This window comes from Streptomyces sp. NPDC041124 (genome assembly GCF_055592385.1).
In genome coordinates this window covers 1-57,671 of sequence record NZ_JBVIYR010000016.1, presented here as the reverse complement: position 1 = coordinate 57,671, position 57,671 = coordinate 1, and the positions used below count along the sequence as shown (strand labels likewise).

General features: G+C 70.6%; 44 protein-coding genes and 5 pseudogenes (1 of these 49 running past the window's edge). 16 read left to right on the top strand and 33 right to left on the bottom strand.

Going from position 1 to position 57,671, the window contains the following annotated elements:
- Positions 1-416: the 3' portion of a helix-turn-helix domain-containing protein gene (locus ACZ6A9_RS31615; protein ID WP_468992758.1), read on the top strand. The gene continues 358 nt to the left of window position 1, outside the view; 416 of the gene's 774 nt are visible here — the last part of the coding sequence; its start codon lies off the left edge, out of view; the stop codon is at positions 414-416.
- Between the two features lie 107 nt (positions 417-523).
- On the opposite strand, the gene ACZ6A9_RS31610 is transcribed toward ACZ6A9_RS31615, so the two are convergent.
- The 9 genes from ACZ6A9_RS31610 to ACZ6A9_RS31570 form a co-directional block, all read right to left on the bottom strand.
- On the bottom strand, positions 524-1,870 hold the full coding sequence (locus tag ACZ6A9_RS31610; protein ID WP_468992754.1) for a cytochrome P450: 1,347 nt from the start codon (positions 1,868-1,870) through the stop codon (positions 524-526).
- A complete protein-coding gene (locus ACZ6A9_RS31605; protein ID WP_468992750.1) occupies positions 1,867-2,415 on the bottom strand; it encodes a flavin reductase family protein in 549 nt (182 codons plus the stop codon). Before ACZ6A9_RS31605 ends, ACZ6A9_RS31610 begins: the two co-directional genes overlap by 4 nt.
- Before the next feature lie 424 nt (positions 2,416-2,839).
- Positions 2,840-8,641 carry a type I polyketide synthase gene (locus ACZ6A9_RS31600; RefSeq protein ID WP_468992748.1) on the bottom strand — a complete coding sequence of 1,934 codons (5,802 nt, stop codon included), beginning with the start codon at positions 8,639-8,641 and terminating at the stop codon, positions 2,840-2,842.
- Positions 8,638-9,732 (bottom strand): enediyne biosynthesis protein, encoded by a 1,095-nt coding sequence (locus ACZ6A9_RS31595; RefSeq protein ID WP_468992881.1) that lies wholly within the window; start codon positions 9,730-9,732, stop codon positions 8,638-8,640. The genes ACZ6A9_RS31600 and ACZ6A9_RS31595 overlap by 4 nt, the downstream gene beginning before the upstream one ends.
- Before the next feature lie 20 nt (positions 9,733-9,752).
- Positions 9,753-11,678 carry an FG-GAP repeat domain-containing protein gene (locus ACZ6A9_RS31590; RefSeq protein ID WP_468992745.1) on the bottom strand — a complete coding sequence of 642 codons (1,926 nt, stop codon included), beginning with the start codon at positions 11,676-11,678 and terminating at the stop codon, positions 9,753-9,755.
- Positions 11,675-12,664, bottom strand: coding sequence for a DUF1702 family protein (locus ACZ6A9_RS31585; RefSeq protein WP_468992877.1), 990 nt, complete (start codon positions 12,662-12,664; stop codon positions 11,675-11,677). The genes ACZ6A9_RS31590 and ACZ6A9_RS31585 overlap by 4 nt, the downstream gene beginning before the upstream one ends.
- A 121-nt stretch (positions 12,665-12,785) precedes the next feature.
- Positions 12,786-13,769, bottom strand: a complete 984-nt coding sequence (locus ACZ6A9_RS31580) for a DUF1702 family protein (protein ID WP_468992741.1) — start codon at positions 13,767-13,769, stop codon at positions 12,786-12,788.
- A gap of 121 nt (positions 13,770-13,890) precedes the next feature.
- Positions 13,891-14,334 carry a winged helix-turn-helix transcriptional regulator gene (locus ACZ6A9_RS31575; RefSeq protein WP_468992738.1) on the bottom strand — a complete coding sequence of 148 codons (444 nt, stop codon included), beginning with the start codon at positions 14,332-14,334 and terminating at the stop codon, positions 13,891-13,893.
- Positions 14,335-14,525: 191 nt separating this feature from the next.
- Positions 14,526-15,713, bottom strand: coding sequence for an IS701 family transposase (locus tag ACZ6A9_RS31570; protein WP_468992733.1), 1,188 nt, complete (start codon positions 15,711-15,713; stop codon positions 14,526-14,528).
- 391 nt (positions 15,714-16,104) lie between these two features.
- Here ACZ6A9_RS31570 and ACZ6A9_RS31565 point away from each other — a divergent pair, with 391 nt between their 5' ends.
- Entirely contained in the window at positions 16,105-16,707 is a 603-nt protein-coding gene (locus ACZ6A9_RS31565; protein WP_468992731.1) for a TetR family transcriptional regulator, read from the top strand.
- A gap of 143 nt (positions 16,708-16,850) precedes the next feature.
- Here ACZ6A9_RS31565 and ACZ6A9_RS31560 read toward each other — a convergent pair whose 3' ends face one another.
- Genes ACZ6A9_RS31560 through ACZ6A9_RS31550 form a run of 3 tightly spaced genes read right to left on the bottom strand, consistent with a single transcriptional unit; the run spans position 16,851 to position 19,096 of the window.
- On the bottom strand, positions 16,851-17,621 hold the full coding sequence (locus ACZ6A9_RS31560; RefSeq protein WP_468992728.1) for an SDR family NAD(P)-dependent oxidoreductase: 771 nt from the start codon (positions 17,619-17,621) through the stop codon (positions 16,851-16,853).
- Positions 17,622-17,676: 55 nt separating this feature from the next.
- Positions 17,677-18,417 carry an HAD family hydrolase gene (locus ACZ6A9_RS31555; protein ID WP_468992725.1) on the bottom strand — a complete coding sequence of 247 codons (741 nt, stop codon included), beginning with the start codon at positions 18,415-18,417 and terminating at the stop codon, positions 17,677-17,679.
- A gap of 49 nt (positions 18,418-18,466) precedes the next feature.
- Positions 18,467-19,096, bottom strand: a complete 630-nt coding sequence (locus ACZ6A9_RS31550) for a ScbR family autoregulator-binding transcription factor (RefSeq protein WP_468992723.1) — start codon at positions 19,094-19,096, stop codon at positions 18,467-18,469.
- Positions 19,097-19,353: 257 nt separating this feature from the next.
- Between ACZ6A9_RS31550 and ACZ6A9_RS31545 the strand changes: the two genes are divergently transcribed.
- On the top strand, positions 19,354-20,295 hold the full coding sequence (locus ACZ6A9_RS31545) for a ScbA/BarX family gamma-butyrolactone biosynthesis protein (protein WP_468992720.1): 942 nt from the start codon (positions 19,354-19,356) through the stop codon (positions 20,293-20,295).
- 535 nt (positions 20,296-20,830) lie between these two features.
- On the opposite strand, the gene ACZ6A9_RS31540 is transcribed toward ACZ6A9_RS31545, so the two are convergent.
- The 6 genes from ACZ6A9_RS31540 to ACZ6A9_RS31515 all read right to left on the bottom strand — a co-directional run bounded on the left by ACZ6A9_RS31540 (position 20,831) and on the right by ACZ6A9_RS31515 (position 27,406).
- Positions 20,831-21,823, bottom strand: a complete 993-nt coding sequence (locus tag ACZ6A9_RS31540; RefSeq protein ID WP_468992717.1) for a hypothetical protein — start codon at positions 21,821-21,823, stop codon at positions 20,831-20,833.
- A 258-nt stretch (positions 21,824-22,081) separates the two neighbouring features.
- Entirely contained in the window at positions 22,082-23,008 is a 927-nt protein-coding gene (locus ACZ6A9_RS31535) for an oxidoreductase (protein WP_468992712.1), read from the bottom strand.
- A gap of 51 nt (positions 23,009-23,059) precedes the next feature.
- Positions 23,060-23,602 (bottom strand): carboxymuconolactone decarboxylase family protein, encoded by a 543-nt coding sequence (locus ACZ6A9_RS31530; protein ID WP_468992707.1) that lies wholly within the window; start codon positions 23,600-23,602, stop codon positions 23,060-23,062.
- 377 nt (positions 23,603-23,979) lie between these two features.
- Positions 23,980-24,537: a telomere-protecting terminal protein Tpg gene (gene tpg, locus ACZ6A9_RS31525; RefSeq protein WP_468992703.1), complete on the bottom strand. Its 558-nt coding sequence runs from the start codon at positions 24,535-24,537 to the stop codon at positions 23,980-23,982.
- Between the two features lie 14 nt (positions 24,538-24,551).
- A complete protein-coding gene (gene tap, locus ACZ6A9_RS31520; protein ID WP_468992699.1) occupies positions 24,552-26,822 on the bottom strand; it encodes a telomere-associated protein Tap in 2,271 nt (756 codons plus the stop codon).
- A 230-nt stretch (positions 26,823-27,052) separates the two neighbouring features.
- Positions 27,053-27,406, bottom strand: a complete 354-nt coding sequence (locus ACZ6A9_RS31515) for a hypothetical protein (protein ID WP_468992696.1) — start codon at positions 27,404-27,406, stop codon at positions 27,053-27,055.
- A gap of 202 nt (positions 27,407-27,608) precedes the next feature.
- On the opposite strand from ACZ6A9_RS31515, the gene ACZ6A9_RS31510 reads away from it, so the two are divergent.
- Positions 27,609-28,655 carry a hypothetical protein gene (locus ACZ6A9_RS31510; RefSeq protein ID WP_468992691.1) on the top strand — a complete coding sequence of 349 codons (1,047 nt, stop codon included), beginning with the start codon at positions 27,609-27,611 and terminating at the stop codon, positions 28,653-28,655.
- A 1,527-nt stretch (positions 28,656-30,182) separates the two neighbouring features.
- Positions 30,183-30,890, top strand: coding sequence for a restriction endonuclease (locus ACZ6A9_RS31505; RefSeq protein WP_468992687.1), 708 nt, complete (start codon positions 30,183-30,185; stop codon positions 30,888-30,890).
- Positions 30,891-31,063: 173 nt separating this feature from the next.
- Here the strand turns inward: ACZ6A9_RS31505 and ACZ6A9_RS31500 are convergent.
- Positions 31,064-32,643: pseudogene (locus ACZ6A9_RS31500) on the bottom strand (alpha/beta hydrolase).
- 95 nt (positions 32,644-32,738) lie between these two features.
- On the opposite strand from ACZ6A9_RS31500, the gene ACZ6A9_RS31495 reads away from it, so the two are divergent.
- Complete coding sequence (locus ACZ6A9_RS31495; protein ID WP_468992684.1) at positions 32,739-33,683, top strand: helix-turn-helix domain-containing protein; 945 nt, start codon at positions 32,739-32,741, stop codon at positions 33,681-33,683.
- Positions 33,684-34,004: 321 nt separating this feature from the next.
- Here ACZ6A9_RS31495 and ACZ6A9_RS31490 read toward each other — a convergent pair whose 3' ends face one another.
- Together ACZ6A9_RS31490 and ACZ6A9_RS31485 are read right to left on the bottom strand one after the other, a co-directional pair.
- The gene (locus ACZ6A9_RS31490; RefSeq protein WP_468992679.1) at positions 34,005-34,493 is read right to left on the bottom strand and encodes a hypothetical protein; all 489 of its coding nucleotides are present in this window, start codon (positions 34,491-34,493) and stop codon (positions 34,005-34,007) included.
- A 64-nt stretch (positions 34,494-34,557) separates the two neighbouring features.
- Positions 34,558-35,121, bottom strand: coding sequence for a hypothetical protein (locus tag ACZ6A9_RS31485; protein WP_468992675.1), 564 nt, complete (start codon positions 35,119-35,121; stop codon positions 34,558-34,560).
- Positions 35,122-35,415: 294 nt separating this feature from the next.
- On the opposite strand from ACZ6A9_RS31485, the pseudogene ACZ6A9_RS31480 reads away from it, so the two are divergent.
- Positions 35,416-35,607, top strand: a pseudogene (locus ACZ6A9_RS31480) (transposase); the annotation flags it as partial.
- A 5-nt stretch (positions 35,608-35,612) separates the two neighbouring features.
- Here ACZ6A9_RS31480 and ACZ6A9_RS31475 read toward each other — a convergent pair.
- The 3 genes from ACZ6A9_RS31475 to ACZ6A9_RS31465 form a co-directional block, all read right to left on the bottom strand.
- Complete coding sequence (locus tag ACZ6A9_RS31475) at positions 35,613-36,023, bottom strand: DUF6896 domain-containing protein (RefSeq protein WP_468992670.1); 411 nt, start codon at positions 36,021-36,023, stop codon at positions 35,613-35,615.
- The gene (locus ACZ6A9_RS31470; protein WP_468992666.1) at positions 36,013-36,309 is read right to left on the bottom strand and encodes a hypothetical protein; all 297 of its coding nucleotides are present in this window, start codon (positions 36,307-36,309) and stop codon (positions 36,013-36,015) included. Before ACZ6A9_RS31470 ends, ACZ6A9_RS31475 begins: the two co-directional genes overlap by 11 nt.
- Before the next feature lie 239 nt (positions 36,310-36,548).
- A complete protein-coding gene (locus ACZ6A9_RS31465; RefSeq protein ID WP_468992660.1) occupies positions 36,549-36,860 on the bottom strand; it encodes a hypothetical protein in 312 nt (103 codons plus the stop codon).
- 269 nt (positions 36,861-37,129) lie between these two features.
- Here ACZ6A9_RS31465 and ACZ6A9_RS31460 point away from each other — a divergent pair, with 269 nt between their 5' ends.
- Both ACZ6A9_RS31460 and ACZ6A9_RS31455 read left to right on the top strand, forming a co-directional pair.
- The gene (locus tag ACZ6A9_RS31460; RefSeq protein WP_468992657.1) at positions 37,130-37,342 is read left to right on the top strand and encodes a hypothetical protein; all 213 of its coding nucleotides are present in this window, start codon (positions 37,130-37,132) and stop codon (positions 37,340-37,342) included.
- Positions 37,343-37,426: 84 nt separating this feature from the next.
- Complete coding sequence (locus ACZ6A9_RS31455) at positions 37,427-37,990, top strand: snapalysin family zinc-dependent metalloprotease (RefSeq protein ID WP_468992653.1); 564 nt, start codon at positions 37,427-37,429, stop codon at positions 37,988-37,990.
- Between the two features lie 446 nt (positions 37,991-38,436).
- On the opposite strand, the gene ACZ6A9_RS31450 is transcribed toward ACZ6A9_RS31455, so the two are convergent.
- Entirely contained in the window at positions 38,437-38,634 is a 198-nt protein-coding gene (locus tag ACZ6A9_RS31450; protein WP_468992894.1) for a hypothetical protein, read from the bottom strand.
- A 16-nt stretch (positions 38,635-38,650) separates the two neighbouring features.
- Between ACZ6A9_RS31450 and ACZ6A9_RS31445 the strand changes: the two are divergent.
- Together ACZ6A9_RS31445 and ACZ6A9_RS31440 are read left to right on the top strand one after the other, a co-directional pair.
- Positions 38,651-38,922, top strand: a pseudogene (locus tag ACZ6A9_RS31445) (transposase); the annotation flags it as partial.
- 84 nt (positions 38,923-39,006) lie between these two features.
- Entirely contained in the window at positions 39,007-39,516 is a 510-nt protein-coding gene (locus tag ACZ6A9_RS31440) for a hypothetical protein (protein ID WP_468992649.1), read from the top strand.
- 626 nt (positions 39,517-40,142) lie between these two features.
- Here ACZ6A9_RS31440 and ACZ6A9_RS31435 read toward each other — a convergent pair.
- Together ACZ6A9_RS31435 and ACZ6A9_RS31430 are read right to left on the bottom strand one after the other, a co-directional pair.
- The gene (locus ACZ6A9_RS31435) at positions 40,143-40,535 is read right to left on the bottom strand and encodes an SgcJ/EcaC family oxidoreductase (RefSeq protein ID WP_468992646.1); all 393 of its coding nucleotides are present in this window, start codon (positions 40,533-40,535) and stop codon (positions 40,143-40,145) included.
- A 171-nt stretch (positions 40,536-40,706) separates the two neighbouring features.
- Positions 40,707-41,787 (bottom strand): annotated as a pseudogene (locus tag ACZ6A9_RS31430) (IS110 family transposase); the annotation flags it as partial.
- A 556-nt stretch (positions 41,788-42,343) separates the two neighbouring features.
- On the opposite strand from ACZ6A9_RS31430, the gene ACZ6A9_RS31425 reads away from it, so the two are divergent.
- Complete coding sequence (locus ACZ6A9_RS31425; RefSeq protein ID WP_468992641.1) at positions 42,344-43,225, top strand: arylamine N-acetyltransferase family protein; 882 nt, start codon at positions 42,344-42,346, stop codon at positions 43,223-43,225.
- A 108-nt stretch (positions 43,226-43,333) separates the two neighbouring features.
- Here the strand turns inward: ACZ6A9_RS31425 and ACZ6A9_RS31420 are convergent, their stop codons facing one another.
- Positions 43,334-43,651 (bottom strand): helicase associated domain-containing protein, encoded by a 318-nt coding sequence (locus tag ACZ6A9_RS31420; protein WP_468992872.1) that lies wholly within the window; start codon positions 43,649-43,651, stop codon positions 43,334-43,336.
- Between the two features lie 186 nt (positions 43,652-43,837).
- Positions 43,838-44,053 (bottom strand): annotated as a pseudogene (locus tag ACZ6A9_RS31415) (helicase associated domain-containing protein); the annotation flags it as partial.
- 330 nt (positions 44,054-44,383) lie between these two features.
- Between ACZ6A9_RS31415 and ACZ6A9_RS31410 the strand changes: the two are divergent.
- The 4 genes from ACZ6A9_RS31410 to ACZ6A9_RS31395 all read left to right on the top strand — a co-directional run bounded on the left by ACZ6A9_RS31410 (position 44,384) and on the right by ACZ6A9_RS31395 (position 49,247).
- Entirely contained in the window at positions 44,384-45,604 is a 1,221-nt protein-coding gene (locus ACZ6A9_RS31410) for an ATP-binding protein (RefSeq protein ID WP_343239709.1), read from the top strand.
- 166 nt (positions 45,605-45,770) lie between these two features.
- A complete protein-coding gene (locus ACZ6A9_RS31405; RefSeq protein ID WP_343244104.1) occupies positions 45,771-47,384 on the top strand; it encodes a Mu transposase C-terminal domain-containing protein in 1,614 nt (537 codons plus the stop codon).
- A complete protein-coding gene (locus ACZ6A9_RS31400) occupies positions 47,381-48,124 on the top strand; it encodes an ATP-binding protein (RefSeq protein ID WP_343239708.1) in 744 nt (247 codons plus the stop codon). The genes ACZ6A9_RS31405 and ACZ6A9_RS31400 overlap by 4 nt, the downstream gene beginning before the upstream one ends.
- A gap of 13 nt (positions 48,125-48,137) precedes the next feature.
- Positions 48,138-49,247, top strand: coding sequence for a hypothetical protein (locus tag ACZ6A9_RS31395; RefSeq protein WP_203591903.1), 1,110 nt, complete (start codon positions 48,138-48,140; stop codon positions 49,245-49,247).
- Positions 49,248-49,277: 30 nt separating this feature from the next.
- Here ACZ6A9_RS31395 and tpg (ACZ6A9_RS31390) read toward each other — a convergent pair whose 3' ends face one another.
- The 4 genes from tpg (ACZ6A9_RS31390) to ACZ6A9_RS31375 form a co-directional block, all read right to left on the bottom strand.
- Positions 49,278-49,835, bottom strand: a complete 558-nt coding sequence (gene tpg / locus ACZ6A9_RS31390) for a telomere-protecting terminal protein Tpg (RefSeq protein ID WP_164334469.1) — start codon at positions 49,833-49,835, stop codon at positions 49,278-49,280.
- A gap of 320 nt (positions 49,836-50,155) precedes the next feature.
- Complete coding sequence (locus tag ACZ6A9_RS31385; protein WP_468992625.1) at positions 50,156-53,134, bottom strand: NACHT domain-containing protein; 2,979 nt, start codon at positions 53,132-53,134, stop codon at positions 50,156-50,158.
- A 133-nt stretch (positions 53,135-53,267) separates the two neighbouring features.
- A complete protein-coding gene (locus tag ACZ6A9_RS31380) occupies positions 53,268-55,949 on the bottom strand; it encodes a helicase associated domain-containing protein (RefSeq protein ID WP_468992619.1) in 2,682 nt (893 codons plus the stop codon).
- The gene (locus ACZ6A9_RS31375; protein ID WP_468992616.1) at positions 55,946-57,157 is read right to left on the bottom strand and encodes a hypothetical protein; all 1,212 of its coding nucleotides are present in this window, start codon (positions 57,155-57,157) and stop codon (positions 55,946-55,948) included. The genes ACZ6A9_RS31380 and ACZ6A9_RS31375 overlap by 4 nt, the downstream gene beginning before the upstream one ends.
- Positions 57,158-57,671: the final 514 nt, after the last annotated feature.

Genomic DNA, 57,671 nt, shown 5'->3' with positions numbered 1-57,671 from the left:
CGGCAGCCGCCTCGGCCGTGGCACACAGCATGTCGCTGCGCGGCCGGGTCGCCCTCTCACCCGGTGCGGCGCCCGGCCCTATCTTCGTCGGGGCGTTCCCGAGCTGTGTGCGCCAGGGCCGTCCCGCACGCTGGACGATCCTCGACCGACCCGGCACCTTCGAACTGAAGGACGTCCCGGCCGGCACCTGGCACATCCTGGTCCACTCCGTGCCCTACAGCCATGAGGACGAACTCTTCGGCCGGCCCACCCCCGGCCTGCTCTCCGTCGGACGGTACGGCCCGGTGACGGTACGCCCGGGCACCCTGCTGCAACCGGCCGAGATCACCCTGCGCCCCCAGGACGCACTGGACCCGCCGCTGCTGATCGCGATCCTGGACGTGACCGCCGTGTCGGAGCAGCGGACCGCCCTCTGACACCTCACGACCCCTCCTCCCCGGCCCGTCCCGCACACGCACACCGAAAGGGCGGGCCGGCCACCGTGTCGCGTGGCCGTCCCGCCCCGACTGCCGCCGCACGCAGATCAGCCCACCGCACTGACCGTCATCGGCAGACCCCCGCGCATCCGCAAGGACAACATGGGCTCCGCGACCGCCTCGTGCCCGGGCACGGTACGCAGCTCCAGGTCGCGGGTGACCAGAGCCGTCACGAAGACCGCCTCCATCATGCCGAGATTGCTGCCGACGCAGAACCGCGGTCCCGCACCGAACGGGATGTAGGCGTACCGCGGCCGCCTGGCGACCCGCTGCGGTTCGAACCGCTCGGGGTCGAAGTCCTCCGGGGCATCCCACAGATCCGGGTGACGGTGCATGACGTAGGGGCAGACCAGGACGTCCGCCCCGGCCGAGACGGTGTAGCCGCCGACCTCGTCCTCCCGCTGGGCGACGCGCGGCAGCACCCAGACCGGCGGATACAGCCGCATGGCCTCCTGGACCACCATGGTGGTGTAGGTGAGGCGGTGCAGGTCGTCGACCTCCGGACTGCGCCCGCCCAGCACACGCACGGCCTCCTCGCGGACCCTCATCCGCGCCTCGGGATGACGGTCGAGCAGATGCAGGGTCCACCCGAGCGTGCTCGCCGTCGTCTCGTGCCCGGCGAGCAGCAGGGTGACCAGCTCCTCCCGCAGCCGGTCGCGGGCCGCCTCCGGGCCGAAATTCCGGCGCGCCGCCCAGATCATCCGGGACAGCGCGTCGTCCGCCTCCTCCCCGTCGGCCATGCGCGCGGCACGGTCGGACAGCAGGGAGTCGACCACACCGTGCAGTTCCCGGCGCGCCCTGCGGAAATCGCGCTGCCCCCGGGTGGGCAGCCAGTTCGGCACCAGCCCCTGGGTGACCATCTCGAACATGGCCTGGTCCTGGATCGCCTCGAAGGAGTGCGCCACGGATGCGTGCGCGCCGAGGTCACTGTCGAGCAGGGAGCGGCCGAGCACCCCCAGGGTGAGCCCGGTGACCTCACGCAGGACGTCGACGGGGCCGGCACCCTCGTGACAGCGCAACAGCGCCACCAGTTTCGAGGCCTCCTCCGCCACGGCGTCCGCCTGCTGGGCGATACGGCCCGGCTTGAACGCAGGCTGCACCACCCTGCGCTGCGCCTTCCACACCTCACCCTCACTGGTGAGCAGGCCGTCGCCGAGGACGCGCCGGGCTTCCACGAGCCCGATGCCCTTGTGGTAGTTGGCGGCGTTGTCCGCCAGCACGTGCTTGGCGTAGTCGGGCCGGTTGAAGACGTAGAGCTTCTTGGGACCCATGGAGACGCGGACCGCGTCTCCGAGGGCGGCCGCGTCCCTCATCAGGCCGAGCCGGTCCACGGCCAGCTTCCTCAGCAGCCCCGGCAGGTCCCTGGCGGGCGGCCCGGGCGGGTACACGCTCATGCTGCCCTGCCTTCACTCGGCTCGGGGACGGCCCGGCGGAACCTGCCGTCGTGGAAGAGGAGCGCCTCATGACCCGGGCACCTGGCTGCCGCGAGCACCCTGCCGAGGAAGATGGTGTGGTCACCACCGTCGTACACCCGCCACTTCTCGCACTCGAGCTGGGCCACGGCACCGGCGATCAGCGGGGCGTCGCCTTCCCGGCCCGGCACCCAGCCGACCGCAGCGAACTGCCCGGCGCCGGCCGGCCGCGAGCGGTCGGCGAAGTGCCGCGCCACGGACTCCTGGCCGGCGTTGAGCACCGACACCGAGAACGTGGCCGCCTCTTCGAGACGGCGGTGCATCACGGCGTCCCGGTTGACGCAGACCAGCACGAGCGCCGGCTCCAGGGAGACGGACGTGAACGAGTTCGCCGTCATGCCCCGGGGAGCGTCCCCGCCCACGGTCACCACGGTGACCCCGGTGGGGAACGCCCCGAACGCTCCACGCAGTTGCTTCCTGTCTTCGAGATCGACCGGCTCCTCGGACGGAGCGACCAGGAGAGTCATGTCAGCCTCCCTGCCGGCGGCCGGGCTCCGGCCACCGCGTAGGGCGCCGGCGCCCGCGCCGGCACGTCGGAGATCGGTGCCGGCACGGCGGAGGACCCCGGCCCGCGCACACGGGCGGGCCGCCGCCCGCGTCGTGCCGCCGGTGTCCTGCCGCCGTCCCTCACCTCGGTGTGGTGGAACGTGGGGCCGGGCCCTGTGCGGCCACGGCCGGCCGCACGGCTCGCCGCGGGCCGTGACCCCGGCGAGCCGCTCGCACCCCGCACGCGGGGTGACCGGCACCGGCTTCCCCGGAGCGCCGGCGAGGACGCCGGGCCCCGGGCGGCGGGGGGACCCGTCCGGGCGTCCCCCCGCCCGCGCAGGAGCCCGGACGGGCCGGACCGCGCACCCGTGACCGCGGGACGGACTTCGAGGCGGCTCCCCATGGCTACGGCCGCCCCGAGGCGCCGGGACCGCTCCCCGCGAGCACCGCGAAGACGGCGGGCTCCGCCGCGTCGCGCAGCGCCGTGACGAAGGTCGCGATCCGCAGACCGCCCGCGGTCATGACCACCCAGTTCGCCTTGTCGCACGGAGCCAGGGTCAGGGGGGCCGCAGCCATCACCCCGGCCTTCCTCAGGCACTCGACGGCGCTCCACACACGGCTGGCGGCGGTGTCGGGCGCCTCACCGGTCTCCTTGGCCACGAGGGCGGCCAGCGCAGCGTGCTCGCCGAGCAGACCCTCCCATTCGGCCTCGGTGCGGACGGTCACCGCTTCGACGTCGCAGGCCACGGTCTGCCCGGCGGTGTCGGAGACCACGCCGAGAGTGACGCCCAGGGCGTGCGCCGCCGACATCCGCCGTCCGCCGGCCAGCTCGGGACGGCCGTCGGGGCGGTAACGCACCTCGTCCGGGGCGCCGATGGCCCGCTGAACGGCGGCCGCCGTGCTCGCCCGGCGCTGCTTCGTGCCGTCGCCCCGGTACGGCTCGACGGCGACGGCGACATGCGTGCCGAGCACCTCCTCGAGCGCCCGCTCCAGGTAGGAGCCGAGCAGCGGCGCCACCCACGGACCCGAACCGTCCGTCTTGCGCACGGCGTGCAGGGTCAGGCCCTCCCAGCGCTCGACGGCGGTGCCGTCGGGGGCACGGACCACGATGTCGTACACATAGGTGTCGCCCTCGTGGTACCGCTCGGAGGCGCAGTAGCGCAGTTCACCGGGAACGTCGGTGGCCGAGCCGAGCGGATGGAGCCGCTCGATGCCGGACGGCAGCAACGTGGCGTCGGGGACGCACACCTGGTTGCCGTGCATCAGGGCGTCGCGCATGCCGGGGTCGGCGAGCAGCAGCGTGCCGGGCAGGAAGCCGGCGAACCAGCTCCCCGACGCCTGGACGGAGACGTCCGCGTCCACGTGCCGGGCCGCTGCCCGGTGGAAGCGGCGCAGCCGGTGGAAACGGTCGCCCTGGAAGTTGACGCCTCCGTAGAGGTCCGTCTTCGGGTCGAGCGGGGCCGCCGGGACCGCGGGGTCGACCTGCTCGGGCGGGCCGTCGGGGACGGCCGCGCCACCGTAGAGGAGACGGGCCCTGAAGTGCTCGGCGACGAAGCCGGTCTCCTCGGCGCGGATGGCCACGTCGACCGTGGCGGACCCGGTGACCGTGGCGGCGATCCGGATCCGGGTGGTGCCGTCGGGCTGGACCACGATGGGCCGCAGGAACTCGACCCCCTCGAACACCGGGACGCCCGCCCAGCCGGTGGCGGCGGACGCGACCTGGGCCATCGCCTCCATGCCGATCACCGCGGGCAGCAGCAGGTTGCCGTCCAGGAGGTGGTCGGCGAGATAGGGGTCGGTGCCGGCGTTCAGCTCGACCTCGGTCACCAGCTCCACGCCGTGGTAGCGGATGAGCGGATTGCCGATGAACCGCAGCAGCGGCAGCTGCGGCAGGTCACGGCGTACGGTCTCGATGCCTTCCGTACGGCCGCTGATGACCGTGACCACCGGCGCGTCCGGGTCGTTGACCAGGCGCAGCAGCAGACCGATGCCCTGGTCGGGCGAGACCGGCGTGATGCCCTCGCGGGACAGGGACTCGACGACGGAGAGCTTCTCGCCCATGCCGATGCCGGACCACACCGACCACTCCAGGCACACCGCGCGGCAGCCCGGCCGGGTACGCGCGACCCGTTCGGTGAGGTCGGCCAGCCACTCGTTGGCGGTGGCGTAGTGCGCCTCACCGCGCAGCCCCGAGCGGCCGATGATGGAGCCGAAGGTGACGAGCAGCTTCAGGCTGTCCTCGCCGACCACGTCGAGCACGGTGCGCAGCCCGTCGACCTTCGGGGCGAGGGTGGAGCGGACGGCGTCCATGTCCAGTGAGGCCAGCGATCCGGGCTCGTTGCGTGCCGCGCCGTGCATCAGCGCGGTGACCGGGCCCAGTTCCGCGGTGAGCTCGTCGACCGCGGCGCGTACCTTCCGCGGGTCGGTGACATCGGCGGCGGCATAGGCCAGCCTCACCCCGCTGTCGGCCATGCGCTTCAGGTTCGCCGCGAGGTCGGCGTCCCGGGCCGGGTCGGAGCGGCCGAGCAGGGCCAGCCCGGCTCCGCTGTCCTTGGCCAGCGCCAGGGCGCACTCCGCCGTGATGCCCTTGCCGCCGCCGGTGACCAGGAGCACGTCCGAGGCGTCCAGGACGCGCTCGGTGCGCTCGGGGACGACCGGCAGCGCGCGCAGCGTCGGCACCCGGCGCACACCGTCCGCCTCGTAGCGGACCTCGCTGAACCGCGTGGTCGCGGCGACCTCGGCCACCACCTGCTCGATCGCCTCGTCCGACACCGGGGTGTGCACGACGGTCGTCCTCAGGTGCGGGGCCTCCAGGTGCAGGGTCTTGGCGAGTCCGGCCGCGCCACGGCCCGACTGCACCAGGACGAAGCGGCGGTCGCGGTCGCCCGCGAGGGCGTCTTTCGCACCGTTCAGGGCCTGCTCGATGTGTTCCTGCGGGCAGTCGGGGGCCAGGCAGACCAGCACGCCGGAACCCACCTCGGCCTCTTCGAGTGCCTGCTTCAGCCGGGCGGCGAACGGATGACCGCCGTCGGCGAACAGCTGCCAGGTGCCGCCGCTTCGCCCCGGCGCGGCCGGCGGGACGGGCAGCTCGTCGAAGTCCACGGCGAAGGCCCTGGCCCAGGCGGCCGCGCCCGCGACGACGGGTGCGGCCGTGTCGTCAGGACCACTGCTCCCGGCCAGCGATTCGAGCGCTTCGGCGAGCTGCCCCACGGTCGCGGTGGCGAAGTTGGTGGGCACGTGCGCGGCGGCGAGCCCGAGCTTGGCGGCGGCCTGGTTGACGATCTGACCGACCGTGATCGAGCTCATGTGCAGGTCGTCCAGGAGGCTGCTGGCGTCGGCGACCAGTTCGGCCGGCAGCTCCGCGCGTTCGGCGACCAGCGCCCGCACCACTTCCAGGACCGGTTCCCCCGCCGCGTCGCCCGCCTCCGCGACACCGCCGGCGCCGTCCTCGTCCGGCCGCGACACGGCCGCGACCACGGGCAGCTCGACCAGCGGAGCCGCTTCGCAGGGGCTGGCCAGGAAACGGAACTCGGCACCGATCTGCAGGGGCCGGGTGAGCCGGTCCTGGAACAGCCGTTCGTGGATCAGCGGGGCGCCGATCACGTAGGCGGCGCCCACGACCTGGAGAAGACCGCGCAGGGACTCGTCGTCGGTGTTCACCGCGAGGGCCGGCACACCGGTCGCGGCGGCCGCGAGGGAGCTGAGCACCCCTCCGGGACCGACCTCGACGAACAGGTCGACCTCGCCGGCCGCGGCCTGGACGGCCTGACTGAATTGGACCGGTTCGGTGATCTGCCGGCGCAGCACCTCGGGCAGGTCCGTCTCCTCGCCGAGTTCCCCGCCGGTGACCGTGGAGACGACCCGCCGCTTCACCGGTGCGAAACCGGCGCTGTCGAGCCACCGCCCGAAGGAGTCGGCCGCCGAGGCGACCAGCGGTGAGTGGAAGGCGTGGGACACCGCGAGCCGGGTGCAGGTGATCCCCGCCTCGGCGGCCCTCACCGCCACGGTCTCGACATCCGCCACCGGTCCGGCCACGACCGTCTGCTCGGGGCCGTTGTACCCGGCGACGACGACGGGCAGCCCGTCGGTGAGGACCGTGACCCGCTCCGGTCCGGCGGCGAGCGAGGCCATCGTGCCCGAGGCGCCGTGCTCGGCCATGGCCTGCCCGCGCACCCGGGCGGCGTCGAGCAGCGCCCGGTCGTCCAGGGCGCCCGCCCAGTGCAGGGCGGACAGTTCACCGAGGCTGTGGCCCACGGCGACCTCCGCCTCCACACCGAGCGCCTCCAGCACCCGCAGACCGGCCGTCGAACCGGTGACGATCCGCGGCTGGGCCACGTCGGTGGCGACCATGTCGCCGGTGGCGGGCAGGCCCGCCCGGTCGTAGACGTCGGCGGCCTCGGGGAAGCGACGGCGCAGCGCGCCGCCCCCGGTGCTCCGGCCGGAGCCCTGGCCGGGGAAGAGGAAGCCGATCCGGGCCTCCTCCCCGGCCCGGCCGAGGAAGATGCGCCCGTCGGGGGAGAACCGGCTGGTCTCACCCGCGTCGACGGCCTCGAGCAGCCGGCGCAGCCGCAGTTCGGCGTCCTCCGGCGAGGAGACGACCGCGGCCGCCCGGTAGGGCAGTTCGCGCAGTTCACGCTGGAGCGTCGCGGCGAGGTCACCGATCTGCGCGTACGACAGCCGCGGCACGAAGTCGGCCACCTGGCTGATCCGCTCGCGCAGCGCCGCGGGTGACTCCCCGTCCAGCAGGAGCAGTTCGCTGTCCTGGAGCGAGCCCGCGAGGGTGAGGGCGCGGCGGCTGAGCGGTGCACGCCGCCCGGGCACCCGCTTGTCGAGGACGACATGGGTGTTGATCCCGCCGAAGCCCATGGCGGTGATGCCGGCCCGCCGCTCCTGCTCCTCGGGCCAGGCCTCGGCCTTGCGCAGCACCCGCAGGGTGGCCTGGTCGTCGGTGAGCAGGTCGTGCGGGTCGACACAGCCGATGGCGGGCGGCAGCATCCCGGTGTCCACGGCCATCGCGGCCTTGATCAGACCGGCGACGCCGGCGGCGGCCTTGGTGTGGCCGATCATGCCCTTGATGGAACTGATGGCGGCTCTCGGCGCGCCGGGCGCGGCCTCGGCACGCGCACTCGTGATCGCTTCGAGCTCGGTGGCGTCGCCGACCGGGGTGCCGGTGCCGTGCCCCTCGAAGAGCGCCACCGTGCCGATACCGAATCCGGCCCTGTCGTAGGCCCGGGTGAGGGCCGTGCGGTAACCGTTCACCTCGGGGCGGGTGATGCCGCCCTGCCCGTCGGAGGAGATGCCCCAGCCGGCCACGCTCGCGTAGACGCGGTGACCGGCGGCGAGGGCGTCCTCCTCACGCATCAGGACGACCATGCCGCAGCCCTCGCCCGGCCAGAAGCCGTTGGAGCCGCGGTCGTAGAGCCGCATCTCCTTCCTGGCGAGCGCTCCGGTCTTGGCGAAGCCGATGATCTCGAAGGGGTCGATGGACAGGTCGACGCCGCCTGCGACCGCGACGTCGAGATCGCCGCTGAGCAGGGAGGTGGCGGCCGTGGTGACCGACAGCAGCGAGGAGGAGCAGGCGCCGTCGACCGTGTAGCCGCCGCCGTTGAGGTCGAAGTAGTTGCAGATCCGCCCGGCGATGGTGTTGGCCAGTCCGCCGGCGAGGGTGTCCTCGTCGACGGCCGGGAACGGCTGCTTGTACGCGCTCTCGACCCCGGCCAGGAACTCAGCCGTGCGGTCGTCGTCCCAGTCCTGGTCCCTGAGCGCGGAGGCCAGCACACGCCGGACGTAGGGCCACCGCAGCCGCATGCCGTTGGCCCGGGAGAATTCACCGGTCAGGGTGTTGCCGACGATCACGCCGGTTCTCGCCCTGGGCAGCCCCTCGCCCTGCGCGAACCCGGCGTCGGCCAGGGCCCGGCCGGCGATGTCGAGGGCCAGCCAGTGGGTGAGGTCGGTGGAGCGGTAGGTGCTGCCGGCGATCCGGTGGGCGATCCGGTCGAACTCGTAGCCCTCCAGGACCGCGGCGTTGCGGGCGTAGAAGCGGTCGGGGGCCCGGGGGTCCGGGTCCCAGTAGTCCTCCAGGTTCATCCGGACGTCGGGCAGGCGCCGGAAGGCGCGCCGTCCGGCGACCGCGTTGTCCCACAGCTCGTGCGGAGTCTCGGCGTCGGGGTAGCGGCATGCCATCCCGACGATCGCTATCCGGTTCATACGGGGACCACCGCCTTCTTCTCGGCCGCCTTCTGCTCGGCGGCCCGGCCGGCCGCGCACTTGCCGTGCGCGCAGGTTCCTGCGGCGCAGGCGTCGGCGGGCGTGTCGGGGACGGGCCCGCCGGGTGCCGGCTTCACGGGGACGACCACGGCCATGGCCACCTCGGCCCGCGCCGTGCGCTGCTTGTCGATGAAGTGCAGGCCCCACAGGTAACCGCCGCGGATCAGGCAGACCAGGGCCGTGGCGAAGAAGATGCCGTAGACGATGCCGAACGCCGTGAGCAGGCCGTACACAGCGGCGACCCCGCCGCCGAACGCGATCTGCGAGGAGCGCTTGGAGGGAGAGGTTCCGGGGTCGGTGACCATGTAGTTCGTGAAGAGCACGAAAGCCACACCCGTCATCATGCCGAGCGCCGCGGGAATGGAGGTGCCCAGCCACAGACCGCGGATGATCGCCTGCAGCGCGAAACCGACCAGCCAGGCGATGATGAGCCACATGCGGCCCGTCAGCTTGGCGTTCAGCATGGTGCCGAGCGTGATGATGATCGCCGGCAGGACCCAGTCGCCCGGGCCGTGGAGGTGCTCGGTGAAGTGGTAGGGCGGCGCGATGCTGGCCCAGGGGAAGAGCAGCAGGATGACCGTGATGCCGAAGTTCGACGGGTTCATGTAGTGCCGCATCCGGCCCTTGAGCGGGGCCCTGAGCACCCACTTGGTGCCGACGGCGACCAGCACCCCGAACATCATGACCCAGACCCGGTCGTTGACGTAGGTGAGCATGTTGACGGCGAGACCGGTGATGTGCGCCGGGTAGAGGAACTCCATCAGCCCGCGCGGGCCGTTGCCGGCGTAGCGGGGCGCGCGCCCCTCCGACCTGGCGCCGATCGCCTCCAGGACGATCTCCACGACGTAGGCGGTGCCGACGGCGATGAACGGCCACAGCCAGGGCTGCTCGAATCCGAGGAACGTGTAGCCCGCGATGTTCAGGACGCTGATCGAGATCGCGAACCGGCGCAGTGCGGTGACGATCTTGTTGTCGTGCCGCGGCGGGGCGGGCGGCCCCTGGGGCGTCGTCCTGTCCTGAGCGTCCGGTATCTGTGAGGTGGTGGACACGGTCACTTCTCCTTGGCCTCGGCGCCGAGCTCGAGCGTGTGCCGGCCGGGACTCAGCTCGAGATCCTGATTACGTACCTGGCCGCTGCGGTCCCGCCAGGTCAGATGGACCTGCAGCGGTCCGTCGGCCTGGTCGCCCAGGCCCATGTGCAGGTCGGTGCTGCGCTTGCCGGAGTGACCGCCGCCGCCGTCGACCCGGCCGACGCGGACGCTCCCGTCGGACACGGTCACCGTGGCCTGCGCGCCGATCACATCGGATCCGGCCTCGTCGACGAGCCTGAGCGCCAGATAACCGCCGTCGCTCTCGCTGGTGTTGTGGTAGAACACCGGCGCGTCCCACTGCCGGGCCACGGCGAGGTCGAGGCGGCCGTCACCGTCGGCGTCGCCGGTGGCGATACCGCGGGTGGGCACGGGCACACCCAGTCCGAGGTTCTTGGACAGGTTGCTGTAGGAACCGTCCTCGTTCTTCACGAAGAAGCGCAGGAACTGGTCGCCCGCGAGGTCGTCGCCCTCTTCCACGTTGGGCCAGAAGGAGGGGTGCTTGAGCAGCGCGTCGTTGGCGGTGGCCAGCTCCTGCAGCTGCGCCCAGCGGTTCCGCTTGCCCTTGACGAAGCCGGTGGCCTGGGTGATCTCCAGCTCGCCGCTGTTGTCGAAGTCACCCATCTTGGTGTCCCAGCCCCAGCCCGACCAGGCGAGGTTGAGCGGGCCGCTGCGGTCCTTGAACGGGGCCTCGCCCTCCTTGAGCCTGGCCCGCAGGTCGGCCTTGTCCTCGGCCGTGTCGAAGAAGGCGAAGTTCGACTCCTGGATACCGAAGGACGTGGTGATGTTGGAGACGAACAGGTCGTAGAGGCCGTCGTTGTCGAGGTCGCCGAAGTCGACGCCCATGCCCTTGAAGGAACTGCGGCCCATCTCCTTGGACTTGGGAACGATCGGCGAGTGCTTGCCCTTGACCTCGGCGAACTCGAAGGTGCCGGGGCGCGACTTGTTGTAGAGGAGCGCCGATGTGCCGAAGTCGTGCGCGAGGTAGATCTCGGGCCGCTGGTCGCCGTCGAGGTCGTTGGCGGACGCGGCGAGGGTCCAGCCCCTGGAGAGGTTCTTGGGCAGGACGTCCTTCTGCTCCTCGAAGCCGTCGCCGGTGTGACGGAAGAACTTTCCGCCACCGCCGTTGCGGGCCTGCGACAGCGAGTCGTTCATCTCCACGCCGCCGTCCTTGGACGGGTCGAGGACGGGGCTGTCCGGGAAGTAGTTGCCGATGAAGATGTCGTTGTGGCCGTCACCGTCGAAGTCGGCGACCGTGGCGGCGTTGGAGTTCCACAGCGGGCCGCTGTAGACGTCGCCGCCCCTGCCGGGCACCAGCTCGACGGGGGTGAAGCACTCGGCGGCCAGCGGCGGCTGCTCGCCCGCCGCCGGCTTCTTGGCCTGGAAGATGACGGGGGTGCGGCCCCAGTAGTAGACGAGGAGGTCGGTGCGGCCGTCCTCGTTGAAGTCTCCGGGGACACAGCCGATCGGCGCCGAGGTCTTGCTCTTGGGCAGCGGCGCCATGTCGAGTGCGAACGGCTCGTACGAGGGACTCTTGCGGTCGGGGGCGGGCGCGGGAGTCACGTAGACCTGGTCGATGCGCGGGTCCGTGACGCACAGATCGTTGGGCAGTTCGTCGCCGTCGATGTCGTTCATGGCGACGCCGGCGCCGACCGAGGAGATCCACGCCTCGATGTGCTTGTAGGCCTTGTTCACCTGTCGGACGGTCTGCTGCGGGTAGCCCTCGGGCTGGGCGATGGACATCGGCTGGAAGCCGAAGTTCTTGGCGAGCTCGGCGTTGTCGGCGGCGGAGGACTCCGCCGGTTTCACCGCCTGGAACGCGGTCACCATCAGTGCGAAGGCGACGACTCCGGGAGCCTGCCGGCGCAGCCAGGCTATGGGGTTGGTCATGCCGCGGCACCTTTCCGGACGGACGGGAGGGGGGAGAGCTGGGCGGCGATCTGCTGCCGCCAGATCTCGAACGCCGGCACCTCGCCCTGGTCCCCGCGTTCTCGCATGGCGGGAATCAGGTCGGTGCACAGCCGGGCCGCCTGGGCGGGGGTGCGCTCGCCGCACAGGACGTGCGCGGCGACGTGCGTGTGCGCGGTGGTCAGGCCGGCCTTCTCGCGGGCTTCGCAGGCGAAGGCGGAACCCTGGGCCAGCCGGGGAAGGTGAGGCCCGGCGTGCTCGGCGAAGCGCCGCAGCTCCGATTCGTCGGCGGCGCCCGCGTAGGTGCAGGCGAGGCCCGCTCCGGCGAACAGGTCGGCGTGGCGGTGTGCCGGATAGGCGTGGATGAGGCCGGCGACCACGTCGGGGTCGGTGCCGCCCACGAACCACAGCGCGCGGCCGATGCCCTGGTCGATGGCGCGCAGGCTGTACGCGTCGAAGCCCGCCGCCCAGGTGAACGGGTGCCGGCGCTCCGGGGCGCGGACGTAGTCGTCGGTGCGGAAGTAGGCCTGGTGGAAGCCGTAGCCGTCCAGGATGAGCCAGCGCAGCAGCGGGTCGTAGGCGCTCACGTCCGGCCACATGAAGCGCGGCAGCCGGGCCATCGCCCAGCCGACACCGACCATGATCATGTAGTCGTGGTGGCGTCCTTCGCCGGCCAGCAGCCCGCTGAGCCGCCGACGGCTCCCGGTCAGCGCGTCGAGCATGGTCGCGCCCATTCCGGCGCCCTCGTAGGCGAATCCGCGATAGGCGCGGGGGACGGTCGACAGCCATTCCTCCGTCTCGGCCGCGGAACGTGCCTCGACCGCGTACGCGTACCCCTGGATGAAGGTTTCGCCCACGGTTTCCAGCTGATGCTTCGCCTCTGCGTTCTTGACGTGGAAACCACGCCTCGCCAGCTGGGTTTCACGGGCATTGGGTGTGAGGATTCTGCGCCTCAACGCGCGCAACATGGACACCTGACCAACCCCTTTTCGGAAATCCCTGAAAGTTGCTGAAGATCGCTGTACACCGCATGCGAATACCACGTGGAATGTGTCAAGCAGTTCGCGGCGGCGTCTACTTCGGACATGCTCAGACGGCCGCACGCGCGGGCAGCCGGTCGCGCACCGAACGGCGCCAGAGCTCATAGGCGGGACCGTCGCCGCCGCCGGAGGGGACGTGGGTGTCGTCGGCGAGTTGGGCGGCCGCCTCGACCGAGAGGCCCGTCAGCGCGTGGGCGGCGACGCGGGTGTGCTCGGGGACGGTGCCCGAGTGGTGGCGGGCCTTGGCCGCGAACACGCAGCCCTGCCCCAGATGGTCGCCGAACGCGCCGGAGGCTCCGCGCAGGGCGGCGAGGTCGCCGGGTGTCGAACAGCCCGCGAAGGTGGCCGCGAGCCCGACTCCGGCCCACAGGTCCGCGTGACGCTCGGCGGCGAACCGGCCCACGGCCGCCGCGACATGGGGGACACGTGCTCCGTGGATGAACCACAGCGCGCGCCCGATGCCCTGGTCGACGGCGCGTGGGAAGTAGTCCGCGTCGCCCTCCCAGGCGTACGGCCGGTCCACGTGCTGACCGCCCACCCAGCGGTCGGTGTCGAAGTAGGCGCGGTCGAAGCCGTAGCCGTCGACGGCGAGCCAGCTCATCTGCGGGTAGTAGGCGTCGCCGGCCAGGTGCGGCATGACCTTCTTCCACAGCGGTCTGGGCAGCCGGGCCATGGCGAAGCCGATGCCGATGTAGTTGAGGAAGATGTGCCGCTTGCCCGGGCCCTCCAGCAGCTCCTGGGTGCGGCGGCCTCTGCGGGGGCCCATGACGTCCCGGATCGTGCAGGCCATGGTGGCACCCTCGTAGGCGAAGCCCCGGACCTCGGGATCGACCAGGGAGAGCCGTCGTTCGAGCTCCCACAGTCCGGCTGCGTCGACGCCCCACTCGAAACCGCAGACGACCGACTGCGGAATCGATTCGAGCTGTCGGGTGGCGGCCGTCTCGGCCACGGGGAAGCCCCGCCCGGCGAAGCTCACTTCTGTCAGGGACGGAGCCATGAGCAGTCTGCGCACCGCTCCCATCGCCGTCGCCATGATCGCCTCCTCTGTGTGACCACCAGATGTGGGCAGGAGGCTCATCGTCTTGCGCGGGGGAGGGGGGTGCATCTTCGCAAGTGCCCAGCGGCCCCGTGAGCCGGCCGCAGGGCCGCGGTGTTCAGCGGACCGGGCGGACCACCACCTCGTCGTCGTGGACCGGACGTCCGCACGTCGCGCAGTCCAGGTGCGCGTTCACCTGGCCGTCGCAGCCGAGGTGCTCGGCCCGGCGTGGCGGTCCGAGGTCGGGGGACAGGTGCCGGTCGCCCCACTGCATCAGGGCGACGACCGCACAGGTCAGGTCCCGCCCCATCGGGGTGAGCCGGTATTCGTGGCGCACCGGCCTGTCCTGGTAGGCGACCTTCTCCATGATGCCGAATTCGACGAGCCGGCCGAGCCGGTTGGCGAGGACGTTGCGGGCTATGTCCAGGTGTCCCAGGAATCCGTCGAACCGCTTCACGCCGAGCAGTGCGTTACGGACGATCAGAAGAGTCCATCGCTCACCGATCAATTCGAGTGAGCGGGCCAGGTTGCAGTCCTGACCCTCGTATGTGTTTCGCAGCATTGCTCCACCGTAAGGGAATTCAGTTGCGTGAAAAAACCCATACGCGCCTGTCGCTTCGACTTTGGGATGACTCGTCGAGGAATTCCGGGCCACCGTGATGGCGACGCGGCGGGCACCGCCCGCGGAGGTGGAACCCCCGCGCCGCCGCCCTCGGGGGATGCGAGCGGCGGCGCGGGGAGAGCGGCCGCGCGTCAGGTCGTGCAGACCTCGGGGACCGCCTCGGCCGTGGATGCTTCGAGGCGGTTGTAGGCGTACGCGGCGGAGACCAGGGTCATGTGGTGGTGCCAGCCCGGGTAGGAACGGCCCTCGAAGTCGAGCAGTCCGAAGCCGCGCTCCAGGTTCTGCAGCGTCGAGGTCGCCCGGCGCCGGTACTGGGTCAGCGCGAACAGTTCGTCGGCCCGGCGGTGCACCATGTTGGTGAGCCACAGCTGGGTCGAGCGCCGGCCCGCGGGGTGGCGGACCCCGAACATCCGGTAGGTGCGGTGCGGGGCACGCCGGTCGAGACGGACCTCGGGCAGCCGCACCAGGCCGGTCACCAGCGACGGCTGTCCCGCACGCTCCTCGCGACGTGCACCGTCATAGCGTGTGCCGTGCTGCTTGGACTCGAAGAAGCGCTGTGCCTCCATGACCGCCGGCAGTTCGTGGCCGTACTCGGGCCGCCCCCCGAGGTGTCCGCCGGTGGTCACCGGCATCCGGCCCGGCACGGCGACGACGAAGCTGTGGCCCCGCTGGGTGAGCCCGCCCACCAGTGCGGTGGTGGCGGCGTGAGCGCTCAGGTCGGCGACGACCGGCAGCTCTCCCAGCGCACTGCCGGCGGCGAGCGTGTCCACCAGGTCGAGGGCGTCCTGTTCGAGGGCCCGCGCGGTGATGTCCGTCGGGATGCGGGCGCGTGTCCGGCTCCCCTGGTCGTTGAGCCAGGTCCTGGGCAGCAGCAGCCGCCAGTCGACCGGGATCGCCTCCGCCTCGGAGACGGCGAACGCACCCACTCCCACCTGACAGTTGACGGATCGTCCGGTGGCCGGCACGAATCGGCGGTGCACTCCGCAGGAGTGTTCGCCCCGCTTGCGCAGCACCGCGACGTCGAGGACCCAGGCCCGGGGCACGAGGCGCTCCGCCGTCCACCGCATGAGCTCGGCGCGCGCGGGCGCCCAGTCCCAGGGACTGGCGTTGACGAACTGGTGCATCGACTGGGACGCGGTCGGCGAGCCGGAAACCGTGGCGGCGAGGCGGCGCACCGACTTCTTGCCTTCGGTGCCGAGCAGGCCCGTCACGTAGGCCTGGGCCCAGTAGCGCTGATCGGTTCGCGGCAGGTGGCCGAAGATCCGTTCAGCGAACGTCGAGACTGAAGCCCGCGAACGGGGCAGACCGCGCGTTTCCATGAGGCATTTCCCTCCCTGTGCCGAACGGTGCCTGGGACTCGCGAACATGAAAACAATAGCGAACGATCTGTTTTTTCTCCAGTGGTGTGCGACCCGCCCTCCGGCACCGCGAAGAGACGTCCCCACTTCGGCAGGTTCCGCGCCCCCGGGGGGCGCCCCGCGCAGCCGCCGCGGACCCCCGCCAAGTGGGCAGGTTCCACCTCGGTGTTCGCCCATTACCGTGAGCTACTTGGGCAACTGTCTGTTGCGTCCCGGCCACCCGCAGGACCAGGCTGCCTGGTAAACAGGCGCCGCCGGCGCGAGCAGTGGCGCGCAGACCTGTCGGACGGCGGGCCCGGCGCACGGAAAACGCACGGGCCGCGGACAGAACCGGGGGAACTTTGGAGAGGACATGGTCAAACAGGAGAGGGCCGCGCGCACCCGCAACGCCCTTGTGCAGGCTGCCGCGACGCGCTTCGACTGCGACGGCTACGCAGGCACGTCGCTGAACCGGATCAGCAGGGACGCCGGCATCTCGATGGGGGCGCTGACCTTCCACTTCGCGTCCAAGAGTGAACTGGCCGATGCCGTCGGCGAGATGGGCCGGTCCGCGACCTTGGCGGTCCTCGACGACGTCGATGAACGGCCCGCCGAACCGCTGCGGCAGCTGGTCGAGTTGACGGTGGCCCTCACCCGGCTGCTGGAGACCGACGACACCGTGCGCGCGGCGGTGCGCCTGGAGCGGGAGCATCTCGGTACCTCGAGCTGGTGGTCCTGCTGGCTCCCCACCGTGCGCCGGCTGCTGCAGCAGGCGGACGAGGAGCAGCTGCTGCGGTCCACGGCACGGCCCGAGGCGGTGGTGGCGCTGGTCACGCACCTGGTCGGGGGAGCGGAGATGCTGCTGCGGCACCGGCCCGTGGCGGCCGCGGCGAAACCGGTCAGCTCGGCCGCCCTGGTCGGACGGGTCTGGAGTCTGGTACTGACGGGCATCGCGGTGCCCGAGCGCGGCGCCTGAGGGCTGCGCGACTCCGTCGACACGCACGGGGGTTGGCGGCCGCTCGCGAGCGCGGCCGGCCGCGGAGGAGGCCCCGGCGCCTTTCCGTACCGCGGTGGCCGGGCGGGGCTCCCCGCCCGGCCACCGCGTCGTGCCGCCGGGTCCTACGCTGCCGTCCAGCCCCCGTCCACGGGCATCGCGACACCGGTGACGAACGAGGAGCGGTCACTGCACAGCCAGGCTGCGGCCTGGGCCACTTCGGCGGGTTCGGCCATGCGCTTTTGCAGGGACCGGGAGGTGAAGGGCTCCACGAGTGCGGGGTTGTCGTCCAGGACCTCCTGGAGAAGCTCCGTCAGGGTGCTGCCCACGACCAGCGAGTTGACGCGGATCCTGCGCTCGGCGTACTCGGCGGCGGCCGCCTTGGTCAGACCGACCACCGCGTGCTTGGCGGCGACGTAGGACGCGGTGGCACCGGTGGCGAGCAGTCCGGCGGTGCTCGCAGTGTTCACGATGGACCCACCGGATCCGGATTCGAGCATGACGGGCACCTGATGCTTGAGACAGTTCCAGACACCGCGCACATTGACGTCCATGACCCGGTCGAACACCGCGTCGTCGGTCTCGTGGATGAGGTTCCCCGCCGTCGCCCAGCCCGCGTTGTTGAACGCGGCGTCCAGCCTGCCGCAGGTCTCGACCGCCGTGGCCACCGCGCGTTCGACGTCGTCCGTCCGGGTGACGTCAGCGGCCGCCGCCGTGGCCCGGCCGCCGCTGTCGACTATCTCCCTCACCAGGGTGTCGAGCCTGTCCTTGCGGCGGGCCACGAGCACCACCGCCGCTCCCTCGGCCGCGAACAACCGGGCGGCCGCGGCCCCGATGCCGCTGGACGCTCCGGTGACCATGACGACCTTGTCTTCCAGCATCCGTTGCTCGCTCATACCGTCCTTCGACCGCCGTTGGAGTGGGGAGGAGTTCACAGAACCGCAGGGACGACTAGGCCGCGAGCCGCTTCCGCGCGGCCGCCCCCGCAGAGGGGGCCTCGGCGTCCCACGAGAGGCCGGCTGCGGCTTCGCGGTCGACACGGCGGAGAAGGTCCTCGTCGATCTCGTGGAGCGAGCCGACGAGGTGACGCACCCCCGCCTCCCTCATCAGGCGCCGCTGGAAACTTCCTTCGAACGCACTGGGGTGACCGATGAAGGAGACGCCCAACTCGCGCGCGCACTCCGCCACCCGGGCGACGTCGTCGATGACCAGGACCTGGTCGTAGGCGAGCCCGGACTCGGTGACGATCTCCCGGATGCCGGGACGGAAGGCATCGGTGCAGAAGTAGCCCGGGGCGTCGAAGAGGTCCGCGTACGCGCCGAGGTGCGTGTCGAAGTGGGACCTGTCCAGACCGCCGTAGCAGAGGGTGGCCAGGCCGAGGGATCTCAGCCGTCTGACCAGATCCAGCGCCCCGTCGTTCAGTACGACCGGGTGCTGCCGGAGGAACTCGGCGCGTTCGGCGAAGTAGTGGGTCAGGGCCTCTTCGCCGCTGACCCGCAGCCCGGCGGCAGCGGCGATCTCGACTCCCGCAACGCGCCGGGACTGCGAGAAGATGCGGCGCTCGACGTCAGCCGTGTAGCGACCGCCGCGGCTGGTGACGAAGTGATGGATGACCGGACTGAAGGTGTCGTTGAGCAGTACGCCGTCGATGTTCACCGCAGCAAGACGAAGCTGCTGGAGATCCTCACGCACGACTGTCTCCTAAGGGCTGCCGAAGGGGCATGGAAGGTGCCGCGACGAGCTACGAGGTGAGGGCGGCAACGCGCTGAGTGTTCACCTCGATGGCGGGGCCGGCGTTCTCGGTGGCCAGGACCGGGATCAGCAACTGCCACATCCTCACGGTCCGTTGGGACAGGTCCGAGCGCCGTGAGGTCATGTCCGAGTACATCTGCATGCCGGTGCACGTCTCGACCACGAGCTCGGCCACCTCACGCGGATCGATGTGCTCGCGCAACTCACCGAGCTCGCGGGCCTCCAGCAGGCACTCCTCCATGATCTGCTCCCACTCCTGGTAGGGCGTGACGTCACGCAGGCCGAAACTGGTCTGCTCACCGGTGAGCCGTACACCTGCCCGGAGAATCGGATCGACCTGGAGCTGATGGGACCACAGGAGAGTGATATCCACCAGACGCTGCAGTCCGCGTGACGACAACTGAGGCATGATCGTTTGGGGTTGGGCGTTCATGACCGCCTGCGCGAGAGCTTCCTTGCTCGGGAAGTGGAAATACACAGCGCCGAGCGTGACTCCGGCGCGTTTCATGATCTCCCGCATGCTCGCCCCGTTGTACCCGTGCTCGTCAAACACCTCCGCAGCTGCGGAAATGATGGTCTGACGTGTTCGGATCGCCCGCTCCTGCTTCAGTTCGGCCATCGCGGGTCCCGCCTTCTCTCTCGACAAACAAAACGAACACGTTTTATCTTACTGGCCGAGCCAACGGCCAGCCAGGTCTTCTCCAGCGACCAGTCGGGTCTTCTCCAGCGACCGGTCGGGTCTGCACCGACGACCGGTCGAGCCTTCGTCATCGACGTCACCGACCGGTCGGATCTCCGTCCCGGAACCGGTCAGATCTTCGCCCACGACCGCCGAGGTCTTCGGGCCCCTCACTACGCACGACCCAGGGGAGAGGCATGCTCACATCACTGGAAGGCCCCGCACCCGTACGCCCCGTCCTGACCACCACCGTCGCCAAGGAGTTCGTCCACCGCGCGGCACTGGCCGATGTCTTCCTCACCGGCTGGTCCGCCGCCGCGCCGGACACCTTCGACATCTCCGCCCAGTGGCCCAGATGCCACAGCTTCTACCTGTCCGAACACGGCCTGTACGACCCGCTGCTCCTGTGCGAGACCATCCGGCAGACATTTCCGCTGCTGCTCCACGCCGCCTACGGCGTCCCGTTCGGCTATCAGCTCAGCTGGTCGCGGTTCAACTACCTGGTGATGCCCGGCCCCATGCGCATCCATCGCACGCCAGCCGAAATATCGCTGCGCGTGCAGTGCTCCGACATCGTGTACCGCGGCTCACTGCCGGCCGCGCTGACCATGCGCTTCGAAATCAGCCGGGGCGATGAGTTCCTCGCGGTGGCGAGCACCGCCTTCCGCTGTCTCGCGCCCGCCGTGTACCGGCGGCTGCGGCCCGGGCGGTCCGACCGGGAGCAGATCTTCGTCGACGCTCCGTCACCGGCGCCTCCCCTGCCGCACGACGTGTGCGGACGTGAACGCCCGCAGGACGTCGTCCTGGCGCCGACGGACCAGGAACGGTGCTGGGAACTGCGATCCGACACAGGGCATCCGGTGCTGTTCGACCACCCCGTCGACCATGTCCCCGGCATGGTGCTCCTGGAGGCGGCGCGGCAGGTCGCGCACGCCTGCGGGGACGGCCGGGCCTCCGGCTGGCCCTCCTCCATGGATGTCCGCTTCTCCCGCTACGTGGAGTTCGACAGCCCGTGCCGGCTCACTGCCGAGCCCGCACCTTCCCCCCAGAATGACATGAACAGGACAGTGCGGGTGGAGGCCGTCCAGGACGGCAGGTCCTGCTTCGACGCCACGGTGACCACCGCCCCGGTCCGCTGACCGGCGGCGCGACACACCACGCGCTCGATGTGCCGCGCCAGGAAACGCACGGCTGCCCTGCTCGCACCCCGGAAGGCGGCCGGGCGCAGGACCACGCCGGCCGGCACCGTTCTTCCCCGGGCGCCCCGCCGGCCGGTACCACCGGATCGCCGCGGGCGCACGAATCCGCGTCGGCCGGCCGGCACGGGGACCCACGTCGACGGCCCGCTCGACCAAATCCCCGTGCCGACCTCGGCGGTGCCGAGTTCCGGCCCCGGGGGGCCGCAGCCACACGGCGGCCCCCCGGGCCGGACCAGCTCTCCACGAACAGGCCGACCGGCCCGGCCTTGCCCACCGCGTACGCGACCCGCACCTCGCAGCGCGCGGCCGGACCGGCCGCCCCCGTGCCCGGCGCATCACGCACGCCACCGAACAACCCACCCCGCAGGAACCTTGCCGGACAAGGCGCCCCCGCCACGGCGGGCAGCACCGCCTCGCTGCGCCGTGCCGGAAACCGCACGGCGCAGCGAGGCGGAAACCCGCACGGCGGGGCGCGTCACACCCAGGGCGCCAGGGGGAACCAGATCAGGTCACGCCGGGCCAGCATGCGCACGTCCCAGTACAGGACCATGAAGGTCCCCGCCGCGATGAACGCCGCGGCGGTCACGGCGGAGACACGGGTGGGACGCGCCGTCATCCAGCGGTGCAGCCGCTCGCCCGCCAGCAGGGTGATCAGGACGAACAGCACGCCCACCACCACCAGGTTGCCCAGCGCCTGCAGCGAGAAGGCCGCCGCTCCGTACAGCACGTTGCCGCTCTCGGCCGCGTCGTGGAACAGACGCCTGAACAAGGGGTAGGGACGGCCGATGAGGAAACCGCCGATGAGGACGCCCATGACGACCAGGGGGGCGTTCGGGAAACGCGCGGCCACCCGCGCCAGCGGGTCGGGCACCAGACCCAGCGAGGCCAGGCCCATCCACACCATCACGGCACCGATGATCCCGTAGGTCACCATGGCCTGCACCAGGACCGGCGGGAAGCCGCCCGCTCCCGGGGAGCCGAGCCGGAACTGCGGCATGCCGGTGCCCACGAGCGCGACGACCACTCCGTAGACGGCGGACACGGCCACGGAACCGGCCGCCAGATACCCCAGGGGTCTGACCGTCTGGGCCAGCCGGCCGCGCCGCGACCGGGACTGCCCCGCCAGCGGGGCCACCGCGCTGAACACCGCCACGTTGCAGGCGGTGAACGTCCCCGCGACACCGGTCGCCAGAGCGAACGCGACGCCGATCAGGGAACTGTTCAAGGAAGCCGTCGCGGCGTCCTGGCCCAGCAGCGCGCCGGCGACGTTGGCGCCGATGGTCTGGTCGACGAACTCGTGCGACCACATGACCGTCAGCGCGAATCCGAAGAGCGCGGCGAGACCGATGACCAGAGCTCGCCGGCGGGGGAAGTGACCGGTGACGAACAACGACCGCGGCCGGCCGTCCTCGGGGGAGCCGGGAGGAACACGCAGCCTGGCGGACGTCCTGTCGGTAACGGAATGCATGGAATACCCCTTTGCGTCATTTCCTGGTGGTGCGTCGGACGGAGGGAAACGAAGCCGCCCCTCGACCACCCGGTGCGCCGGGGGCGGCAGCATCGCGGACGGGCACCTCCGGTTCACCCTCGCCACCGGGCGGCCCGCCTCTCACTGGAAGTGCGCGGTGGGACCAGAGCGCTCCACCGGGAACGGCCTGCCCTCTCCCCACGCTCTGCCGGAGCGGACCGGCCGCGGCACACGGCCACGCAGAGCGACACCGGGACGTCAGGACGGCGCGCCGGCCACGGAAGGGAAAGCAGGCCGGCGCCCGTACCTCGTTCCGGTCAGCTCCTCCGACATCTCCCACAGCCGCAGTTGTGCCCGCTCGTCCCGCGAGACCCGGCTCGACCGGGCCGGCGCCGGAACGCCCCGGGTCTCCACGAGCCTCCCCGGTCCCAGATACGCGCCCGCAAGAACCCAGCGGCCGGTGGCGGCCTGCACCACCGGCTCCGCCGCCCGCGCCTGCGGCCGGGCGAGGAACCTCAGCGCGGCCCGGCTCACCGGACGCAGCGGCGCCGGCGCGTCGCCCCGCCACAGGCCGGTTGCCGACAGGCCGGGATGGGCCGCCACCGCGACGGTCCGAGCGCCCTCCTCGGCCAACCTGCGCTGCAGTTCGCGGGAGAACATCAGGTTCGCCAGTTTGGAGCGCCCGTAAGCGGCCACCGACCGCCGCCCGCCGGCGGAGCGGGCCGCCTCGGCGTCCAGCCCGCCCAGGGCCGCCCGGTGCGCCAGGCTGCTCACGGTCACGACCCGTGAGCCGGGCACCTGCCGCATCAGGTCCAGCAGCAGGAGCGTCAACGCGAAGTGCCCCAGGTGGTTGACGCCGAAGTGGACCTCGAAGCCGTCTTCGGTGCGCTCGTGCGGGGGAAACATCACCCCGGCGTTGTTCACGAGCAGGTCGAGCCGCCCGTACCGGCCGCGCACCTCCGCCGCGGCCTGCCGTACGGAGCCCAGCGACGCCAGGTCGAGCCGTACGACGTCCGCGTCCCCGTCCAGGCCGGCCGCCGCGGCACGGCCCCGCTCGACGTCCCGGCAGGCGAGAACGGTCCGGGCACCGCGGGCCGCGAGCACCCGGGCCGTCTCCAGGCCGATCCCCGAGGAGCCGCCGGTGATCAGGGCGATCCTGCCCCGCTGGTGGGGGATGTCTGTCACGGAGCGGTCCACATCGTCCTCCTCCTCGGGAAAAACGGAACGAACGCCGCGTCAGCGCGCGGAGCGGTAGCCGTGCCTGACGATGTGCTCCGCGCAGGCGCTGTAGTAGCCCGGGTCGGAGGGCAGCGCGGTCGCGAGCCCCTGGACGTACCGGTTGAACATGCAGAAGGCCGCCGCGATCAGCACGGTGTCGTGGATGTGCGCATCGGTGGCACCTTCGGCACGGGCGGCGGCGACGGCCCGCTCGGAGACCGGCTGCGCCTGTGCCTGCACCTCGGCGGCGATGCGCAGCAAGCCCCTGAGCAACGGCGTGACGGGGGCGGCACCGGCATCGGCCAGGACCGCCTTGACCAGCTCGGCCCCACCCTCCAGCTGTGCCGCGGCGGACGCGCTGTGCGAGTCGGAGCAAAACCGCGTCCGGTTGAGTTCCGACACGTACGCGGCGATCAGTTCGCGCTCACCGCGGCTGATCGGGGACTCGCCGCCGCGCAGCAGCGTCTCGGCCAGCTGAGAGAGCACACCGCCCGTGCCGGGGTACCGGGCCATGAGCCCGCTGATGCCAGGAAGACCATGGGTGACCTCGATGTGTGCCATATCCCGTCCCTCGCTGACGTGGGCTGTCCGGTGCCTCATCCTGGGCACCCGCCCTCCCGGCGGCCAACTTCGAGGATGCGCACCCCCCTTCCACACGAAGCCGGCCCCCTCGCCCCGCCCGGCCCCTGCCGACGATCAGGCCGACACCACACGCCCGCTCCACCCGGTCGACCCCGACGGCACTGCGGAGCAGCGCCGTCGGCGGACCTCCCGCCCCCGTTGCCGACGACGACGTCCAGCCGCCGAACGCGGCTGCCGCCCGCTCGCCGCCGTCGAACACAGCCCGGCGGCCGCCGGCATCCGACAGAAGCGGGACCAACCGGCCGGGGTGCTTCTCGGCCGGTTCCTCCAGGGCCCGACACCGATGCGCCGGGGGACTACAGCTCGAACTCCAGGTGCTCGAGGTCGGTGAGCGCCACCTCGAGGCCGTGGGCGCGGCGGCCGCTGTCGCGGAAGTACACCTCGCCCAGGGCCTCGGCCGCCACCCGGCGGAGCTCCTCCTCGGTGGCGCCGGCCTCCTGCGCCTCGAACAGGCGGGCGGCATGCTGCGGAGGCAGGGCGAGGGTGAGGTGCCGCACGCGGGCGTCGTCGCTGCTGCCCGCAGCGGCGGTGAAACCGAACCGGGCCCGAGTGTCGATCATGATGCCGCCGCTGGTGACCGCGGTGTGCCTGGCCCGGGCACGGATCTGCGGCTGCCACCGCGCGCGCACTTCACGCTCGAGGCGTTCGGCGAGCCGCGGCCGGGGGTGTCTGATCTGGTCCTTCACGTACCGTTCGACGGTGCGCTGGCTGATGCCGAGCAGTACGGCCACCGGCTTCGTCCTGCCACCGTGCTTCCTGACCAGAGAACGCATCTGCGCCCCGGCCGACTTGGGCACGGGCCGCGTGAACGCGCCCTGCACCGCCTTGTCGAGTTCCTCCGCGACCGCGACCATCGCCGCAACTCCCCCTATTCTCCGGTGTCCTGGGCGGTGACCGTGCCGCTCTTGATGTAGCGGGCGAGGTTGGCGACATGGCCGTCGCCGGCGAGCTGCTCGAGGACGTCCGCCCCCCACAGCACGCTCTGCGTGCCCTCGTGCTTGACCATCCCGGGCGACACCCCCAGCCGGAAGGAGCCGGGCACGGTCCTGCCGTCACCGTCGTAGGGCAGCACGTCCAGCGGGCTGGGCCCATCGGCGGCGTACACGGCGCAGTCGGACAGGACCGCGACCGGGTAGCGGCCGGTGGCTGCCGCGAGAGCGACCATCTTGCGATGCATGTTGATCCGGGCCCGGGAGATCACGGTGGCGCGGATGTCGGGCCGCCAGGTCGGCCGGGCGAGGGCGGGCCAGGCCTGCCCCGGCTTCCAGCCGCCACCACGCGCCTTCTCCTGCAACTTGCCGATGCCGCCCTTGACGGTCATCTTGACCGCGTCCACGACGATTCCCAGCTCCGCATCACGCTGCCTGTGGCCGTCCATCGCCTCCAGGAACTCCACCGGACCGAGTTTCTCACCCACGCCGAGATCCGCCATGGTGGCGACGTAGGCGTCCCGCAGCCGCTTGTACCAGCCGTCCAGGAACCGGCCCGCCTCGGTACGCACCCACGCCTCGACGGGGGCGACGTCGTAGCCGAGCTCCACGGCGTAGGCGACGGTCGGCGTGGTGTACCAGGCCGGCCCGGCCGGGCGTTCGCCGGTCGGCGTGAACGGGCTGGGCAGCAGATCCCCTTCCAGCGCGCGCCACTGCTTCTGCTTGCCCACCTTCACCCGGGACAGGTCCACGTGGGAGAGGTCGACCAGCCAGGAGCCGGGCACGGCCGCATCGAAGACCGGGCGGGCGACATGCACAGGCGGCGACGCCAGACCGACGACCGCGCCGTTGGCGGCCGCGCCGAACGCCAGATTCACATCGATGCCGACCAGATGACGCCGCATGCACTCGGTATCGGTCAGGTCCCGCGCCCAGTCGTAAGCCTCTTCGAACAACCGCTCATCGGGCCCGCGCACATGGAAGCGGGGCAGATGAGCAAGGACAGGATGTCCGTCGGTCGCCTCGCACGGCGGCGGGTCCATCGGCTCGGTTCCCAGCGACCCGGGCCGGTGTGCGCGATGCCGGTGGCCGTTCTCGTCCGGCTCGCCCGCCCTGGTCGGCGGGTTGAGCGCGGTCATCAGCTGCAGCCCGGTCACGGCGGTGGAACCCACCGGAGTCATCACCCGGTCCGCGTACACACCCAGCACCCGGGCGAGCCCGGCCGGCTCCAGCTGCGCGGCGTGACCCCAGGCCCGGTCGTCCAGGGCGTGCCAGGAGGGCAGACACAGCTGCACACACTGCCGACGGCTGCCCTGAGCGGGGCGGTAGATCCGCGCCCACGGCCCCAGCCCTCGCTTGGTGAGCTGCCAGCCGGCACGCTGGAGCTGCTTGACGACCTTGTGCCCCTCCGGGAGCCGCCAGGCGCGACGCTCCGCCTCGGACAGCTGCCCGGGCAGGCCGTAGCGCTCGCAGGCCGCCGCGGTCAGCACCAGCAGCGGGTCGGCGTCCTTGCCCGAGCCGTGCAGCTTCCCCGCCCCCAGCTGCGCCTCGGTGAGCGTCCATTCCACCAGCGCGGGCAGCGACTTGGCGGGAACGTCCAGGATCAGGCCGCCGGCACCGTAGCCGGTCACCTGCCTGTCCGCACCGGCGTCGAGGACGAGCAGCGGACCGTGCGCGTACGCCCCGCCGGGCGGCGCGGGAGTGCGCACGGGGGCGGGTGCGGCCGTCGCAGCGGGGCGGCGCGAGTCCTGCGGCGGCCGGGCCGCACGGACCCGCGACGGGGCAGCCGCTCCGGCGACGGCCACCGGCGGCGTGGCCACCGGGGGAGGAGTGGCCGGGAACTCTGCTTCCGCCGGGACCGCGGCGTGCGGCGCCCCACCACCGGGCTGAGCGGGCGCTCCGGGTACCGCAGCGGGAGATGTCCGCGCCACCGCGGTGTCCTCCCGCGAGGACGCGCCGAAGCCCTCAGGAGCGGGGTAGAGCTGCGCGAGCTGCCTGAGCAGGTGCGCGTACGCCTCCCGCTCCGGCGGCCGGGGCTCTGTCCTGCCCGACTCCCAGCCGCCGACAGTCGCCCGCCGCACGTCCAGGGCAGCGGCCACTTCGTCGAGGGTGAGCGCATGCGCCTGCCGCAGCCGCCTGCGCTCGGCCGGCGGCGGCAGCGGGGAGCGGGACGCAACCAGCGCGTCCACCGCGTCGAACAACTCGGACATGGAACACCTCCCGCCCTCACCCTATCCCTCGGCCGTTCCTGACACGTACAAAGTACGTACGGAACACGCACATCAAGCGTACGCATGGCGGATCTGCGCCACTCACCTCCGAACGACCGTCCGCGGGCGCGCCCGCGCACCCGCCCCCACACGGGTGGCGACACCCTCGCCACCGTGTGCGTCGCGAACGGCCCGCCGGCCCGGACGGACCGGCCGGCCGCCGTCAGCGCTTACCTGACGTGGAAACCGTAGACGTGGTAGGTGTCAGCGCCGGTGAAGGGGGCCGACGTGTGGGGCGGGAGCACTTCGACGTCCCACCCGAGGTTCGTCCTCCAGAAGACGACCACGTCGTGGGCGCCCGAGGAGAAAGAGGTGACACCGCCCTGGTCGAGCGGGACGTCGCCGGGGCCGGTCCAGCACCGGGCGTGCTCCGTGCCGTTCTCCAGGTACGTCACCCTCACGGAATCCGTGCCGGCGCCGCAGTCGATCTCCTCGGTGGCTAAGGCGGGGGCTGCCGGGAGCGCGACGCTCACCGCGACGGCCGCCATGGCACCCAGCACCAGTTTCTTGGGTCGGCTCCTCATAATGCCGTGGTTCCTTCCAGTCAGAGCTCCGGCGGAGCTTTAGATGAACCATCAACCACCAACCGGTTTCGTTTCAACGCTTCGGCGAAAGTCTCCTCGCGAAGTCCCGCTCGTACAGGGCCCGGACGAACGCGGGGTCGGCCAGAAGACGGCGCGGTACTCGCACACCCACGTGTCAGCGGCTGCTGGCAGCATCACCGCCGTGAACGCCCTATTCACCACCCCGCCGCGGCCGGTCGACATCACCGCGCTCTTCCCTCAGCTCGCCCCGCTGGCCCGCACGGCGACCCGGCTGCACCCGCGGCCCGGGTCACCGACCGCGCACGACAGCTCCGCCGGCGGGCCGCTCCTGTGGCCCGCCGACGAGCCGTGGCCGCACTGCGCCGAGCCGCACAACAGGCACGCGTCGCCGGAGATCCTCTCCCCGGACGACATCCGGCATCTCCGCCGCGAACGCGCCGCAGCCGCCGAGCGGCTGCGCCATGACCCACAGGCACCCGAGTGGACCCCCGAGGAACTGGCGACATGGGAGCGGATCAAGATGGGCCGCCCGTGGTTCGACGGCCCGATCCCGCTCCTCCCCGTCGCCCAGCTCTACGCGCGCGACATCCCCTTCCCGTGCCCGCCCCACGCGGACCTCCTCCAGGTCCTGTGGTGCCCCTTCGACCACAAGATGGCCCACCCCCGGACCGCTCTCTTCTGGCGCTCCTCCGCCACCGTCACCGACGTCCTCGACGCACCGCCCGAGCCGCCCGTCCTCCAGACGGACCGGTACCTCCCGGAGCCGTGTCTGTTCTCACCGGAGCAGGTCACCGAATTCCCCAACCCCCTGGAACTGAGCAAGGAGCTTCGGGACCAGCTGGACGACATGAGCCGCTGGGAGACGATCGACCCCGCGCGGTACAACGCGTACGCGGACGACCCGGGCGAGCTCTACCTGAACAATCTCTGCCACGCTCCCGGCTGGAAGACCGGCGGCTGGACCCGCTGGAGCCCCACCGACCCCGTGCCCCGCCCCTGCCCCGAGTGCGGCACCGAGGCGGTCCCGCTCCTGACCATCGCCTCCTCGGAATGGGACGGCGGCAGCGGGACCTGGATCCCCGAGGAGGAACGGATGCCCCAGCCACCGCGTCCCATGGGAGAGCCGGACGGCAACTTCACCAAGATCGACATCACCGGCGGCAACAACCTCCAGCTCCACGTCTGCCCGACATCCCCGGACCATCCGCACATCGAACTGCTCCAGTGAGCCATCGCGGAAACCTCCGCGCCACCGTGGTACACCACGGCCGGCACCGCGAGCGTCACTCCGACCAGCAGCCTCGTACGAACTCGCCGATCGTCCGCCCGGACCGGGGGAGCAGTCATCTCCGCACGGGCGGGCCGGTCCCAACCGCGCGACCGGTCCGCAGCAGGGCAACAGTTGCTCCTCGCCCCCGCGGGGGATGGTCGCGCCGGCCCGGCGCCCCGCTGCCGAACGAGCCCAGCGACGGGAGTCCGTCATCCGGGTCACCGACTGCCTGGTCCGGGCGGAGCGCGAAGCCGCGAGCCCGCAGAAAACCACAGGACGGTCATCCGACCGCTGCCCCGGATCCGGGGCGTGGTGGCGCACGGGCCCCTGTACCGGCCGGCCACCGTGCCCCTGCCCGGGCCGCCGCCCTGTCTTTCCTCATCGGCTCTTCTTCTCGTGAGCCCGCGGGGAAAACCATCCGGCGCTGCCACGCCTGGCACACCGTCACAAGCCAGGCCGGGTCGGTGACCGTCGCGGCTCCTTGCCCCACCCCGCCCAACGGCTTCCTGCCAGCCGGGATCCTTCGGGTGTGCGGCGGTAGAGCACGGATCGACCCGCTCGGGTGCGGGTGACGAGGCCGGCCCGGTGCAGGACGCCGAGGTGCTACGAGACTGTGGCAGGGCTGAGGAAGTGACGTGCCGCCAGCTGTGCGGTGGAGGCCGGCCGGTGGACGGAGACGTCGTGGCGACGGGGCGGCCGCAAGTACCGGCCGCCCTGGAGGGTGTACCCACGAGGCACAGGTGCCCCGGCGACAGCGCAACCTGAGCAGGAACCTCCTGTCCCAGCTCCCCGGCTCATCCGTACCACCGCTCTCAGCGCACGCCGAGTTCGGCCACGTACTGGTTGTCCATTTACGGTCCGTCCGCTGAATACGGCGACGTCCGTCCGGTGCGAGCGGAACCGCGCCCGGCCTATGGGACGACCGGTCACCTGGTTGTGTCCGCGGGCAGGCTTGAACGGGTACGGAACCTTCGTTCGAGCGAAGCCGGACAGCAGTCGGTGCGGGAAAGGGGGAAGCCGGTGTCCTGAACAGGCGCACAGCACCCCTGTGACCTGGATCGTTTGTCAGTGGCCGCCCTGAACATGGTCCTCGCCTGGACGTGATGACTCGGGGGAGGACCAGATGCCGTTCGTGCGGCCGTATACACGTTCTGATGGAACATCAGTGCGCGCGCATTCTCGGTGGGCGCCGGGTGCCCGGCGGGAACTCACGATCTTCGTGTTGGTCGCCGTGGCCCTCGTTAGTTTCGGCAACAGCCACGGGCAGGCGGGCGATGCCGCAGGTGCGCGCCCGAAGCCGGGAGAGGGGCCGGCAGCGACCTCTCCCATCCGCTCCGATCAGAGCCCCGGTCAGGCGGCGCGCGTAAGAGTGCCGCGGCCCACGGTGTCGTACCCCGTCAAGTTCGACGTCCCCGCGAGCAAGCCGGCACGGCCCACACCGACGGCCTCGTACCCGATCGACTTCTCCACCCCCGGCGGTGGGCGATGAGCCGGCGCCCGCCCCGGCGTCGCAATGCCACCCGGCGCTCCCGGCGCAGCCGCCGGCAGCAGCAGGACGACGTGCAACTGCTGGCCGTGGGGGTTGCCGCGGTGGCGGCCATCAGCCTCATGGCCATGGTGGTCAACTGGCTGATCGCCCACTGGTGGATCCTCGTCGCCGCCACTCTCGTCCTGGTGCTGGGCGGCCTGGGCTGGTGGCAGCACCGTACCCGGCGCGCGCAGTGGCAGCAGGTCCAGGCACGTGCACTGCGCTACGGGCTCACGCAGCTGGACGCGCTCACCCACCGCCAGTTCGAGCACGCGATCAGGGACCTGATGCACCGCGACGGCTGCACGGACGCCGTCCAGGTCGGCGGCCGGGGCGACCTCGGCGCGGACGTGAAAGCCACCGACCCCTACGGCCGGCGCTGGGTCCTCCAGTGCAAGCACCGCAAGAACGGCGACCGGGGCGCGGCCGTCGGCACCCCGGATCTGCAGGTCCTCAACGGCACGGGCCGCCCCGTCCACCAGGCGGACGTCGTCGTCATGGTCACCAACGGCCGCATCACCCATCCCGGCCGCACCTTCGCCCGGCAACAACGCCTCCACCTCGTCGACCGCCAGATCCTCGCGCAGTGGGCGACCGGCTCACGCCCCTTGTGGGAACTGCTGGGTGCGCTACCCCCACCGCGACGGCCGACAGCCCGCTCGTGACAGCCGCCCCACCCGCAGGGTCTCGACCGATCGGACAGGGCTCTGCTGCCCGCCCGGTCAGCCACAACACCGGCCGCTCCCGGACGGCCGCAGCCTTCCTCACCCACCCTGCCGCCGACCCCGAGGGGAGCAAACACCGACCCCAGGGCGAAACGCTCCGGGCTGTCGGATCGTCAGCCCGCCACAGAAGAGGAGACCGTCAGGTGCGCCAGTACCGAGTGCATCGCGCGGTCCACGGCCGCTTGCCACTCGACGACCGGGTCGGCGGTCTCGAACCCGTGGTGGCCCATCGCCACGTCGACCACCTCGACGGCCGCCCCACACTCCTCGCCCGCGGCCAGGAAAGCCTCGACGGTGGCGGCGATCTCCGGGCTCTCCCGTCCTGCCCGGGTGAGGACGACGGGCAGGGCACCCGCGTGGGGCAGGGCGTTTGCCGGGTGGAAACGGCTGCCGGCGAGCCCCCAGTTCGGCAGCGGAGCCAGGACGGGGTAAGTGGCCGCCAGACAGCGCAGCCACGCCGGAGGCGCGGCCAGCCAGTCAGCCGTGAGCAGCCCGCTGCCCGAGAAGAACCACAGTGCGATCCGGTCCGGGTCCACCCGCGGATCGGCCCGGACCAGTTCCACCGCGGCGGCCACGTCCGAGGCGGGCACGCGTAGTCGGCCACGTCGTGCAGCCGGTGGTCGAGGGTGACACCCACGGCGCCCCTCCCGGCCGCGTACCGTGCGTATCCCACCTGGGTCGGCCACTCCCGCGGGGTCGGCCGGGCCCCGGCGGGCACCGGTCCGCCGTGCACGAACACCACTGCGGGGCTCCGGCCCTCGGCGCCGGGCGGCGGGTAGAGGTCGACGTGCTCCCGTCGCTCACGGGGAACCTCGGGCACCTCCAACCGGAACGGCCGCAGGTGGGCGGGCGGTTCCGCGGTGCCGGCCGGTCCCAACCGCAGCCCTCCGCCGGCTGCGGCCCGCAGCAGGACCTCCGCCAGTTCGCCCGGGCAGGAGAGCATCGGCCAGTGCCCGGTGGAAAGTTCGAAGAAGGACACCCGGGGATCAGCCAGAACTTGCAGGGCGGGATCGCCGAAACCCACCAGTCTCCGCACCATCTCGACACTCGCCCCGTTGGCGGTGCACAGCACTGCGGTGGTGGGCAGCGCGGACGCCGCGCCGGTCAGGCGCAGAGGCTGGCAAAGAGTGCCCAGCGGCTGCGGCGCGGCCAGTGCTGTCAGCCGGTCGAGGGCCGCACCGGAAACCCCCTCGGTACTGCCCCACCGTCGCCACTCGTCGCGGTCCGGAGGAGCCAGTACCCCGTCGGCCCCCTCCACACCGGCCCGCGCGCGCACCTGCTCGCGCACTGCCTGGTCGGGCACCGCCGCCAGGGCCGGGACGCCGTCCCTCGGCATCCCCGCGTCCAGGTACACGACGCGGGCGACGCGCTCCGCCCGCCGCTCCGCGGCGCCCAGCACCGGATGAATGCCGTAACCGTGACCGACCAGCACGACCTCCCGGCCGGCAGCCCTTCCCGCCGCGCCAGCCGCGCTCACCACCGAGTCGATCACCGCGACCACGTCAGCGATATGCGTCTCCAGACCGACACCGGACCACGCGGCACCCGAGGACCCCACAGGACCACGTGATCCGTCAAGTCCCGTCAGAGCGACCGGCCGCGCCTCGGCGCCGGCCCCGGTCAACCGGGCAGCCGTCTCCTCCCAGACGTGGACGCCGGTGAACACGCCCGGCACCAGAATGAACACGGTCATGACCCTCTCCTTCGCACGCGGTCACCCGCGGACCCGCCCATACGCCCGGCCCACGCTCGCCGGTACGGTAGGAACTCCCCCTGAGGGAGGTTCAAGTGCCCGCGCCCCACGACGGCCTGTGGAGCATCGGTGAACTCGCCGAGCACGCGCGCGTCACCGTCAAGACCGTCCGCTACTACTCCGACCGCGGACTGCTGCCGCAGGCAGCCCGCAGCGCCGGCGGGCACCGCCGGTACAGACCCGACGCGCTGGACCGGCTGCGCCTGATCCGCTCCCTGCGCGCCCTGGACCTCCCGGTCCCCGAGGTGTGCCGCGTCCTCGACGAGGAGGACGCGTTCGGCGCCGCCCTGGAGGACGCCGTCACCGGACAACTGCGTGCACTCGGCTTCCAGCTCACGGCCCTGCGCTGGCGGGAGGCGGCACTGCGCCTGGTGCGGGAGTGCCCGCCCGGGGAGCGAGCCGACCGGCTGCGGCTGCTCGGCGCGGTGGACACCCCGCCGAGCACGGCCCCGCTGGTCCGGTTCTGGCGCGCCTGGCTGCCGCCGCGGATGTCGGCCGGGCCGACCGCCGCGTTCCTGGAAGTGACGGTCCCGCAGCCGCCCGACGACCCGGAGCCGGCCCAGGTGCTGGCCTTCGCCCGGCTGAACGCCCTCGTCACCCGTCCCTGCCCGATCGGCGCCCAGCCCCAGCCCGAGGCGCACCGGGCCACAGGGGCCCGCGGCGCGGACGTGCTGTACACGGGTCTCGCCGAGGCGTACGAGCTGGCAGGCCCGCAACTGCTCCACAACCGCACCCCGTACCCCGGCGAGGCGCTGGACGGCTTCGTGACCGCTTACGCAAGCGCGTACGGCACCCGGGACACCCCCGCCTTCCGCCGACTGCTGGCCAGGCAGCTCACAGCCGACCCGCGGCTGGACCGCTACTGGGAGCTGATGGCCGTGGTGAACACCCCGCGGGGCGGCCGACCCGAGCCGACACCCGGGGCCGCGCACGACTGGCTGCTCGCGGCCCTGCGGGCACAGAACGACGCGGCGACCTGAGCCGCCACCGGGCCGGCCCGGGGTTCCCCATCCGGGCACTCCCGGAGCACAGTGGTACGTGAAGAACGGAGATACGGGCTGATGGCGGAGGAGGGGAAGAGGGAAGCGGCGGGAGCGACGAACAACTACCGCGGCGACATACTGCGCGTGCTTCACGCGCTGAAGGTCACGACCGCCGACCAGCCCCAGCGGACTACCGCCCCGCACCCGGTCCACCGGAACCCGAAAGAAGAATCCCTCCGCCACCGCCGTCCGAACTGGTCACCTGAGTCAGCTGTGGGATCTTCTCTGCACCAACGCCAGGAGCCTTGGCACCCTTTCCTATGCCGTAGGCGTGGCCGAAGGACGCTGAACTTCCACGACGACTGCCGTCCCGGCCACGGATCGGTCCTCGTGCATGGTGATCACTTGGCCGGGCTCAAGGTGCTGCCGCATTGGGGTTCGGTTTCCGATGTTCCACACCGGTCGCAGGACGCCGGCGCCGAAGAGGGGCGTCTGTCGTCGGGCCTCGGTGGCCGGGCGGAGGGTGAGGTCGGCTCGGATGGTGCCGTTGCGGGTTTCGTAGCAGCGCCAGTGGCACCAGGCCGCACTCGTCTCCAGCCGCATCTGTTCGGCAGCGGTGGCCTGGATTTCCCTGGATCTGAGCGGAAGCGGTCGGACGTCCCCGAGTTCCTCCAGCAGGTCAAGGGCCACCTCCCACTCGTCGTGGGTGAGGTACTCCCAGACGTCGGCCACCGTGATGTCGTTCTCGGTGGCGCTCTCCCCGGGAACCGGCAGGGAGGCGGCTTCCGGCAGCTTGGGCACGTCCATGCCCCGATTCCGGCCCAGGCCGCGTTTCCGGTGCTCGCGCTGCTGCTCACGAGTCTGTGGCCTGCTAGTCCGGCCGCTCGTATGCGTCGATCGTTCCGTCTCCGTTGTCGTCGTCCATGTAGTCGTATGCGTCGCCGTAGTTGTGCCGGTAGCGCATACATGTGCCCTCGGCGCGCAGTTCGGGCTCGCCGTCGTAGTAGCCGAGGTGGAGGGTGACCCGGATGCCGTCGTCGAGGGTGGCGGCGATGCCGTTGTCGACCTTCTCGACGGTGCGGCCGTCCTCGCGCCAGGTGGCCCGGAGGGATGCCAGCGCCGCGCGGTAGTCGTCGTCGCCGGCGAAGTCCAGGGTGAAGACGGGCTCGTCCCGGCTGACGCCGGTGTCGTCGAAGCCGAAGTCGTCCACGCACGAGGAGCTGCCCTGCCGGGAGGCGTGCGGCTCCTCGGCCGGTGCCGGGGACAGCGCGCGGTAGGCATCCTCGCCGGCCCGGGTGGTAGCCCGGACATGGTCACGGAACTCCTCGGTGCTGTGAACGGGCCCGCCTTGTATCGACTCGCATGCCTTGGCCGTCAGCCCGAGGAGAGCCACCAGGGCGGCACCGAGCACGGGGACCACGATCTTCGACTTCATGCTGTCGATCAAAGCCGCCCGGGCGGGACGCGGGGCAGCGCTCTGCTACTCAGCCGGTCTGAGCAGCAGCACCCAGACCGGGTTGTCCGGCCACGGCGGGGGGCTTGTCGTACATGACGTCCGAGGTCTGGTGCGGCAGACTCCGGTCACGAGCACCGCGCGACGCGCAGGTCCGAACCTGACCGGAAGAGGCGGGCTTCTGGCCTCCCCTTCATGAAGAAGCCGCAGTGCACGGGGTTTCGGCGAAGATTCCCGCCGAAGGCGGTAACAGACCCCTCGACGCAGTCGGTACTGATCGCCCGACGCGGCGTCGCCCACGGTTCCGGATCGGGCAAGGTGCGCTGGGTCGTCGAGCGCGCCTTCGCCTGGCTGCACCAGTTCAAACGGCTCCGCGCCCGCTACGAGCGACGCGCCGATCTCCATCAGGGCCTGCTCGAACTGGCCTGCAGCCTCATATGCCTCCGCCGTCTGCGGACATCATCCTGAAGCCATCAGCTGGCTACTTTGAACCACCCCAGCCGTGCCTCGGTCAGAAGCGGCTGCAGCGACCGCACTGCGGACCGCAGATCCTCATCCGTGACGTCAAGAGGATCCGGCAGGCTCAGCCCGTACCAGCGCAGCCGCCAGAGGTCGAAGACTTCGCTCCCGTCGGCTGCGAAGTCCACATCGGCCTCAGTGCCGTTGCCGCTGACGAATCGGCATCCCGCCCCATGAACCGTGCAGGAGTAGGTACCGATGTGCCCACTCCGGCTGATCCGGCGCGAACGGGCCAGGCCAAGCACATCTGCCAGTTGCTCAAGCGAGGGGATCGCCACCCTCACGGCCTCGTCCATCGCGTTCAGAGCGTGGACGTAACCGAGCACGAGGTCTCGCGCAGCCCTTGCAGCACCTCTACCAGGCATTCCGGAGCACACTATGACGGTGGCGGACCGGCGGTATATCTGCGTCGTCAAGGTTGTGGCCGGCGCGGTGTAGCCCGCGGATCCGCTGGGCCTCGAGCCTCCCCTGGAGCCGGGCGCGGCCCTCAGCCGAGGCGATCTCGCCGGAGAACGAGCCCTTCCTGCAGTACAGCACCATCCATTGCCATGAGGTGATCTGGCGCAGCATCTTCGCCGGGGCAGGGCGACGGCCTTCACGGGCTGCTTGGGCCAGTTCAGCGTTCGCGTAGCGCAGGTCATACAGGAGCATGGACTCCGACGTGTCCTCTCGAACGCGGAGCTGACGGGGAGTCGTGCGGACAGTTCGGGACATCGGGAGCCTCCGTCAGGCCCTCTGGGCTTTCCAGAGGTACCTACGGCGGGTGCGTAGTGGTCAGCACAACCCAGCTCCCCTTCGTCGGGCGGGACGATCCACCAGCAGCACAGTAGTCGCGCGGAGATGTGGAAGCCGAGGTTCTCCGCTCGCTCCACTGCGGGCCCGAGCAGGGGTCAGTGGCGTAGGGGGTCGGGGCGGGTGTCGGCGAGGGTGAAGGCACGCCGGAGGCCTTCCACGAGCACGGGGTCGATGCGGTAGAGGCGGGTGTGCTCGTTGCGCTGCAGCAATGGGTCCGTGCCGGCTGGGCCGATGCGGCGTTGCACTGCCGCGAGGCGGATCAGCGTCCCGCCGATCCGAGCGAGGGGGATGGGATGTGTGGCGTGGCCGGCGAAGTGCTGCTGGACGTCGTCGTAGCAGGGGGTTGCGTTCAGGCCGGTGATGTGGCGCAGGATCGCGCGGGCTTTGGGCGTCAGCGCTGCGATCACGTGGAACAGCAGCCGGTCCGTCCATCCGTTTGCGAGGTCGTCGTCGGCGAGGTCCTGCGTTCCGTCTTCGAGGCGTGCCGGATCAGCGTTTGGCGTGTTCTGTTCATTCGGGGAGCTGGAACGGGTCGTCCGCGAGACCGAGGTCGTAGCCGGTGTGTCCCCTCCAGGGCCGGGGTGTGCCGTAGAGGAGGGTGTCGACCCAGGTGGTGTAGGCGGCCGAGCCGCTGCACCGGAAGGAGCCGGCCGGTTCCAGGTGGTGGTTGGTGGGTGTGGCCCAAAGCCTGGGCAGCGGTGCGGATCTCTTTGACGGTGGTGCCCTCGTCGGGGCGGATGATCTGCCGTTCGTCGAGGAAGACCACCGCCCGGGGGACGCGCGCGAGCACGTCGGCCGGGTTCGCCGGCAGCCCGTGGACGCTGCTTCGTTTGAGGCGCTGTGCATTGTCGACGAGGAGTGCGCTCACCTGGCAGGCGGTGCCGATTGACGGATTGGGGCCTGCCGGGCACGGGCAGACAGCCCAGCGGAGCACGTGACATGAGCACGCCACCCATCTCGCAGGAGGTCGACCATGCACTCACGCCCGCTCGCCCATGTCCTCAGCGCCGCCCTCACGGTGGCCTGCACTCTGGTCGGCGGCCAGGCCTACGCAGCATCGACAGGCCCCGCCGACCGGTCCCAGGCGGCTCGTGTCCTGACCTACGACGCCAGTGCCTCGGCGGAGTTCAGGGCCGCCGTCGACCGGGGTGCGGCGATCTGGAACGCCAGCGTGGAGGGAGTCGAACTGCGCCCGGCCGCCACCGGACAACGCGCCAACATCCGGATCCTGGCCGACAACGGCTGGCCCCGGGCCCTGACCACCTCGCTCGGCAATGGAACCGTGTACATCGGACGACAGGCGGTCAACCAGGGGTACGACACGGTCCGCATCTCGTCGCACGAACTCGGCCACATCCTGGGCCTGCCGGACCGTAAACCCGGTCCCTGCACGAGCCTGATGTCGGGAAGCAGCGCTGGCGTTTCGTGCACGAACCCGTACCCGAACGCGGCCGAGAAAGCAGCGGTCGAAAGCAGGTTCGGCACCCTGTCCGCCAGCCTCGCGGAGGCACCGCGCAATGTGGTGACCGTGGACTGACCCATGCCGGTGTGCGGGGACGGCCCGTCCCCGCACACCGGCACCAGCCGAGGGGCAGCGGCGGCGGCCGCCGAGGCCAAGCCGCGCCGCACCCGCAAGACTGCGGCGAAGGCCGAAGCCGCGGTCGACACCGCAGAGGCGCCCTCACACTGTCCGTCTCCCGCGCAGACTACGGGTCGTCCGCCGACATGATCGACTGGGCGCAGCGGAATCCCTCTCCAGGGAGCCGGTACTCAAGGAGCTGTCCCGGAGCACGGAAGCGGTGTCCGTGTGGAAGTCCGTCGACGGCACCACGCGCGTGGCGCACGCCCGTGACGGGGACTGCACCGGCTTCAGAAGGACTCGGACCAGAAGGCCAATCGCCGGGCGATCTGCGGCACGACCAAGTTCACCAAGGACCCGGCGATCACGGACGACACCTGTGACGAGTTCCCCTTCGCCGGCACCTACGGGTCCACCGTTAGGCCGAACTCGCTCTCCACCGCCTCCAGAGCTGCAGCCCGGTCGGAGAAGTCGTCACCCGGCTCGTCCAGGAAGAAGCCGACCCGGTCCACGGCTCGGTTGAGCCGATCCGGTTCCTTCCCGGAGGCCGGGTCGAACCTGAACGAGTCAAACAGGGCGAGGATCTGTCTGTGGGAGCGCATCGAACACATAGGCCCAACCCGACCCCTCCGGGCAGCGACCATGCTCACCGAGCGCCGGGGCGAGTGCCTGCCGGACTGGCTCGACGCCGTCCGGCAGGACGACTTGCCCAGCCTCCACACCCTCGCCGCAGGCATCGACCGAGACCGCGACGCCGTCACCTCCGGCCTGACTCTGCCCTGGAGTTCAGCCGTCGTGGAAGGGCACGTCAACCGGATCAAGATGTTCAAGCGCCAGTGTTCGGCCGGGCAGGCTTCGCCCTCCTGCGCAAGCGCGTCCTCATGTCCTGATCACCGGCGGGAGGAACTCGATGGCAGCGGCGCCGGCGGATGTGTCAGCCTTCCCCTCCCAGATGCCGACGGAGAAGGACTTTGATGACCAGCGACGACGCCCTCGATCAGTTCAGACACATCGCGCGTGAGAGGGCATTCGGCAGACATGTCGGGTCGGACCGGCTCATTCAGGCAGGTCTGGACGCGCTGATTGCGGGTGTCGAGAGCCCGTCCCTCGCCCTGCTGGCTGGACTCCTCCGGAGCGAAGAGCCCGAAGCGCCAGAGCTCTTCGACCAGGTACTGGAGGAGCTGGGACTGCTCTTCCACCCGCCCGCGGACCCCCGGGCCGCCAAGCGGGCGATGGCCTACTGGATCGCCGGTCAGATCGCCGACGGATCCCTGGATCCCGCCGTCGGCACTCACCTCGTCTGGGCCGACATCGCCTATGACCTCGACTATCCCGAAGAGCTGAAACCCCTTGTGCACTGCGCGCACAACCTAGACGGCTGGGAGGAGAGCTGGGGAGTCTCCGTCGAAGAACTCAACGGGGAAGCGGTTGAGGCAGCGAAGCAGTTCCTCAGCAAGAGGTATGCAGCCGAGGCGGGGGACTAACCCCCGGGGTTCGTTCTCGCCATCGGGATGGGTCAACCGCGGGCTGATCCGCTCAATCAGCGTGGCCGCACCACAGAACCTGAGCCAGAACCGCTGCCCGTGAACAAAGCCAGACGTCCCATCCCGTGCTCGCCTCCACAAGGCGACCACATCGTGGGCGCCCGAAGAGAATGAAGTGACACCGCCCTGTTCGAGCCGGACGTCGCCGGGGCTGCCGGTCCGGCATCGGGTGTGCTCCGCGCCGTTCTCCAGGTACGTCACCCCCGCGGCACCCGTACTGACGCCGGGTTGTCCCGGTCGAACGCGCAGAAGAAACCGTTTCACCTCAACCGCTCCGGTTTCCCGCTTACGGACAACAGGAAGAACCCGCAAGCCTGGGACCGCCGGAAGGATCGTCGTCGGGGGCCGGTCGCATGCCGCAGGAGACTGGTCCTGGTTGCTGCGTCGGCGGCCACGGGTGTTGTGGTTCCTGCGGGCGCAGCATCTGCGGCACCGCATTGATCGAAGTGGTACTACGCCTACGACATCATCTCAGCCGCATCCCCCTTCGCATGTGTCTCAGATCGCCTCGCGTCATGCTCTGGACAGCGATCCGGACATGGGCCAGTCATGTGGTGGTTCGCGTCCTATTCGACCCGGACTTCGGTGTTCTGGCATGCGTGCAGCAGCCACCTCCCGTCATCCTGCTTGGTCATGATGTAGAGCGGAGCGCCTTCCGTGTCGCCCTCTGGCGAACGGTAGACCTGCTGAACTTTGACGGCCGCCACGTCGGGCCGCAGGAATTGCGTGTGCACTGCCCGGTAGGTGATCTCACCGTCCCAACTGGCTGCGGGCAGTACGGCGCGGGTGAACTCGGCGATCGCGCCGAAGCCGATCAGGACCTTGCCGTGGCCGGTCGTCCAGAGGGCGTCGGGGTGGAAGAGTGCGAGGAACCCCTCGACGTCTTTGGCGCGCTGAGCGCGCTCGACAGTGGCGACGACCTCTTCGATGGCCTTGATGTCTGCGGTTTCAATATCCATGCAGATCACTCTGAGACCTCAAGGCAACTTGAGGTCAAGCCCCGGCCGCGAGATCGCCCGGACAGGTCCAGCCGCGTCGGCGCCCGGCGGGACCCGGGCGACGTGATCGCTCCAGGTCAACACACCGGCTGTGACGGGATGGCCGAGACGGCAAGGCAAGCCGCTCGCCACATGGTGCCGGGCCTGTAGGCAGTGGGCGAGTTGCCCGACGAAGCGGTTGAGCAGGTGACGCGGCTGCGTCGTGCCAGTCGCTCTGCTCGTGCCGGCACCGGCAGCAGACGGTGGCTCCAAGGGAGACATGAAGAGCCGAGAAGGACCAGAGGAAGCCGGCGCTCACGAGCCGTCGTCCTTGACGAACCGGCGGCCGACAAAGCGTCTCCTGCCGGACGCACGGATGATCGAGGCGGACCCCCACACCCCATCAGAGCTCCAGCGTCCGCGAAGCGGCGCCGGTCGCCGCACCCCTTCGGCGAGGACACGTGCTCCGAGCAGTGGCCCGAGGCAGGGGAAGCTGAACAGGACCTCGCCGTCAGCATGCTGCTGTCGGGACGCCGGCGGAAGACCTCACCAACGGCTGCCGCAAGGTCACCCGCAGCCCGGCAGGCGGCCCGTCCAGCCGCATGAAGAGAGCCACGAACCGGTGACCGAAGCCGTTCCCGTTTCCCCGCTCTCGCCGAGAAGGAGCCAGAACGAGAACAACACGGGCATCCGGACCGACCAAGCCGCCTTCCCCGCCCTGGAAAACATCCAGGACGGCAGAGCAGTACCCCCACAGCAGCGAACGGACCCGGTCGGCGACCTGCGGCCGGCTCCAGACGGGCACCCTACTGGGCGCGGGCCAGACCGGACACGGCGCGGGCGAGCTCGGAATCGGCGGGCAACAGCCGATGGACGTGCATGTCGGTGCGCAGGTTCGCCACAACCACAGCGACGCCGGGATCGGACTTCCCACGACTGACGCTGCGCCGGCCGCGGCAGCGGACGGCCACGAGCAAGCCGATCACGAAGACCTCGCGGCTGCCGGTGCACAGGGCCGCCACCAGCAGCCCGGTAAGCCTCGATGACCACCGGTATCGAACCGGCAGAGCCGTCACCGTATCCGGCCAAGAGCTCCAGCAGCTCGTCACAACCGGCCGCGTCGCCACTGACGCGGGCTTCGACGAGCAGGGCGCCGACATCGACGACGAGAGCGACGCCCTAGTGGCTCGGCCCAGCCGACACCGCACAACATGGCCAAACTGCCCTCCCAGATCCGCCTGCCCCTGCAGATCACCAACACATACACGTCACGCGGCGCCCTCACCCAAAGACCCGCCGGTCCACCACCTCAGCAACCGTTCGCGACACCAGCGCACCCCAGGGAGCCCCGTCTGCAGGCAGAGCTCACGGACTCACGGACACAACGAGAGGCCGGCCGAGGCAGACCCACCCGTAACGGTAGATACCGGAAAGCAGAGCAGCGAGGCCGATGACAGCCGTCCACATCCAGATCCCGCAGAAGCCACCCTCAAAGGCGCCGCTCCCCAGCACCAGGCCCGTGCGTGAAAACGAAACGCTCACCGCCAGCTGGAAAAGCAACTGCCACAACCTGTGAACACGCTCAACAACCACCCCAGAGCGTCGCGCCGCAAGCGCCCTACCGCACAAGCGGCTCCCACAAACCCGACGAGACGCGCCCGAGCCCGGCGCTGCCGTGCACGATGTGAAACTACTCGACCAGCGATGATTCCGGCAGACCACAACGCAGTCCGATCGCCAGACGCCCCGGACATGGAATAGCTGCCAAGAACCATGAAGTTGACCCGAACATGTGGAGCAGCGAACACCTCGACCTCGACGCCTACCTCGCCCACCTCGGATACGAGGGCGACCGGACACCCACCCTCGAAACGCTGCGCGCCCTGCAGCGCGCACACGTCCTGACCGTCCGCTGGGACACCCTCGACAGCTTCCTGTACCGCCAGGTGCGGCTCGACGTGCCCTCCGTCCAGGACAAGCTAGTACGCCGGAGCCGGGGCGGCTATTGCTACGAGCACGTCGTGCTCTTCGCCGCCGCGCTGGAAAAGCTCGGATTCCGCTTCACCGCCGTCTCCGGCCGGGTGCAGCTGGGCGCGGACTCCACCAACCCCCGCCCAGCGACCCACGCGATGCTGATCGTCGACCTGGACGGCACACGCTGGCTGAACGACATCGGCTTCGGCGACAGCCCTCTGGAGCCCATCGAACTGGTCGACGGCGGCCGCAGCCAAGCGGACCCGCGGCCGTACCTACTGCACTGGCAGAACATCACTCACGGCTCCCCAGGCTGGGCGGTGCACCAGCGCAGGGACGATTCGAAAGGGCCAGAACACTGGGTGGTGCGGCAGGTCTTCACCGAAACCCCCCAATACCCCGTCGACTACACGGTCGGCAACCACTTCGTGGCCACGCATGACCGCTCCCCGTTCGTCACCCGCCCGTACATCCAGCGACGGGGCACGGACCGGTACGACACGCTCGACGCGCTGGTCTGGACGACGGAACGCCCGGGCCGGGACCGGACGACGGAAACCGTCAGGCCACACGACGTGCCCAAGCTGCTCGACGACGTCTTCGGGATCCGCACGGACCCTGAAGAAGCCGGCCTGCTGGTGACCCGGCTAACGGAACTGGACTCCGTCCGGCACCGCCCCGAACCCACGCCCCGGTGAAACGAACCTGATCAGCCGCCCAGTCACCCAGGCACCGCCACGGACGCAGCCGCCCGAGCAGATAGCCCGCCGCGAGCGCGGCAACCCCGGTAACGACGACGCCCATCACTACCAGCGCATACCGATGGCGGAGAGCTGCTCCACGCGTCCGGAGGACAAGGCGGCGGCCCGACTGCGCTGGTTCCCGATCCATGCACCAAGCCGCACCCCTCGCACTTCTTGGTGCCCGCTCTCATCCCCACTGCCGACGCCGATCCGTTCGACGTGCGCCCTCGGTACGCGCAAGTGCCCCTCGCGCTCGTAGAACTGCTTGGCGGCCTCGTAGTTCAACGCCCATTTGTCGGCCTGACTACGGCGCGGGGGCGGCTTCTCGTCCTCGCCGGCGGGCTCGATCCCGAGGACCTGCTCGCACAGCCACTGCTGCACCGCCGTGAGCTTGTCCCAGCCCAGTCGCTGCCCCCGTACCCACCGCCCGAGATCCTCGCCCTGGAGCACGACGCCGCCCGGCTCGGTCGGCAGCACACCGCCGGCCTCCAGGTGGAGCCGGGTGAGGTGGAAGCAGCGTTGCCACTCCACCGGCCAACTCGGGCACCACGAAGGGTCGATGTCCTCGAGCTGCTCGCGCCGTCCCTCCGGCAGTGCGCCGGCCGCCGACACAACCGGCAGGCCCCGGACACGCCGCTGCTCGATCCCGGCCGCCTTCCGGGCGGCGGCCCGCTGGTTCTTCAGCCAGATACCCACCCGGTAACCCTGGTAGGTCGCGTCGGTCGGCGCCAAAAGGTGGCCCGCCTCGGCCGCCCACCCGCGCGCCGCCGCGAGACCCTCCTCCCACGCGACGTCGTAATGCGACCTGCGATGTGCCGGTTTGGTGTCAGTGGGTGGGTGTCAGTGACGGCGCATCAGAGGTGGGTGTTTTCGATGGTCGGGTGCTGAGGAAGGGCGTGGTCACTGTCATGGGGCGGTTTCTGTAGCGGCGTGGCTGTCATGGGGCGGTACACCTCGTTCCGCTCCACTGTCTTGAGAACGGCACTTCTGATCCTTCCGGGGGCTGCGCGGCGGCACGGTGGCCGGTAACGGTGTCCGCGGGCGGAAGGGTGTGGGGTGGGGGAGCCGGGCGCGTGGGGTGAGGTCACGGCGGGGTTGAGGGTGTCCAGGCCGGTGCTGGTTGCGCGGCTGCTGGAGCTGGATGCGGCCGGGGCGTTGACGACGGCGCATGTGCGGGCGGGCGCCCAGGTCGGCGGGGTGAATGTGCGCACGGTGTGGCGCTGGCTGGATGCGGCGCGGACGGAGGGCCGCATGGAGCGCAGGCCGCGGGCCCGGCTGGAGTTGCCCGACCAGATGTGGGAGGTGCTGGCGCAGGCGGGCGGGAATGTGGCGGCGCTGCACCGGCATCTGAAGGCGGCCGGGGGCGAGGTGCCCTCGCTGGCGTCGTTGCACCGGGTGGTGCGCCGGGACTTGGAGGCTGGCAGGGTCCTGCCGGACCGCGCGGTGGTGCGGCGGGAGCGGGATGAGCAGCAAACGCGGCAGGCACTGGCTGACCTCGCCCTGGCCGGGCCGCAGGGGGGCGGCGCGGTGAAGACGTCTGCGCCACCGCGTCTCGGGCCAGAGGCGACCAGCGGCTTGCCGGTGGGGCAGAGCGGTGCGCTGGCGGGTGTGGCGTTGCCGGCGGGAGCGCAGCTGGTGCGGACGTCGTGGGTGCGGGCGGTGGCCGAGGCGGTCGGGCAGGCGATGGCGTCCCAGGGTGCGGTGTGTGTGTTCGGCGATCCGGGCCGGGGCAAGACCGCGGCCGTGCGGATGGCGCTCCACGAAGTGCCCCCGGGCTGGAAGGTGACGTGGGTGCCGGTGCCGGTGCGCCCGTCGGTGGCTGGCATGAGGCGGGCGGTATTCGACGCGCTGGGGCTGGCGGGCCGTTTCCCGCACACGTCGGCGCTGGCCGACGCCGCGGTCACGGGGGCCTTGGGTGAGGCGCGGGTGCTGGTGGTCGACGAGGCACAGCGCCTGCCCGTGCCGTGCCTGGAGTACCTGCAGAGCCTGTGGGACCACCCCGGCACCCGGGTCACGCTGGTGCTGTGCGGGGCGGGCAGCGAGCGGGCGCTGTCCGGGCTGCCGCAGCTGGCATCGCGGGTGGTGGCGTGGCAGGAGGTTCCACGCTTGACCGGAGCGGAAGTGGCGACCGTGGTGACCGGCTTCCATCCGCTGTGGCGCACCGTACCGGCTGCGGATCTGACGTGGATCGACCGGTCGTGCGCGCACGGCACGTTCCGCACGTGGGCCGCTTTGACTGCGCACCTGCAGAACGCGCTGCTCACCATTGCTGATGCATCCATCGACCGGGCCTTGCTGAGGCGGCTGTTCCAGCGGGTCGCGCCGCCACTGTGAACGGAGCGCTCCTGCAAGCAACGGGAGGGCGATCGCATGCTCCCGGCCACCGGCAAGCACACGACGTCCCACCCGCGTGAGGGGAGCTGACATGAAGGACGGCGACGCCATCCGCCCAGACGGCGGACTGCCTGCGGCGTCGAGGACGGCACTGCGCGGTCCGGCCGTGCGGCGGCTGCTCGCACTACGGGCAGGGAAGAAGCTGACAGCAGTCCATGTACGGGTGGCCGCGGACGCGTTAGGAGTGTCGGAGCGCACGGTGTGGCGCTGGCTGGCCGCCGCTCAGAGGGATGAGACCGCGGCCGCTAACCCCGGCGCACGCTCCCGGGGCGATGCAAGGTTCACGGTCACGCCCGAGGTCCGTGGGCTGTTGGCGTTGTGGAAGGGGAACGTGCGGGCGGTCCACCGCGAACTGGTCCTGCGTGCTGCTAGGCAGTCTCCGCCTGCCAACGCACCGTCGCTGACGACGCTGCACCGGGCGATTCGCCGTGATCTGGCGCCGGGGGAGCGGGCGGGGCTCGCGGGTGGGGAGCGGGCGGCGCGCAAGCATGATGTGTTCCTGGCCCGGCCGCGGGGTTGGCGCAATCAGGTGTGGGAGACGGACCACATGCAGGCGCCGGTGCTGGTCGATGTCGAGGGCAAGGCTCGCAGGCCGTGGATCACCTGGTTCACTGACTGCGCGACGAACGCGGTCACTGGTGTCGCGGTCACGCCGGGGGATCCGTCGCGGGAGTCGGTGCTGGCCGCGCTGCGCTCCGCGGTTCTGCGTGAGGACCCCTACGGTCCGTTCGGCGGCGTGCCCGAGAAGGTACGCGTCGACCGTGGCAAGGACTTCCTGTCCCGGACGGTGACCGCAGCGTTCGATCTCCTGGACGTCACCGTGGAGGACCTGCCCGCCTACACCCCCCACCTCAAGGGCACCGTGGAGGGCCTGAACCGGGCGGTGGAGAGCATGTTCCTGGCCTCGCTGCCCGGCTACGCCCGCCAGCCGCGCCCAGGCAAACGCTCCTCCCGTCCGAAGGACGAAGTGCTGTTGGGCTTCGAGGACTTCACCACCCAGCTTCTGGCCTGGACGCTCTGGTGGAACACCGAGCACCGTCCCGCGCCGTTGCGGGGCAAGACCCCGCTTCAGGCGTGGCAGGACGATCCCACCCCGCTGCGGGACGTGCCGGCCGCGGATCTGTGGACGTTCACCTTGGAGGACGCCGGCACCCGCACGCTGACCACCCGCGGCATCCGCTTCCGGAAACGCGACTACGTGGGGCCGTGGATGACCGGCCAGGCCGGGATCCAGGTCCGCATCCGCTTCATGCCCCACCACGACCACCGCATCGAGATCTACCACGCCGCCACCGGCCGCTACCTGGGCCCCGCGGACCTAGCCGACCAGGCCACCGACGAACAGATCAGCGCCGTACGGCGAACACGGGCCGCCCGTGCTCGCCGTCTGAAGAAGGACTTGGAGGCCTCGCAGCGCGAGCGCTACGCCGCCGTGAACCAGCCCGCGGCACTTCAGCGGCTTGGCGTGCTGACCACCGCGCAGGCCGAGGCCGAACTCGCCCAGACCGCCGACGCCGACCTCGCGCAGCTCGCGATGCCGGACCTCATCCCGCCCGCCGCGCCCCCGGCCGATTGGCGCACCCCTGCTTCCCTAGCCGCGCTGACCACGCCAGGCCCGCCCATCCTGCACCCGTCCGGCCGTGGTGGCGCTTCCGTCCCGGACGGCCGCGACGGGAGGGCTACACCTCTCACCACCGATGAAGACGGAGACGCCTCGTGACCGCGGCCACCTACCAGTACGTCGACCTGCCCGATGCCTCTGTGGTCACCACCCGCGCCTTGCTCACCGCCCGGGAGAACATCGCCGACACGGTCGCCGCGCGGGCCATGATGTGCATCCACGGCGGGGCCGGCTTCGGCAAGACCCTCGCCGTCAACACCTGCCTGCGCGGACTCGAACCGCACGAGGACGTCCGCAAGATCACCTTCCGTGCCCGGCCCACCGCCCGCGCGGTGCGCTACGAGTTGTTCACCGCGCTCGACTTGGCCGGTGAACCGCCGCGCCACCCCAGTGAATTCGACCGTCTACTGAAGACCGCTCTGGCTGAACGCCCTCGTACCTTCCTGGTGGATGAGGCCCAGTGGCTCAACGGGGAGGCGTTCGAATATTTCCGCTATCTGTGGGACGAACCGGCCACCCAGCTGGCGATCATCTTCGTCGGCGGGGAGGGCTGCCACACCGTGCTGCGCCGCGAGCCGATGCTGTCCTCCCGGATCTTCATCTGGCAGCACTTCACCCGCCTCACCCCCAGCGAAGTCCTCGAAGCCATCCCCCTGTTCCACCCCATCTGGGCCGACGCCGACCCCGACGACATCACCTTCGCCGACAGCCACGCCGCACACGGCAACTTCCGCGCCTGGGCCCAGCTGACCGCCCACACCCGCACCGCACTGGCCCGCACCGGCCGCCCACGCGTCGACCAAGAGCTGCTGCGCTGGGCCTTCAGCCGCCTCGCCTGACCACCACGCCGCCATGCCGCTCGCCGCGCCACCGCCCGTCACCGTGGTCATCGACCGCCATGACGACGTGATTCACACGCACACCGCCCTGGCCGCCCACCATCCGCCGTCCGGCCGGATCACCCTGCACCCCGGCCCGGGCACCACCAGCGAAACCGGCCTCGCCCACGACCTTCTCGCCGCCCTGGAAAAGCCGCCCCTGCTTCCAGGCCGTTTTCCTGGTGGCCGTCAGCCAGCATGGGAAGCCGCCACGGCCTGGATCACTGCTCTTCCCGTCACCCGGCTGATCGTCCTGCGCGCCCACCGCCTCACCGCCCGCCGCGCGATGCGCCTCCTGCAACTGCGCACGCTCACCGGTATCCACCTGATCTTGGTCTGCCACCGGCCCCACCTGCCCACCGCCCTGCACCAAGCCCTGCAAGCGGCCGACCACATCATCACTACCGACTTTCAAACCGCCCGCCGCCACTACTACGGCGCGACCGCCCCCGTGCCCCTGCCTGCAGACCAACCGGGCCGGCCAAGCAGCCGATGGCTCACCCTGCCTGCACTCGACCGCCTCGTCTCCTACGACAGTCCCAGCCCATGCGCCGCCCCGTGCACGCCGCCGCCGATCGTCTGGCGGCACCGCCCACCGCCCACACCTCTCACCCTGTACGCTGCCCAGCAAGTCGCTCATCGGCTTCATGGGGTGACCGCGCACCCTCGCCTGGCCGCGACCGTTGCCGCTGCACTGATCACCGGTGCGTCCCTCCAGCAACTTGCTACCGCACGCCCTCGCGACTACGACGACGCTGCGGCCACACTCGCCCTGCACGACCGCGCCCGCTACACCGACGGCTGCGCCGCCTACCCCGTACCGCCCTGGGCGGGTGTCTTCCTGCGGGCCGCGGCCTGCTTCGCCCGGCTCGTATCCGGCGAGGACCACGAATTGTTCGCCACGCCAGGAGGCCGTGCCCTCCTGCTGCGCGTGGCTGAGACGGCCAGGCTGCGCCCGTCCCAGCCGCCTGTGGCCCGCCGCCAAGGCCCGGCCGGCCGTGTGGAGTGGGACTGGCGCGAGCGGCAGGAAGCCAACAGGTACGAAGCGATGCTGGCCGTACGCACCAGGCACTCGCGGCGCTGAAGGCCCCTGACGCGTCCGAACAGGGCACGCTCATCCGATCGAGAAGTCGGCGAACTCGAGGTCGCTGAAGGCGATGTGCAGGCCGTGGGCGCGGCGACCCCCATCGCGGAAGTAGGCATGCCCCAGCGCGCGGGCGAGGATCACCATCTGCTGCTGCTCACCCGCGCCGGCGTCCCGGGCGGCGAACAACTCCCGGGCTACCTCTCCCGGCAGGTACTGGGTGATCCACCGCACCCGCGGGTCGTCCGAGGAACCGGCCGCAGCAGCGAACCCGAATCGCGCCCTGGTGTGGAAGACGAAGCCCTCCGCTTCGGCCTGGGCGCGCCGGCGAGCTCGTATTCGAGGCTGCCACCGAGCCAGGACTGCTTCCTCAATCGCCCGCAGATGCAGCGGGCCTGGCGGGCGACGCGCTCCGGGCTTCTTTGTCACCCACCTCTGCACGGTGCGCTGCGACACCCCAAGGACCGCGGCCACCTTCTGGGTGGAATACCGATGCGTTGCCAGCAGAAACCGCAGGCGAGCCTCGGTGCTCAAGGGAACGGGCCGGGTGCGCAGCGCCTGCCCCAGCCCTTGCTCGATATGCCCCACGTGCGCCTCCCCATGCGGCCAGTCGACAGGCCGGCATCCTGCAGCCCGTGACTTCAGTCCTCCCACACCGCTCGCCCTCGCCCGCCAGTTCCAGCGTCTTCGGGACAGCACCGGCCGACGTCGGCTACGGGAGCCGGGATGGGGTGTCCCGACCCCCGGGCCGGCCTGCTGCGCCTTGCTCGGACTCCGCACCAGATGCGGGGCTGCCCGAGTGGAGAAAGGGACTCGAAGACTGCATGCCTAGCTTCAGGACCACGGCGACCGGGGCCGTTGAAGTACCGGGTTGATGACGCGCTGTCGCTACTGCCTTGAAAGGCGGATCAGTCGGCGTAGTAGTTGTCTGTGGTGTGGTCCTCGGCGATGGCGAGCAGGAGTGTGGGTCCGACAGGTTGCCGGTTCTGGCTGGGTTTGAAGGTGGCACCGAGCATGGCTTCGATAGTCCAGTGCGTGGATGGCAAAGCGCTGAGGGCGAGGTCGAGTGAGGCTGCGACATCCTCGTTCTGAAGGGCCTGCACAAGAGGTTCCGCCGGTCCGCTGTGTAGGACGACAGGAATGGCGGTTCCAGGCGGAGGGCCGGAGAGACAGTAGCGAGAGTCCGACAGCGTCGCGAGGCCGCTTCGTAGGACTTGTAGATCCTTGTCGCTGAGGCCGACAGGTTCCACGAGTTCCTCGAGGTAGGCAGGCAACGAGACGGTCTTCGGGTCTGGACCATAGAAGAGAGTGACGTGACCCAGCACACGGAAATGGGCTTCCGTACCATCGGCGCCCTCAAGGGGAATGCTGCGTGTTGACATACCCTGCCAGGCACCTATCGCCTGCACCTCAGTCTCAGGAATCGCCAGCGCGCGGTAGGCATTGAGCATGCTGGTGAGCCGTGCGTCGTGAGAGGGAACCTCCATGGCCATCTCTTCCAGCACAAGGGCGGCAGCGGCTCGGCGTGCGGCTCCGGCTGACGCAGCGGAGCTGATGCGGTCGTAGACGAGCCGACGGTAGGTGTCTGTGCTGGCGATGCGCAGGAGTGTTGTGGCGAGGCGCGGTACGTCAACGACCGGTGGGCGGTCCAGGACGCTGAGCAGCCGTTCGATGAGACCTCGTTCGAAGCGGGGCCGTTTAGCGGCGAGGTTGTCATCGAGGACATCCGCGGCGAGTGCTGGCGCGGCGGGGTAGCGGGCGTTCAGCCGGTGGGGATCGGAGTCGAGTTGTTTGAGTAGGTCGAGGATTCTCTTTTCGAAGCGTTCGGAACGTAGGAGGAGCTCGCCAGCGGCGAGCAGCCAGGTGTTACGCCAGTGGGGGTGGTGGGCGATCAGTCGTAGCCGGGACATCACGACAGCGTCATCGCCTTCGGCGATGGCGCGCGCGGCCATCAGCTCTTGGAGGGTGCGGATGTCGAAGCCGACTCCGTTGTCCCGGGGACCAAGTAGGACGAGCCGGTGGGTGGCGGCTTCGACTAGGGCTCCGGCATGGGTTTCAGCGTCGGCGGGTGTGAATCCGCGGTCCAACAGGCGCTGCAGGGCAATGTCGTGGAGACCATGAGGGCTGATCGTTGCTTCGGCTCCGTCCGCGGTTTCGGAGGCGGCTTGGAGGATGAGACCGACGTGCTCGTGGAGACGGTCGATTTGGGTGCGGTGCTGGGAAAGGAACCGTGCGATGGGGATGTCTTTGGCGACTTCCCGATCGAACATCGTCCGGTAGTACATGTCGAACAGCGTGAACCGGTCAGGGGGCAGCGTGGGGAATTTTTCCACGATGAACGACATGATCGTCACCTGTAGCGGTGTCTCCATCAGGCGGATCGTCACCGGGTCACGAGCAGCGTCTCGCATGCGTGCGGCCACCTTGATCCGCATCTCGTCATCGTCGGTGAAACGCTTGTCGGTGATCTGCTGAGCGAAGGCTGCTGCCTCACCGGCAGGGAGTCGCTGCAACTGCAGGTGTTCGAAGCGGTCTGCGGGGAAGCGCTCGTCGTAGCCGGTGGGGCGGGTGGTGACCACGATGAGGAGATCGGCGTCGAGGTCCTCGGCACTGGTGAGCAGGTCGTCGATCTTGCTGTAGATGAGACGGCGAGCGTCAACCGAGGGAACTTCATCAAGGCCATCGAGGATCAGAGCCCACGGCCATGCTCGGAGCCACCCACGGAGCGCGCTGGGAGAGATATCCCGGTCGGTGCGTTCGGACAGCCGTGTGGAGATCCATCGCAGCAGGGAAACCTCGGCGCCGCTGGCCAGCTCCTCGGCATACTTGGCGAGGTCGATACGTGTCGGCCAGCGACGGTTGCTGGGGACTGACAGTCCGAGTCGGGCGAGAGCCGAGCGTGTGCCGTCGATGACTTCCTGGACTGAAGGCCCCGGACTGGCGCCCGTGAGTAGTGCCACCCGGTAGGCCTGCGCGATGAGTTGGCTGAGGGTGGACTTGCCCTGTCCCGGGCCGCCGACGAGCACAACGTTGGATCGCTTGATGCGGTCTGGTTGGCGCTGACGCAACACCATGTCGCCAAGCTCCAGCACACGCTGAACGGCTCGGACGGTCAGGTCGCCGTCGGGACTGCCGAGAGTTGCGGGCAGGTCAATCGCGATGTCGTCGAGCCAGAGCTTCGCCTCACCCGGACCGCCTGACTGACTCAGCCGGATCCAGCGGTCGTCCTTGATCGCATGAAGGAGCTGCTCGCGCAACGGGTCCTGTGCATCGAAGGTCCCCAGGCTGACCCAGTCGGGGGCCAGTTTCGCCAGAACGTCACCGGCCGTCAGAAGAGCGGGAAAGGCGTAGCGAACTTCCTGGTTGGCATCCAGCATCGAGCGGATCTGGTCCCCATGCCAGATCGCAAAGTCTTTGACCCGCAGGCCGCTACGGGTGGTCTCCATCTCAGTCAGCCGTTTCCTCACGGCCTGGTTCACTTTGTCAATCCCGCCAACCTTGGCAACAGCGGACAGGTCGACGTTGGTGACAAAGATCAAATAATCGGGAAGACGAGAGCGGGTGCTCGCTTGCGCAGCTCTGATCCAACCGTCGATCTCGTTCTTGATCTGCGCCTGCAACCACAGAGCGTTGTCGTGTGGGGTCTGCCCGGGCTTCACATGGAATTTGGCCTGCAGGACGGTGTACCCCGACCAGCAGTCCAAGCGGTCCGCGCCCCCGGCCGATGTGCTGGACCAGTTGATCGTGCCTTCGAACGTTGCCTCACGGCCGCCGTCGCGTCCGTCACCGAAAACCTGCACCCCCGGTCCGATGTCTCGACGAGCCAGAGCAACCACGAGCTGCTCAAAGGCGCGAGTTCCAAGGCGTGTCAGGTCATAGTCGGGCACGTGGTTCACTCTGCCAGAATCGAGGATTGCTCGTGGGTTGAGGGAGGAGCCTCGGCCCCCGGCTGAGGAGACGCGGGCCCCAACCCCTGACAGGACATGGCCAGGACCGCATTCCGATGGCCAGCAGACGTGCTCACGCCCACTGCATGCCCAGTTCCCGCAGTGCGGCGCGTTGCTCCCCAGTGAGCTTGTCGCACCTCGCGCGGGTGTTCGATACCCACACGCCCAGCTTGACGACCACTGGCTCCGTCTCGCCGTCGACCGTGATCTGTTCCCTGTGCCCCCTCGGCACGGGCCGGTGGGCGCCTTCTCGCTCGACCCACTGTGCGAGGGCCGCAAGGCCGCGCTGGAATGCCTGCTGCGCCTTGCTCGGACCCTTCGCCGCACGCCCCGCCGCCTGGGCCGGCGACGGCGCCTGAAGCGGCTTGATGCCTAGCCTAGACAGCCGCTCCTGCTGCTCGTTCGACAGCTGCGCCCAAGTGGCCGGCTGTTTCTGCCGCTGGAGCCACCGGCCGATGTCGTCGCCGTCCATGAGTACGCCGGGTGCGATGTCGGGCAGGTGGCCGTCGGCGTCGACGAGGTCGGCGAGGACGCGGAAGTGGCGTTGCCAGTCCAGGGGCCACGGACAGTCCCAGTCGGGGTCGATCGCGGTGAGCTGCGCCGCACGCTGCTCCGCCCGCTTCGGGTCCTTGCCCAGGCCGTTCTTCTGGCCTTTGCGCCGGAGGTTGGCCATGTGCTGCCCGACCGGCACAGGCCCGTTGCCGGCCGGATTGTCCCAGACCGCGTCCTGACGCGGGGCGAGGTGCCCCGTGGCCCGGTGGTAGGAGCGCAGCGCGGCGAGCTTGCTCTCCCAGGCTTCCTCGCCGGGCTCCCACACCATTCCGGCCTCCGGCAAGTCGAGCAGCTCCTTGCGGCGCGGCTCCAGCTCACCCGCCCGCAGTGCCTTGCGCTGCTGGTGCACCCACCTGCCCAGCGGGAAGTCCTTGGTGACGCCCACTGTCGTCTCGGTGTCGTATGGGACGGCGTACAGGCCGGTGATCTCGTTCTCGGCGCGCCAGCGGATGAGGGCCTGGTAGCCCTCCAGCCACACCAAGCTCTCCGGCCGGTACACGCGGGTGCGCAGGAACGCCGCGATCGTCGCCGCGTCCCGGGGAGTGCTGAAGTGGAGCAGGGCGGATTCGGCGGCGGCCTGGGTGTCGTCGTGCCCCTGGTCCTTGCCGTCACCCACGCCGCCGGCGCCGACGATCCGGCCGTCCTCGTCGCGCCGGACGTGCACCTTGCGCTTGCCGCTGGTGAGGGCGCGGGAGGCGAGCTGCTCGACCAGGCGCTCATCGTGGCTGCGCAGCCCCTGGAGCACGGCCACGAGCGGCTTGAAGCTCGCGCTGGCCACCATGTCGGTTGGGTCCTCGCCGGGCTCCAGGAAGATTGGCACGATGATCCTGGCCACCTTGGTGGAGCCGTCCCGGTTCAGGCGGAGCGCGCGGCCGATGTTCTGCACGATCTCGACCTGGGAGCCGCGGGTGTCGGCGAAGCAGATCGCTTCCACGCCGCGCTCGCCGGTGATGTCGACGCCTTCCCCGAGCACGCGAACGCTGGCGAGGAAGGCGCGGTGGACCCGGCGGCTGGCCGCGTCGATGCCGTTGGCGAACTGCCGCAGTACCTCGCGGCGCTCGGACACGAGGTGGTCGCCGCACAGCCACGCCGACCACACCCGGTCCGGCGGGACGTGGCGGCCGGCCTCGAGTTCGTAGAACTCCGCGTCGATCGAGGACTTCGGCAGCTTGTCCGCAGCGGCCAGGTCCTCATCCGGGGCGTCGTTCATGTACAGCTCGGCAGCGGTCTCCGGCATCTTCTCCGCGAATGCGGCGGCCTCCTCCACCTTCTGGTGGAAGGTCATGACCGTACGCAGGTTGTACGCGGCGGCGTGCTCCAGGAGGGCGGTCTGAAGGAGCGCCAGGCGCCGGCCACGCCGCGCCTCCTCCGACTCCCCGAGGACGGGGGAGGGATCGCGGATCTCCAGCACGTCGATCTCGAACCCCGCGAGGATTTCGCGTTCGATCGCCTCGCTCAGACCGAGTTCTGCGAGCCACGCGCCGTACGTGCCCTCCGGGTCGTCGGCCATGGTCGCGATCTCCGCCTCCTGGCCGTCCGCGCCCTTTTGCGGACGGGGCGCGGCGAGGATGCGCGGGGTCGCGGTGAGGTAGAGCCGGAAGTCGGCGGGGATGCGGGCGTTGTCGTGGATCGCCGCCCACGGCCGACCAAGATCACCGGCGGTTCCGTGGGCCTCATCCACGATCGCGAGGTCGAAGCCTGCCATCTGCTGCCCGTACAGGCGCTCCCCGCCCGCTAGAGCGGCCTCCAGCGGCCCGCGAACCTTCCGCTGGCCCTCGGGTGCGTCGATGTCCTCACGGTCCACGAGAGAGGCGTACGTGGCGAACACAATCACGGGCCCCGAGCCCGCCCACAGGGCAAGCTGGATGGCGTTGGTGGTGGTGCGCACCCCCAGCTCGTTCAGGACCGGGTCGTTCTCCAGCGAGCATACGGCGACCATGGGGGAGCGGTGGCCCACCGCCCGCCACGCCTGGGCGGTCTGCACGAGCAGGTCCAGGGTCGGCACGGTGACGAGGATGCGGCCCTCGGGGAAGCACTCCAGGGCGCTCGCGGCAGCCATGATCGTTTTGCCGGAACCGGTCGCTGACACGATCGTGCCACGGGCACCCTGAGGTGGCACGGATGACCTTGCAGGGAATCCGACCCACCTACGAAAGGCCGACTTCTGATGGAGCTGGTGTTTCTTGAGTGGAATCCTGCTCATCGCCCGTCCCTTTCCCCCATTTCGTACAGCCAGCTGTTCTGAAGCCTTTCGAGCGCGGCTTCCTCCTGGCCGTGCTTCGCCCAGATCCCTTCGAGCCAGAGCGGGGATGTCTCGATCCTCTCGCACAGCACCAGGAACCCGGGCAGGTCGATCAGCACGACCTCGCCGGCGAACATGCCGCCGGGCCCGTAGCGGCGCCACAGCCACTCCAGCCGCGCTCGGCGCTCGTGCAGGTACGCCTCCAACGCCTGCGGGTAGGTCTCCCGCTCCGCCACGCGCACGGTCCGCAGGGCGATGTCCACGAGCTCCCGCGCCGACTTCCTGTCCCACTGCTTCGCGCTGGTGCCGGTCACGGCCGCGTAGTGCTGCTCGCAGACGGCGAGGACCTGCTCGATGAGCTCCGCCGGGGCCTCGCTGTCCTCGTCATCGCGGGGGCGCCGGCCTTCGGCTTCCGACAGACGTACGGAGGGCCGGGCTTCGGCCTCCACCAGGTCCAGGCCGTGATGGGCGAGGTGGGCCAGGAGCAGGCGGGACAGGACCTGCCCGTCCCTGGCGTGCAGCTGAGCGTGCTCCTCTCCGCTGTCGGGGGAGACGATGGTGCGAGTGAAGACGGTGTCGAAGAAGAACTCGGACAGGACGTCGACCAGCTCCGGGTGTGCAGAGGCCGACTGGTCGTCCAGGGCGGCAACAGCGGCGTCCATGACCGCAGTGAGGAACTGCCCGCGAGCGGCCTGCAGTTGACGAGCCTCGCTCTGCGGGCTCTCCTCGACAGCCTCGACAACGCGGTACAGACCCTGGTCACCGTACAGGCCACCCGGCTTCTCCTTCGCCCGGCGCACCTTTGCCACAGCCTCCTCAGCGGACCGCGCGTAGGTGTAGTTCGTCACCACCGAGGCCCCGGGGTGAGCCGGGTCGGTCCGCTGCGCCACGATCCGATAGCGGATCAGCCCGGAGTCAGACTCCACCGCCCCACCTCCCTCACCTTCCTGACGGTCCTGCAGCGCCTCGCGCCAGCGGTCCGCCTGCGCATCGTTCTCGGGGGAGTAGGCGTCCCACGCCGTGCCGCCCATCAGGGCCCAGATGCGCCGCAGCTCGTTCCGCCGGACCGCCGCCAGCCGGTCCTCCGTACTGGGAGGCCACGACCGGTCGTCTCGGTTTTCCAGGCCACCAGCAGCCACATACCGCTCGTGGATCTGCTCCGCCGTCAATCCGGTAACCTCATGTTGGATTTCCTCCCGCGCCTTGAGGCGCATTTCGACACTCAGCGAATTCAAGTTTTCTCCCCGGCTTATAGCCCCGCCCGGGTGGTTGGGGGGATGTCTCGTGTTTCCGCCAACGGTACATGCTGCATTAGCCTGATGCACCCGCTACACTGAAACCCGACACGAACGAGCGACCCTCACCCTCGTAGCCAGCCCGGCCCGCGTCAGCGGGTCTCAACGGTTCTGGAGGCGCAGCCGGAAGGACCGTCAGGCGGGGGAGCGCAGCGGACCCGCTGACCAGGCTGGAGCGAAGCGGAAGCGTGGTAGCGGGACGCAGTCCCGCCGGTCCGGGAGTGCAGCGGACGGACCGTCACCCCTCTTGCGCAGCAAGAGGGGTGAGCGGGCGGCGCAGCCGCCCGCCAGCGCTCCCGCGGAGCGGGAGCGCAACACCCGCGCGCAGCGCGGGTGTTCGCTTGCACATCGCGCAGCGATGTGGTACCCGCTCCGCGGGAGATCGGAA

Bases quoted from the DNA above. Each gene is read 5' to 3' on its own strand.
- ACZ6A9_RS31580 (WP_468992741.1), bottom strand. From the start codon at position 13,769: ATGGCGACGGCGATGGGAGCGGTGCGCAGACTGCTCATGGCTCCGTCC.
- ACZ6A9_RS31455 (WP_468992653.1), top strand. From the start codon at position 37,427: ATGCACTCACGCCCGCTCGCCCATGTCCTCAGCGCCGCCCTCACGGTG.
- ACZ6A9_RS31435 (WP_468992646.1), bottom strand. From the start codon at position 40,535: ATGGATATTGAAACCGCAGACATCAAGGCCATCGAAGAGGTCGTCGCC.
- ACZ6A9_RS31440 (WP_468992649.1), top strand. From the start codon at position 39,007: ATGACCAGCGACGACGCCCTCGATCAGTTCAGACACATCGCGCGTGAG.
- ACZ6A9_RS31515 (WP_468992696.1), bottom strand. From the start codon at position 27,406: ATGAGGAGCCGACCCAAGAAACTGGTGCTGGGTGCCATGGCGGCCGTC.
- ACZ6A9_RS31505 (WP_468992687.1), top strand. From the start codon at position 30,183: ATGAGCCGGCGCCCGCCCCGGCGTCGCAATGCCACCCGGCGCTCCCGG.
- ACZ6A9_RS31600 (WP_468992748.1), bottom strand. From the start codon at position 8,641: ATGAACCGGATAGCGATCGTCGGGATGGCATGCCGCTACCCCGACGCC.
- ACZ6A9_RS31545 (WP_468992720.1), top strand. From the start codon at position 19,354: ATGCTCACATCACTGGAAGGCCCCGCACCCGTACGCCCCGTCCTGACC.
- tap (WP_468992699.1), bottom strand. From the start codon at position 26,822: ATGTCCGAGTTGTTCGACGCGGTGGACGCGCTGGTTGCGTCCCGCTCC.
- ACZ6A9_RS31490 (WP_468992679.1), bottom strand. From the start codon at position 34,493: ATGGACGTGCCCAAGCTGCCGGAAGCCGCCTCCCTGCCGGTTCCCGGG.
- ACZ6A9_RS31450 (WP_468992894.1), bottom strand. From the start codon at position 38,634: ATGCGCTCCCACAGACAGATCCTCGCCCTGTTTGACTCGTTCAGGTTC.
- ACZ6A9_RS31395 (WP_203591903.1), top strand. From the start codon at position 48,138: ATGCCGCTCGCCGCGCCACCGCCCGTCACCGTGGTCATCGACCGCCAT.
- ACZ6A9_RS31425 (WP_468992641.1), top strand. From the start codon at position 42,344: ATGTGGAGCAGCGAACACCTCGACCTCGACGCCTACCTCGCCCACCTC.
- ACZ6A9_RS31590 (WP_468992745.1), bottom strand. From the start codon at position 11,678: ATGACCAACCCCATAGCCTGGCTGCGCCGGCAGGCTCCCGGAGTCGTC.
- ACZ6A9_RS31470 (WP_468992666.1), bottom strand. From the start codon at position 36,309: ATGCTCCTGTATGACCTGCGCTACGCGAACGCTGAACTGGCCCAAGCA.
- ACZ6A9_RS31565 (WP_468992731.1), top strand. From the start codon at position 16,105: ATGGTCAAACAGGAGAGGGCCGCGCGCACCCGCAACGCCCTTGTGCAG.
- ACZ6A9_RS31585 (WP_468992877.1), bottom strand. From the start codon at position 12,664: ATGTTGCGCGCGTTGAGGCGCAGAATCCTCACACCCAATGCCCGTGAA.
- ACZ6A9_RS31540 (WP_468992717.1), bottom strand. From the start codon at position 21,823: ATGCATTCCGTTACCGACAGGACGTCCGCCAGGCTGCGTGTTCCTCCC.
- ACZ6A9_RS31380 (WP_468992619.1), bottom strand. From the start codon at position 55,949: ATGAGCAGGATTCCACTCAAGAAACACCAGCTCCATCAGAAGTCGGCC.
- tpg (WP_468992703.1), bottom strand. From the start codon at position 24,537: ATGGTCGCGGTCGCGGAGGAACTCGACAAGGCGGTGCAGGGCGCGTTC.
- ACZ6A9_RS31575 (WP_468992738.1), bottom strand. From the start codon at position 14,334: ATGCTGCGAAACACATACGAGGGTCAGGACTGCAACCTGGCCCGCTCA.
- ACZ6A9_RS31475 (WP_468992670.1), bottom strand. From the start codon at position 36,023: ATGCCTGGTAGAGGTGCTGCAAGGGCTGCGCGAGACCTCGTGCTCGGT.
- ACZ6A9_RS31610 (WP_468992754.1), bottom strand. From the start codon at position 1,870: ATGAGCGTGTACCCGCCCGGGCCGCCCGCCAGGGACCTGCCGGGGCTG.
- ACZ6A9_RS31605 (WP_468992750.1), bottom strand. From the start codon at position 2,415: ATGACTCTCCTGGTCGCTCCGTCCGAGGAGCCGGTCGATCTCGAAGAC.
- ACZ6A9_RS31560 (WP_468992728.1), bottom strand. From the start codon at position 17,621: ATGAGCGAGCAACGGATGCTGGAAGACAAGGTCGTCATGGTCACCGGA.
- ACZ6A9_RS31485 (WP_468992675.1), bottom strand. From the start codon at position 35,121: ATGAAGTCGAAGATCGTGGTCCCCGTGCTCGGTGCCGCCCTGGTGGCT.
- ACZ6A9_RS31530 (WP_468992707.1), bottom strand. From the start codon at position 23,602: ATGGCACACATCGAGGTCACCCATGGTCTTCCTGGCATCAGCGGGCTC.
- ACZ6A9_RS31550 (WP_468992723.1), bottom strand. From the start codon at position 19,096: ATGGCCGAACTGAAGCAGGAGCGGGCGATCCGAACACGTCAGACCATC.
- ACZ6A9_RS31570 (WP_468992733.1), bottom strand. From the start codon at position 15,713: ATGGAAACGCGCGGTCTGCCCCGTTCGCGGGCTTCAGTCTCGACGTTC.